Origin of the sequence: Psychrosphaera algicola (genome assembly GCF_028401425.1) — a bacterium.
Classification (GTDB): domain Bacteria; phylum Pseudomonadota; class Gammaproteobacteria; order Enterobacterales; family Alteromonadaceae; genus Psychrosphaera; species Psychrosphaera algicola.
The window spans coordinates 2,479,877-2,537,547 of record NZ_JAQOMS010000002.1; the positions used below are offsets into that span (position 1 = coordinate 2,479,877).

The window sequence follows — 57,671 nt, forward strand, 5'->3', positions numbered from 1 at the left end:
AGTAACGCAAGTACGGCATTTGCCGCAAACAAATAACTGAAGCCAAAATTTTGTACGAGGTAACCGCCTGTTATTCCACCTAAAAAAGCACCAAAAAATTGACTGCTTGAATAGACTCCCATCGCACTGCCTTTTTGTCCAGCTGGCGACAATCGTGCGACATGCGCTGGTAAACTTGCTTCCAAAAAATTGAAACCAATAAAAAATAAAAACAACGTTAAAATAAGCGGCCAAAACGACTGTGTTAAAACCATAGCGCTTAAGGCAATAATTAACATGCCTATAGCTGCTAAAAACATCACTTTTTCTAAAGACTTTTTGGCAGCGATAATGATCATCGGAACCATAAAAACAAATGATAAAAACAACACTGGAAGATAAATTTGCCAATGATTATCAATGGCTAAGCCTGCGTCGGTTAACAACACAGGTAAAGCGATAAACAATGATGTCATCATCATGTGTAATATCATGACGCCAAAATCAAGTCTAATAAGTTGTGGATGGCATAACATCGAAATTAATCGGCTAGAGGTCGCTGTCACTTCACCGCTGTGCCCACGGGTATAAGAAACAGGGACGATAGTTAACACAATTATAATGCCGACAACCGCCATAATAGCCGTCAGGTTAAAAACACCGGCTAAACCAAATGATTTTGCCACCATAGGGCCTAAAACTAATGCCGCAGCAAAGCTCATGCCGATACACATGCCAATAACAGCCATAACCTTTGGCCTTTGTTCTTCACGAGTAACATCTGATGCAAGCGCCAATACCGCACTGGCAATTGCTCCCATCCCTTGAATTGCTCTACCAAAGGTAACCATTTCAATGCTTTCGGCTAAGCCAGCAATTATACTACCAATGGCAAAGATAATTAGACCCAATACAATTATTCTTCGACGTCCATAACGATCTGAAAGCCAACCCATTGGTATTTGAAAAAGTGCTCATGGGTTAAACCATAGGCGCCAATGGCTAAACCAATCCACATAGGCGTTACACCTGACAGTTCTTGTCCATATATGGCTAATATAGGCATTAGCATGAACAAGCCCAACATTCTCATGGAGAATATGAGAGCTAAAGAGACGGCAGCTCTTTTTCTAAATTATTTAAACGGGTAGACTGCATGTTGTTAACTTAAAAGAATGTTCCAAACTTTGACAGACCGCACAGTATACTGGTAAACCAATATTAAAAAAGGTGTTTGAGGTCTAGTTTTTCGGATAAATCAAACATAACGACTTCAACTACAAAAAGAATAGTTGAAGTGTGCATGATCAGAAGAACCGAAGGTTGTGTTGATTTACAAGCAACAACCAAATCTTAGCTTAGAGTTGGCTTCGGATCTGCTTGGCTTGATCAAACCAAATTTCTTTTTCGCCGTTAGACAAAGCTGCATCTAGCTCTCGTTTGGCCTCCGCGGTACGTTCAAGTTTTATCAGTACCTGTGCTAGATGATAACGAATAGTCGCGTTATTAGAATCCATAGCATGGGCACTTCTTAACATTTCGAGTGCGGCATCATAACGTGCTTGGTGATAAAAGCCCCACCCTAACGTGTCTTTAATAGATGCATTTGAATCATTTAAGTCAAACGCTTTACGGGCAAACTCCATGGCGGTTTCTAACGATGAATCCATATTTATCATTGCCATATTATTTAGCAGAAAGGCATCATCTTTATAGTGACCTAAATCCATTAACTTCTGGTATAACGGTTTTGCCGATTGAAATTTATTCAAGTTCATATAGTGATCGGCTAACAACCTAATACGCCAAACTTGTTTAGGGTAGGTGGGAATAGATGCTTTAACCAAGGTCTCAAATTCAGCCGCTTTATAATTTTCTTTGGCAATTTGATACAAATTTAACAATGCTAAATTAAACTCTGGGTTTATTTCTATTGCCTGCCAATAATAGTCAAACGCTTTAGGAGTATCGCGTCTAGTGCTGGCAATATCACCTAATAATAAAAGAACATTAGGTTCGTTTTTCACATCTTTATACAGTTTTTCCGCTGCTAGCTGAGCTTGTTGTATTTCTTTTTATCTAACTCAAGTCGAATCGACTCTATATTAACTCTAAGGTTATTAGGAATTAAACTTTTAAGCTTAGCGATAGACTTCCCAGCACCTTCAAAATCGCCGACCTGACGTTGTAACACAGCAACGTCATAAATCATCTTAGGTTTGCCTTCCGCCAATCCATATAATATGCCTAACTGTTTAGCTGCTTCGTCTTTTTTGCCAAGCTTGTCTAATACAGCCACCTGTTTAAACAAATATGGCGGGTTAAACATATATGACGCAGATAACTCTTTAATCACTTTATAGGCCGATTGATATTCTTTTTGCTCAAAGTAAATGTCGTACAACAACTCTTGACTCAACCGTCCTGTTTTTTGGCCTGAACAGTGACCAACAAAGGTATTGCTTGGTCGAAGTTTTTGTATTCAGCATATATTTGAGCCAACATATATTTAACGTCTGCATGCGTCGAACGCTCTGCATGAAGTTCTTCTAAAATATTTTTTGCAACATCAAAACGACCCAACATCTTGTGGGTTGTTGCTAAGTTAAAGCGAGCTTCAAAAAAATCAGGGCGAGTTTCGAGTAACTTCACAATAATTTTTTGCGCTTCGGCTGCTTTATTTTGCTTAATTAATACCGCAGATTTAAAATTTTGTAGATCAAAATTATCTGGAAATTGCTCAGATAACTTTTCAACAACGTCATATGCTTGAGGAATATCACCGTTTTGCAGGAACATAAGGCCACGAGCTATGTCTAATCGAATATCAGACTTGTCATTTTTAACTCTTTCAATCAGCAACCTAGCCTGTCCAGAACGACCAGATTGGTTGTATATAGAGACTAAACGCAACGTAATATCGAGTTCATTTGGGTATTCATGTTCAAGTTTCTCTAACAGCATCTCAGCTTCAAATTTTTGACCATTACTCAAATATAAATCAACCAAACGTATGGCTAGTTTCAAATCACTGATCACAGCGGATTCGTGGCGCTCAAGTAGATAAGTTGCTTCGCGAGATTTGTCTTGTTTAAGATAAACGTTAGTCAACATCGAAATAGCGCGTAAATCACTAAGGTGCAAGATTTAAGTATTTGCTAAGTTCTTTTGACGCTTGCTCTATATTACCTTGTAAATATGAAGACAAGGCAGTGACAAAAATGAGAGATGGTTTATTAATAAACTCGTCTTCCGGGATCATTGAGGTGGTATTAGACAACGATTCTAACATTGAAGCCGATTGTTCATCTTGTTTTCTAATTGACATCATCCAACTTGAAAGCAACATAATATGTGGGTCTTCAGGGGTTACGGCCAAAATATCATTGATCATTTTTTCGGCGTCATCAATTCTACCCACTTTTATAAATGCAGAGATAATTGAACGTTGAACCACGGGGTCATTATTTACATAATTTAAAGCTTTATTGTACGACTCTATCGCTCCTTGATAGTCGTTTTTTGACATTCTAATTTGACCTTGAAGGTGGTAGGTACGATGGTCGTTTGGATTGATAATCAGTGAACGTGAAATTAGTTTTTGCGCTTCTTCAATATTCCCCAACGAAGATTCTAAAGACGCTAAGCTATTTAATGCACGAGTGTCTTTAGCATTCAAAGCAATGGCGTTTTGATAGGACTTACGACTCAATACGGTTAAATCTAGATTTTGGTACGCTATCGCTTTATTGATATAAAGCTCATATGCCGAACTGTCATTTAGCTTGTAACCATCGGCAAACACTAAAACCTCTTTGTAACGTTTGGCAAAGTTTAGTGCCGTGGCGTAATCAGATAATATTAAATTAATGTCGGCTTTATAGGCTAATGATTCTTCAAATTGCTTAATTGCTTCGTTGAAATAGCCACGCCTTAAAAAAATCTTTCCCATTAATATCTTTGCAGGCAAGTTGTCTGGTTGCGCATCTAAGGCATTTTTAGATAGATAAAGCTGGATTCGTATTTCTCTTCATAAAATGCTTGAACAGCTTGCTCATAATAACTATTTGCCGCTTTAGCGGCGAATGAAAATAAAAGTAAAAATGAAATCGATGCAGAAATTAGGGCACGGTGAAACATCGTAGAAGCCTCTGTTGCTTAACTTAGAGAAAGAGAATTAATTTTACTGTAAAGAAAACAAAAAAGATGGCAAAGGCCATCTTTTTTATTTTAAACAAAATTTAAATTTAGAAGTTTAATTTAAATTTCGATGATAATTTTTTCTGTCTAACGATAAAGGCTAAACCAAGTGCGAATATTGCAATTGAAGAAGGCTCAGGTACGTCAACTGGTGGTGTACCACCGCCGCCGTTACTTGTTTTTGCCGTTACACCCATCAATTTGAATGCGTCGTAATCACAATTTTCCATCTCGTTGTAAAGTCCGACCAACCAAAAGGTAGAAGAACCAGCATCACTATCCAAAGCATAATAATTACTTGAACCTTGTTTTGAAATAGTAGACATATCAACTTCGCTGTAGATATCATCCCAAGTTGACGTACCATTTGACATATTGGCTACATCTTGAGAAGAAATTGCAACTGCACCAACATCAAGAATGTTGTTTTGACCATCGCTATACCAACCGACACTAATACCTTCTAAACTTACTGCTTCTGAAAACGACAGCAATACCATGTCTTGGTCAGAATACATTAAACTGCTGCTGTAGTTATCAATTGAATGATCAGGCACAGAGTTTGAACTTTCATCACCGTTCACAACACCCCAACCGTTACTATCACCCCAATAATAAAGATCACCTTGCTCCACTATTTGGTCGTAATACTCTTTACTGTTTGATGCGCTAGTATCACCTTCTGAATCGGACCAACCAGTAATAACAACTTCGACGCCATCACTAGTAAGTGCAATCGATTCTGCATCTTTCCAAGTGCTACTATTAGAGCCGGCTACCCATGTACCATCTGAAATTATGTTTGATGATTGCAAATCCCAATCGATACTAGTCGATGTTGCTGTCGCATTTGCCGACGCTGTGATCGCCGCGATAATTGCCAATGTTCTTAACATATGTACTTCCTTCAACTCTACTAAAACCGAGTTTAAATTAATTTCGTCTACACTGGTAAAGCAATATACAAGCCAACATTTAAATTATTGTTTTACAACAACTTTAATGGTCAACCAATTTGAACTGTAAAAAATATAGACACTTAAATTTTTAGCCATTTTAACCTAATGGCTAAAATTGTCATTAACTAGTTACTTATTTTACAGTCACTATACAAAAGCTCGACGGTCTTTCCTATTTAAGTTTAAGAAAACGAGCATTGTTATTAAATTATTCACCAAATGATGGCATACTGACCGGTCAAATTATGAGGTTATGACGGTAATATGGATAAAATAGAAGTTAGGGGTGCGAGAACCCACAATCTAAAAGATGTTTCTTTAACGATTCCACGCGACAAACTCATTGTCATCACTGGACTATCCGGTTCAGGAAAATCATCTCTAGCTTTTGATACATTGTATGCCGAGGGCCAACGACGTTACGTTGAGTCTTTATCAGCCTATGCTCGTCAGTTTTTGTCATTAATGGAAAAGCCTGACGTTGATCATATAGAAGGCCTTAGTCCAGCAATATCAATTGAACAAAAATCAACGTCTCATAACCCACGCTCAACCGTAGGTACAATTACCGAAATTTACGACTACCTAAGACTGCTCTTTGCACGCATAGGGACACCAACATGTCCTACTCACGGCGAAAAACTAGAAGCACAAACCGTTTCGCAAATGGTCGACCGCATTCTAGCGTTGCCTGAAGGCAGCAAAATCATGCTGTTAGCTCCTATTGTTAGAGACCGTAAGGGTGAGCACGTTAAGACACTAGAAAACTTAGCGGCTCAAGGCTTTATTCGTGCGCGTATCGACGGTGAAGTATGTGACTTATCCGATCCTCCAGATTTAGAACTTCACAAAAAGCATACCATTGAGGTCGTTGTAGACCGTTTAAAAGTCCGCGACGATATTCAACAACGCCTTGCCGAGTCGATAGAAACGTGTTTAGAACTCAGTAGTGGCAATGTCCAAGTCGCTTACATGGATGAAGATAAAGAAGAGCTCACATTTAGCGCAAACTTTGCTTGCCCTAAATGTGGCTACTCCATGCAAGAATTAGAACCTCGGATGTTCTCGTTTAATAACCCTGCAGGGGCATGTTCAAGCTGTGATGGACTTGGTGTTAAGCAGTTTTTCGACCAAGAAAAAGTCGTTATTAATAGTGAACTAAGTCTAATAGGCGGTGCAATACGCGGTTGGGATAAACGTAACTTCTACTATTTCCAAATGCTTAAGTCTCTTGCTGACCACTACAAAATCGACTTGTCATTACCATTTTCAGAATTGTCAGACGACCATCGCCACGTGATCTTAAATGGCAGTGGCCAACAGCCAATCGAATTTAAATATATGAACGACAGAGGCGATGTAGTTGTTAGAAATCATCCTTTTGAAGGCATATTAACTAATATGGAAAGGCGTTATCGCGAAACAGAATCTAATTCTGTGCGTGAAGAACTTACTAAATATATTAGTACTCAGCATTGCCCTTCATGTGATGGTAGCCGACTTCGTGAAGAAGCGAGAAATGTCTTTGTTACTGGCGTTAACTTGCCAACAATTTCAGATATGTCGATTGGTGAAGCGAGCGAGTTTTTCCAAAACATGGAACTGACTGGCCAAAAAGCCCAAATCGCTGAAAAAATCCTAAAAGAGATCTGCCAACGACTCGGGTTTCTAGTCAATGTTGGACTCAATTATTTATCTATTTCGAGAAGCGCAGAGACCCTGTCAGGCGGTGAAGCTCAGCGAATAAGACTCGCCAGTCAAATAGGTGCTGGCTTAGTGGGCGTCATGTATGTACTTGATGAACCTTCAATAGGTTTGCATCAACGAGACAACGACCGTCTATTGCAAACTTTAGTGCACTTAAGAGACTTAGGAAACACAGTAATTGTTGTAGAACACGATGAAGACGCCATTCGAGCAGCGGACCATGTTATCGACATCGGCCCAGGTGCTGGAGTTCACGGTGGCGAAATCATCGCCCAGGTACGCCTGATGAAGTTGAAAACACACCGGGTTCATTAACGGGTGAATACCTTTCTGGCGCTCGGGAAATCGCAGTCCCTAAAACCAGAACGCCAATCGACCGCAAAAAGATGTTGACGCTATCCGGTGCGACCGGCAACAACTTAAAAGATGTGACGATAGAAATCCCTCTCGGCTTAATGACTTGTGTAACGGGTGTGTCAGGTTCAGGTAAATCAACGTTAATAAATAGTACGTTATACCCAATTGCGCATCGTGAACTCAATAACGCAACTACCTCTGAACCAAGTCCGTATCGCGATATTACAGGTATGGATCAGCTAGACAAAGTCATCGACATTGACCAAAGTCCAATTGGTCGAACACCAAGATCTAATCCAGCAACATACACTGGTATTTTTACCAATATACGTGACATGTTTGCCGGTACGCAGGAAGCACGCTCCCGCGGTTACAAAGCGGGTCGCTTTAGTTTCAATGTTAAAGGTGGTCGTTGTGAAGCCTGTCAGGGTGACGGCATGATCAAAGTGGAAATGCATTTTTTACCGGATGTGTATGTACCTTGTGATGTTTGTAAAAGCCAACGTTATAACCGTGAAACCCTAAGTAACTTACAAAAACAAAAATATTCATCAAGTTCTCGATATGACGGTTGAAGACGCCAGAGAATTTTTCGATGCGATCCCAGCGATTTCGAGAAAACTGCAAACGCTTATGGACGTTGGTTTAAGCTACATCCGTTTAGGTCAGTCAGCGACAACATTATCTGGTGGTGAAGCCCAACGAGTGAAACTCGCAAAAGAGTTGTCCAAAAGAGATACAGGTCAAACGCTGTATATTCTTGATGAACCTACAACTGGCTTGCACTTTTACGATATTGAGCAACTACTAACCGTCTTGCATCGTCTGCGGGATCACGGTAATACACTGGTGATTATCGAGCACAATTTGGATGTTGTGAAAACAGCGGACTGGATTGTCGATTTGGGTCCTGAAGGGGTTCAGGTGGCGGTGAGATTTTGGTCGCCGGTACGCCTGAAGAAGTATGTGAAAATACAACCTCTCATACAGCTAAATACTTAAAAGAACTTTTGGTTGGCAAAACCATATAAGTTTCTGGTTTTAAGCAAACAAAAAGGGTTAATTAACAATTAACCCTTTTTGTTATTTTTGTCCCATCCTAAAATGTGCTCACACGTCTTCGTCGGGACAATTAAAAGTTATAATATGGTCTGAACTTGTCACTACGGTTCGACGTCCGGCAGTTGTCCAAGTAAAAATGTCTCTAATTGCTCGGCGGGCATCGGCTTCGCGTGGAAATAGCCTTGAGAAACATCACAATTTAAATTGCGAATAAAGTCCAACTGGAATTGTGTCTCAATCCCTTCTGCGACAGTTTCTTTACCTAACTTTTGACTTAGCGAGATAACAGTCTCAGCAATAATGCCATCGCCACCCTCGCCGATACCTTTAATAAACTCTCTATCAACTTTAATTCTATCCAACGGCAACTGTTGTAAATAACTTAGCGACGAAAATCCTGTACCAAAATCGTCGATCGCAATCGCAAATTTATTCTTTTTAAGCTCTTCAAGCGCAATGATCACCAGTTTTGGATCATCCATAACAACACTTTCGGTGATCTCCAATTCAATTTGCTCAGGGTCAACTTCGTATTTTTTGGCGGTCTCAATGACGTTTTGAACAAAATTAGAATTACGGAATTGAGGCATCGATATATTCACCGCAACACGCAATCCAGTAAGCCCGAGTTGCTCAAGTTTTTTAACTTGCTCACAAGACTGTTCTAGCACCCACATACCTAATTCAACGATAAGGCCGGAATATTCAGCGAGTGGAATAAAAATCAGTGGTGAAATAAATCCACCATCGCTATTTGGCCAGCGTAATAACGCCTCCATGCCATCAAATCGGCCAGTTTTAACATTTAATTGCGGTTGATACCAAACCTGTAATTTACCGTGATTAAAGTCATTGACTAAACTGCGGATCATACCGAGTCGCCAACTTGTTTCATCTTCCATTTCGGTTTCATAAAACCGATACCGAGATTGAGTGTCTTTTTTCGCTTTGTTTAGTGCAATGTTTGTATGTTTTAGTACCGATAAACCATTTTTTCCGCCATTCAATTTATCGCAAATCCCCAAAGTCGCATTTATAGGGATTAGATGCTCTTCGGCTTGAAAAGATTGATTAAACAAGGGCAAAACAACATTGGTATCTAATGTTTTTGTAGTTCCAATAAAACCAAATATATCGGCCCCGATCCGTGCAATAGTCACACTTGGGTCCAATGAATTTTTTAATCGCTCTGTCACACATAATAACAAGGCGTTGCCCGCCTCTTGACCAAGTCCATCATTGATATCAGAAAAGTGGTCAATGTCTAGTAACATCACCCTATCCCCTGACAACCTGTTTTTTGTGTACAGGTCGAGCAATTGGATAAAACGCGAGCGGTTTGCTAAGCCCGTTAATCGATCTTGGTAAGCGACCTGACTAACTTGTTTAATGAGAATAGAGTTGTCTAACGACGAACCAACGTTTGCACAATAGGTTTGCAGTAAAGCCGCTGATATTGTTTCAACAATCGAGTTATTTAAAACCAAAATAGCCGTGCAGGACTTCGCTTCGATATAAATAATTTCAATATCATCTTCAAAAACGTGACCGCTGGTTTTAATTGCTTTGCTAATTAAATGAACCACATTTTCACTCATGACACATTCAAAGCGCATATCTGTAAATTGTTGGTAAGCACCAATTCCACGATTGACCCAAAAACCATCCTCCGGCACAAACTTTTTGTCTTTTGAATAGTTTAATAACAGTGCTGCGTCGGTTCCGCCGGCAAACAACTTATTTGAATTACCAACAAGTAAGTCGGTAAATTCTTGAAACTGCTCTGTGGATATTAACTCTTGATTTAGCGTGTTAATTTGTTCTAAAAAGTTTCTGGATTGGCTTATGACTGATAATTGCTGAAAAGACCGTATAGCAGAGAAAACAGACGTTAAAAGCTTATTTCGTGTAAGCTCAGTCTTGGTTTTGTAATCGTTAATATCGTATTCCATGATCACGCTCTCTTCTGGAGCATAACCCGGTTGTCCTGTTCGTAGAATAATTCTGACATCCGTCAGTTTTAAATTTTCTCGGATTTTTCTGACAGCCATTAATCCAGCATCGTCAGATTCCATAACCACATCAAGTAAAATAACAGCGATATCTTTTACAGTTGTGAGAATGTCTAATGCCTCATTTCCTGAATACGCATGTAAAAATTCCAATCGGCAATTGCCAACTAAGGTATTGGCTAAAGCCAATTCAGTTATTTTGTGGATCTCAGGTTCGTCATCAACAATTAATATTTTCCATGAGCCTGTAACTTTAGCTTCATCCGCAAAGTCTGGTTCATTTTCGTTGTCAGCGAAAATAAATGTATCGTCTTCTACCATATTGGTTGCATGTCTATTCACGAATGTCCTATTCCATTTCCCAAACCCGTAAGTAAAAAATTACTTGTTATAACAAGTGTAGATAGTATTTTTAATTAAAACCATCCTAAATTAAATTTTATCTTTTTGACATTGTATTAAATTTTCTTAACTATAAGTGAAACTTTGTTAAAGGAATATCATGGCTAACCAAGCGTTGCATCCTAGTCGCACTAAATACCTCGCGTTGTTAAAACAAACAACCGGGATTGAATTTGCACTTGTGCCTGAAGCTGAACCACAGCTAGAGCATAAAGCAATCCGTACAACCAATGCGGGCGACCAAATTTATATTAAAAATCCAGAGTCCAATTTGTTGCAACGCGGGCACAAACGTGAGCAAATTCTACTCTCTCGTCAACAAAATAATCTAGAGCAAATTTTTAGTTTGGCACTTGAGTATGTCAATCAAGATGCCCAATTTGAACGCTTAGACTTAGATTGGTTAATGAAATTTACTGAATTTGCAAAGTCGAGTTTTTCTTCAACCAAACAAGAGCTGTGGGCGAAAATTTTGGCTGTAGAGTTAAGTCAGGTCGGTACTTTTTCATTCCGTAGTCTTAAAACACTTTCTGAGATCAGCAGTAATGAGGCAATGACATTTTATCGTTCGGTGTCTTTAGCGTGTCGTATTGGGGAGGAAAAAGGCGCTAAAATTTTAACTGGAATTTATAAAAAACCAACGTTGATGTCGATATTTAGCGGTTCTAATCGAATGGTGATAAACCTCAACAAATTTGGACTTTCGTATCCCCAATTAATGACGCTCGGTGAGTTGGGCTTGCTGTATACTCAAGAGATAGAGTCTGCACCATATTCATTTAACGACAAAATTCAGTTAAATTACCATGGCCAATCTATTGGTATGACAATACAGCAAAAAGAAGTGATATTTACCTATTACAAATTTACCCAAACGGGCTATGAATTAAGTAAATTAGTCGCCTCAGACAAAGATAACAACTATCTAAAAACCTTGATTTCAGATTTCAGAGGGCTAGTTGATTTTCAATCTGAGGTTAATGTTAAAAGCTAGATTCGAGTGAGACAAATACAGAATTCCATTCTGCTTTTGCTACGATTCCGTCTTCATATTGATAAGATATCTGTTGGTCTTTATAACCGATATAGACGGTAATGGCTGCCAACATATTTTCTGAAAATTGATAGCCAATCGCTGTTTCGTAATCATGGTTTTTATCTCCTGTTTGATATTCAAAATAGGAGAACAAACCCATTAACGGCAAACTACTTGTCAATTTAGCATAAAATAAAGGTTCAATTGAGGACACGCTCGTTTGAGAGTTAGCCCCGGAATTTACGTCTGCAACCTGATATTCCGTATCTTGAAATCGAAAATTGACACCCAAATCAAAGCTCAATATATCTCTGTCGACAATTTCATAATAAGAAATAAAATCGACAATTTCATATTCGCCGCCATAGTTCAATTCACTTGCAATACTATATAGTTGGCCGCCCAAACGATACGTTTGATCGAGTAACGCGATGTCTTCAAAATCAAATTTTGAGTAACCCATCTTCACATTTGGAATTAAAAATATCGGATGTTCTATGCTACCGTAAATTCGGATTTGGCTTTGTGAATCGCTACTCCAACTCAAAACGGCATCATCAGCTTCGCCAACGTAACCCGTATTATCCGCCTGCCAATGCTGTAGCCCAAATTTAACACCCAAGGTATCAGCAAATGCACCACAACTTGCCATCATCAATAAAATTGCTAGCCATTTGCTGTTCATTGGTTACCCCTGTATCAACAACTTGTTCAAATCAATGATCGCGGCATTTGCCCGGGAAATATAATTGGCCATTACTAATGAATGATTGGCTAATAAACCAAAACCGCTGCCGTTCAAAACCATCGGGCTCCATATGGCTTCTTGACTCGACTCTAATTCCCGAATGATTTGTTTAAGGCTTGTCGTTGCACCTTTTTTCGTAGTGTTTCGGCAAAATCAACTTCTATGGCTTTCAAAAAGTGTAATAAAGCCCAACTTGCGCCTCGCGTTTCATAAAACACATCATCTATTTTCCACCAACTGGTTTTCACTTGCATAGTCGAAGGCGCAGATGTTGACTGTTTTGCAGACTGTTCACCGGCTAAGTCGGTATTTGAACGCTCCTAGCTTACACTTGCACTGAGTCGTTGACTCAAACTACCTAAGCGTTTTTCAACTTCATTAAGCCACTCTCTTAGATTATCTGCCCGGGCATAAAACTGCGCGGTATTCTGACTTTTATCAGCAAGTGAGTTTCGGTAACTAATAAGGGCTTCAACTGCTTTTCCATATTCCGACTCAGCACTTGGCCACGCCCAAGACCTATGGTCTATATTAAACTGCGGTTGTGCAATTTTAAGATATGGGTTTTCTAAGGACTGTGACTGAGAGCGACTAAAATCTTTACGCAATGACAAGGCCAGATCACGAACCATTTCCAATGCACCAAATTCGAACGCTGGCATATTATCCAGCATGACACTTGGCGGCATGATGTCATTAGACAAGTACCCACCTTGGTTTATGTAAAAGCGTGTTAGTCACTTCGATTAATGTATGCGTTGTTGTAAAACCGGTTACAACCTCAACATTAAGTTTTTTGGCCTCTTCAACTGCGCGATGTTGCACGTTAAATACGTCGGGCATAAAACTCCAATACTGTGCTAACACTAACATTAGCAACGAGACGGTCCCGACAGCGGTCGCTATCCATTTATACATAAAATTCGCCTTTTTAGTGTTTATGTTCGTCAAGTATCGACTTTACCGAAAACGTAATTTGAAACTTTCGACCTGAACTGGTGGTAAATTCAACGTCTACTTTCGAACCGGCTTTTGGATAATTAGTTAAGTTTATAAACATTAAGTGCATTCCACCGCTTTCAAATTTAATTGAGTCATTAGCAGGAAGCAGGATTTGATCCACTTTTACCATTCGCATGTTGTCGCCATTCATAATGTGGTTATGAAACTCGACTCTTTCGGATATTGTGGAGCTTGCATTAATCAAATATTCATCTGTATCAGAGCTATTGGTTAATGAAAAGAATCCTGCTGTGCTTGGCATCCCATGAATCGCAGCTCTAATTACAGGTTCAACCATAACTAAGTGATGACCAAAGCTAATATTACTCCAAAGAATTGCCGCACTAAGTGCCACAATTTTCCATATTTTTAACGACATACAAACCTCCAATAATGAGATTTGTCTATCTTACCCGATCCAAATTTAATTTGGACCTCATTTATTATATGCAGGTTCATTTGAGTCAGAAAAAATCCAATACAACACCATTGCGACCAAAATTATTGGCCAGAAAAATGACACTCCAACAAATAGCATAGTTGCACAAACCAAGCCCGCAAAGAAAATCACAGCACTGAATACACTTATAAATAAAACTAACACTAAAGCCGCGGCAAAAAGACCACGCCAACTATCAACGCATTTGAGATTAGCCAGTCAAATCCTTCAATATCACCACTGTAAGTAATATGGCCATTGCTAAATGGGCTCATATGCCAAAATATACTCAATGCTAAAAATACCAAAATTACTTTCATTAATGATTTCATGACTATGGCCTCCTAATAACGTTTTGTTGGCATCAAAATAACCGCCAATAAATAACCAAAGATTGCAGCTGCGGGGAAAAACAAACCAAACCCAATTGTTGCCGCCCGAACTAACTATGGTCGGTTGACCATAATGTGCAGCGATTCCCGCACATACACCCGACAATTTACGATTTAAATAATCTTTCGCCAAAGGTTTACCTAGATATTCTGATTTCATGATATTTCTCCAATAATTGGAGCGACTTTTAGTTGGTCGCTCACCAATAAATAGTTAATTTTAAGATTAGCCGTTTGCAACTTTTGCTTTAAGTTCTTGTAACTCAGTTTCTACTTTTGAGTCCGCTTCAAGTTTTCTAAATTGCTCTTCAAGTGACGGATTAGAAGTAACATCGTAAGCTTCCACTTGGCTTTCTAGGTTTTCAATTTTCTGATGTAACTGCTCGTAACGTTGGCTGACACTTTCTAGCTTACTGCTGTCTATTTGACGACGTGTATGCAATTGAACGACTGCTGCTTGTTCACGTTTCATTAGTGTGTTTTGTTTCTGTTTTGCTTCTGACAATTTAGTCTGTAACGACGAAGCGTCGTTAGTAATGGCGGCAAGGCTTGTTTCAACAACATTTAGCTGCGCTTGAATTTCTGAAATTTCATTTTCACATTCAGATTTAGCAATGAGTGCCTGTAGCGTGCAAGATCTTCACGCTCTTTATTTACCGCAAGTTCGGCTTTGTGTTGCCAGTCTGTGCTTTGAGAAGTTAACTTAGTGATTTTACGTTCCATCACTTTTTCTCTGCAATAAACTGCGCTGCCTGACAACGTATATCAACCAATGCTTCTTCCATTTCATGGATGATCATACGTAACATCTTTTCAGGTTTTTCTGCACTATCTAATGCTGAATTTAAGTTTGAATTTACTATGTCTACAAATCGAGTGATAACGCCCATGACGGCCTCCTATTGATACTCAAATATTCTGCTAAGCAGTTTTTGTTTTGTGTTTTTAACAATTTATTTGTTTAACTACTCTGTCCTTATTCCAATCATCGTGCCAACACATAAGTTATTGTTTTTATTTATTATTTAAAGAACCCTCCTATTATCACAATTTTAACAACTGCATATAGTGGCTAAATTAACCACCTATATAGCGCAATTGACCAACACATTTATTGCAAAGATCTGAGGCATTTTTACGTTAATAAAGTGTGATTAACGTTTTATAAACCTGCGGCAAACAATTGGATAATATGCTCCGCAAATTTATCGCGAACACAGACCTTCCTCTGGAAATAAATGGTTAGGTAGACCAGTTCTAACGATGGATCAAAAATATGCGAAACAGCGGAAATGGATATTACAAGTAGAGGCGCTAAGTTGTTGATCAGCCGCTAATAGGTGGGGATAGTCGACCGAAATCGATAACTTAATAAGACATTAAATAATACTAATCCTAATAATTAACTAGGGTTGATTTCGTACGCTATAGATTTTTGGATTTTTGGATTTTTGGATTTTTGGATTTTTGGATTTTTGGATTTTTGGATTTTTGGATTTTTGGATTTTTGGATTTTTGGATTTTTGGAAGGGGTAAACACTAACTATTAGATAGCGCTATACAACTCTTTTTAGCGCCATCTATTTTTGGGGTGCATTTTTTGAAACCGCACCCCAAACCGATACACATTTACCAACAGATAAACACATCCTAAACTCAATACCGGCGACAATGCCGCGATAAATAGGGTGGCTGCGGTATACATCATTATTCAGCACCGTCATCTTCGTTAAGTGAAAATGTAGCGGCATATTCTTTCGAAATATTTAACGCCATTTTCGCTTGAACTAAAAACGTATCTTGTGTGATATTTTTAGTTTGTGCATGAACCAAAGCTGATACATGTTGAGTTTGATTGTGAATCAAGTTGTCTAATTTCGCTACATTATTGATTTCGTCAATTGTAACCGGTGTAGACATAACCAGACTTGTTGCTAGGATTAATGATTGCATGATAATTCTCCAATTTTAGTTTATTTAATAACTTAGTCGAAGTATTAGTTACAAAGGTTGTGCCATACTCAAAATAAATTTTAAACAACTGATATTAAAGGGATTATCAAAAATTAGCATTCAAGAAATAAAACAACCAATATGGTTTCAGATTAACATATTGGTTATTTTAACCACTATTTAGTCAATTTCTCTTTGGCGGAAATATGAAGAGGCTTCGTGCAGTAGTTCTTTACCTTGGTTTGTCTGACTTAACGCCGTTTTCACTTAAATAACGACGAAATATTTTTGCGCTCTGGCAGGCCCTGAAATAGTCCCATCATATGGCGCAGAACATGCCAAGCTCGGCCTCCACCGGCTTCGTGACCAGTAATATAGTCAGACACATGAGATAACACTTCTGTACGGCTTGGCTTTGCAGACTCATTATCTAAATACACAACTTGATCAACATCCGCCATTAAATATGGATTATGGTAAATTTCACGCCCCATCATGACACCGTCCACATGCTTAAGGTGCTCGGTGCATTCTTCCAACGTTTTTATTCCGCCGTTTATAATGATTTCTAACTCTGGATACATTTTTTAATTTTATAGACACGTTCGTAGTCAAGAGGAGGAATGTCGCGGTTTTCTTTTGGACTTAAGCCCGTCAACCAGGCTTTTCGTGCGTGAATGATAAACGTATCACAACCCGCGTCTTTGACAGTCTCAATAAAAGTTTGTAAAAATTCAAAACTGTCCTGCTCGTCTATTCCAATGCGAGACTTAATTGTCACAGGAATTTCAACAACGGCTTTCATCGCTCGGACACATTCAGCGACCAATTCAGGATTTGCCATTAAACATGCGCCAAACATGCCGTTTTGAACACGGTCTGACGGACAACCAACATTTAAATTTATCTCGTCGTACCCACGCTCTTCAGCAAGCTTTGCACATTTAGCAAGGGCTTCGGGATCGCTACCACCAAGTTGCAATGCCACAGGCTGCTCAGCATCGTTAAATTGTAGGTAGTCGCCTTTACCAAAAATAATGGCCCCTGTTGTTACCATTTCAGTATATAAAACGGCGTGCTTTGACATCGTTCGATAAAAATAACGGCAATGCCTGTCAGTCCAATCGAGCATAGGCGCTACGCAAAATCGACGATCTATCTTATTCGTTGAATTACTAGAAATATTGCTGCGGGACTCCGCTTGATCTTTAATACTGTCCGTCACGTTAAAAACTCTCTTTATACCCAGATTTTCTCAATTTTGCTAAACGCTTACATACAAGTCGTTAAACAATTTTTGCGTTCACAAATTTACTAAAATACACAGATGCTTTATTCCAACTTCAATTAGCACCGCTATACCGGAATTGAATAATTACAGAGATTATACACTGAAATCCAACGAACCTTTAACTTAGTCACCATCAAATTAACTAACTGATAAGCAAGTAGAGCAAGCGCCAAAAGCAAAGCCTGAATACGCTATGTAAGGAATTTCTTTACAATCATTGTCAGTATTTTTTACAAATGGCAAAGTACAAAAGCCTGTACATTTTTTAACCTAATGAAAACATTAAGTAACTTTGTAAAGGCATGTTAAATGCTTACTCCTATCTGTAAATAAAAATAATAATATTCAAATGAATGGAGACACAAATGAAAAACAAGCACTTTAAATCAATATTGGTGGGCGCAACGCTTGCCATGTCATCATTTGCAAATGCAGGTTTAATGTATGATGCAAATGTCACAAATAACGCCATTTTTGGTAGTGGCAACCTCAACGGTTCTTTTACAGTGATGCAGGAAGATGGCATTGAGCTAGGGCTAAGAGGCAAGTTACGACACAATGCTAGCGGTTCCGCCGAAAATACCTTTAATAGTAACGGCGACGGCACGTATTCATTTGATGCCGGTGTTGCACCAACTCAATCAGCGCCAACAGCGGTTTGGAGCTTTGAATGGTCCATTAATTCTGATTTTGATGGCTCGACAGGTAACCACTTAGACGACTATTTATTTGAGTTAGTCGTAGATTATGATGCCGGAGGTGGCGTTGCATATCGAACTTACGACTTATTTGATCGCTATTACGACCACTCAATTGGAACTAATGCTACAGCTCAAGGAGCAGGCGATGAAGCGGCTAATCAAGCTGGGTTTGACGTTCTGGCAGCCAATAATAACTTGGCACAAAACTCTTGGAAAGCACATTGGTTCTTCGGACCAAGTTTCGATCCAACAGTCGACGGTACGTATGATATTAGCTTAAGAGCAAGTTCAAATGGTCAGATTGTCACCATGAACACAATCCAAATTATCGTTGGCAATGGTGCAATTGAAGCGCCTGAACCATCAACTCTAGCATTTTTTGCAATGGGCCTCGTTGCACTAGCCTCACGTCAATTTGGTAAAAAAATATAGTTTAAACGACAATTTGTCGAACAATAATATGTTTTAAAAGTAGAAAACACCTAGCTAAACCCTAGGTGTTTTTTTGTTTTTCACTTAAAAAACATCCATCTATTGATGATTGCATCCGTATTTAAAATACGAAAATGTTATCGACCTCACCGTTAAAGCTTAATCACACGATCGCAAATAAACTTATACGTTTTAGTTAAATCATTTTCTATTCAACAATAATTCACCTGTAACACAAAAAAACCAAGATGTTGATTTAGATATAAATTATATAAATCATGAAATTTTTGGCTAAAAAGGATAAGATACCACTCAAAACCAGTGCAAAAATTTGCCATTCAATGGGTGAAAAATATAAACGATTAAGTTACTCTTAACTCTGCATTATTTTTAAATTGTACAACCACCAAAGATTAGAACTAATGAAAAAACACGACTCACCCTAAAAGATGTTGCTAACCAATTAGGCGTTTCAACAGCCACTATTTCAAACGCATTTAGTCGCCCAGATCAACTATCAAAAAAAGCGTATTGAAATACTAGAGCAGTGTAAAAGAATTGGCTTTGAAGGTCCTAACAAAGCGGCTCAAATATTGCGAAAAGGCCACTCCAATATTATCGGTATTGTGCTGTCAGACAATATTGATTATATCATTAGTGATCCGGTTGCGAGCACCTTTATGAAAGGCGCAACTGAAGTCTTACGCGAGCATAAAAAACATACTCTTTTGTACTCTGGTGATTCTGAAAACATAGGCGATATTGCCGACTTCGTTGACGGTTTTATTTGCTATGGTGCTCCCATCAATCAAGCGTTAGTTAGCGAATTAGCTAATCAGTTAAAGCCTGTAGTAACCGTTGATTTCGATATTGAAAATATTCCATCAATTAATGTCGATAATGAAACCGCTTGTTTTGAAATAGCCAAATCCACATTAAAAGAGTCAGATCAAGTTGCTATTTTGGGTCTGCGTTTAATTGACTCTAAAAGTACCTGCCGGATCTACGATTCGCCATTATTAGATTTTGAACACTCAATATCGCACCGCAGATTAGACGGTTATATTGCAGCGGCTAAAACCGTTGGGATCTCAATCGAAGGAGACCAAATTTGGACAATAGCCAAAAATACTTCCAAGTATGCGAGCCAAGCTGCAAACGAAGCTCTTACGAGTATTCCGCGTCCTGATGTTATTTTATGTATGAGTGATTTAATTGCATTAGAAGTATTAAAACTGGCAAAAGATAAAGGCATAAAAGTGCCAGAAGAATTAAGGATTACGGGCTTCGATGGTATCGATGAAGCGTTGCGTACTCGTCCTTCTTTGACAACGATTTGTCAGGCAAATGCTGAAAAAGGAAAAGCGGCGGCAGAAACTTTGTTGTTAGGGTTAACCACATCAAGGTTAGTTTCATACGAAATGAAGATCGGAGAGTCCACTTAGCTGCAATAGTTTCTGTAATTGCTGTAGTTTCTGTAATTGCTATAAAACATGCACAGACCCAAGTTAGCTTGGCAAACTGGCCGTTTTAAAATTAAGCAAGCACCTCTGAAAAAAGTCTTCGATTTGATGCTCGTCAAATTGATCCCCAGTATTTGGTTGCTTAGTAGCTAGCGCAGGGAACGTGCCATAGCCCGCCAATAAGCAGTGCCATGACATATTACCAAAGTGCGAATTAAGCTTTTGCCTAGCAATTTCCTGACCTAAGTCGCCATTTCGGAACCAAACATCTAACAACTGTAATAAAGGTTCAGATAAGTTATTGTTGTCACGATTTGCTCGCCAATAATCGGTGTCATTTCGAGTATTTAATTTGTAGTGAGCAACAATATAGTCTCGTACTCGGTCAAATCGCTCCGTCGTTAAGGTGTTGTATTCATCCTTATGGGTATCTCTAAAATTCCCTTGTTCAAAACAGGCCATAAAAGATTCGATTGAAATCTGCACTAAATGCAATGCGGTAGCTTCAAGAGGCTCGATAAAACCTTGGGATAAGCCTATAGCAATGCAATTTTTTTCCAGTGCGAACTTACTTGTCCTACTTTCATTTTGAGGTGACCAGCAACCTGATCACTGTCTAACAATCCTAAAGCCTCACGCAGTTCATGCTCAGCGCTGTCGGCCGTTTGAAACTGAGAACTATACACATAACCATTGCCAGTACGATGCGTTAGAGGGATTTGCCAACGCCAACCGTTGGACATTGCGATAGACTGAGTTTCCATTTTTGGGGAAATCTCCATCGTCGGTAAAACAATCGCTGAGTCATTAAATAAATTGTCCTTGAACGAATTAAATTTTACACCCAGCGATTGCTGCAACAATTCAGACCTGAAACCTGTGCAGTCGACAAATAACGCTCCCTCGATAGATTCACCGTCGTTACATATCAACTGTTTAATATCACCATTTGGCGAAGTCTCAACGTGTTTAACCGTTGTTAACTTATGATGAACACCAAGTCCGATGGCATGTTGCATTAAAAACTGCCCTAATAAACCAGCGTCAAATGATACCCATATTCCATTTTAAATGGAAAGTGCTCAGGCACCAGCGGCAGCTTGTCATGCGCTGCTAGATAAGCATTAAATAGAAATTTATCTGGCTGTGTGACAACGTCTAAACCGAGTCGACGCGTTAAACAATTAACAGCAAACGGCCGTTCAGTAAACGTATCTAATTGTGATAGAAAAGGATGGCTATAGCAGTCTACACCTGATGCGGGACTCCATCCTGAAAATCGAATATTGAGCTTATAAGTGGCGTTACATTGTGCCATCCAATCTGGATCTGATATGCCCATTTTGTTAAAAAACGTTGTAAGGTTGGTGTCGAGCCTTCGCCAACGCCCACCGTTTTGATGTCTGGAGATTCAACAACAACAATTTCCATTGGTGGAGTTTGCGCGTTTTCTGACAGCCACTGTTTGGCCATGAGATTAGCTGTCATCCAGCCCGCAGTGCCGCCGCCTAAAATAACAATGCGAAATGGTTTAGCCATCCGCTTAACCAACATACTTCGTTAGGAAATCATCATGGGTCATCATTTGTGGCAAAGGAGCCATTTTTGCTTGTTTTACTTTGGCTAGTATAGAAAGCAACTCTTCGGTAGACATTGAATCCGCTGACGGGTGATAACTCGTCGGGTTAATGCCTTGCCCTAACATTACCTGTAACCAAGAGGCATCTAAAAATATATCATGTTGCTCATTAAACATTGACCCAGTATCTTGGAAGAGTTGGATCTTCTGACTTAATCTTTCAGGTAATTTTAAATTACGCATATCTTGCCAAAAATCAGAATCGGTGCGCTCATTCGCGTAATAGTGCAAAATCACAAAATCTCGAATGGTTTCAATTTCGGTATCCGATTCTTTATTAAATGCATTTGTAACAGACCGAGTTATGCCTTGGGTTGAGAACATTTTGGCTAAGCGAACAACAGCAGATTGGATTAGATAGATACTTGTGGATTCGAGGGGTTCTAAAAAACCACTAGATAGACCAATGGCTACGACATTTTTATGCCACTGTTTTTCTACCTTACCGGTTCTAAACGTTAATTTTCGTGGCGCAGTCTGCATTCTTCCCTGGACATTTTCGGTCAAAGTCTTCATGGCATCATCGTCAGACAAATGAGAAGAACTATAAACGATACCATTGCCAGTGCGGTGTGTAAGCGGTATTTGCCACTGCCAACCCACTTTATGGGCTATGCTTCTGGTATAAGGTGGTATCTGTTCCATCTGATCCGTTGCAACCGCTATGGCTGAATCTGCGGGTAACCAATGTGACCAATCTTGATACTTAATACCAAGTGTTTTTTGCAACAACAAACCGCGAGCGCCCGTGCAATCAACAAAAAATCACCGTCGATTTGTGTGCCATCGGTCAGTTGTATCCCTTCGACAAAATCTGTATCGGCGTTTTGTTTAACATGCTTAATAATGCCTTCAATGCGCTTAACACCATTTTTTTCAGAGTAACGTCTTAAAAATTGACCGTATAAACCTGAATCAAAATGATATGCATAAGGAATTTGATAAATCGGATCTTGGGTGTTCATTTTATTAAATTTGTTTTGCTGGCAACAAAGATAATTGAGGTCGTAATCCCAAAGTGAGTCTGCTAAACCTAATTGGGTTTTGGCTCGTAACCAATAATGTTGAAAATTACTGAAGCCAATACTTGTGCCGGGTGATCCAAACGTATGGAAATAGCTTTCACCGTCAACTCGCCAGTTTTCAAATTTAATCGCAAGTTTAATTGAGCCATTTGTTTCTTTTAAAAAGCACGTTCGTCGATACCTAAAAACTTATTAAACGTTTGAATTGGTGGAATTGTCGCTTCACCGACCCCCACAATACCTATGGCTTCGGATTCTACTAAGGTAATCTCAACCGATTTAGGAAGAACTTTGGACAGTAATGCTGCTGTCATCCAGCCGGCAGTTCCACCCCTGCTATTACTATCCTCTTAATCGTTTGGGTCATCATAATTTACCTTAACTTTTAATTGACTCTTTTATACCATTCCATAATACCAATTAAATTCCAAACACTATTATACGATGTTATTTATTCAGTATTTTAGGCCAATACAACTTGTGCAAATGTAAAAAAGACCCCTTAAGAAATAGCTCAAAAGGGGTTGAGATTACACAAACAAGCAGTGCATAGTAGAGGTTATTCTTTTGTCAGTGCCGAGCAAGTGTACCAATTCTATTGGGCCTTCAACTCAAAGCACTTAACGGTACAATTACTTTTTACCATTAATTTACTATATGGCATCGACGGAAAAATATTTGACGTCAACGTCGATAGTCCATTCTCACAAAAAATCTCAGCCGTAGATCTATCAATTATAATGGACAAGGCGATTTCACTTTCATCAATTAACTTTAATGGGGCGACCGCAATTTGGCCAAAGCCTTTATCAATCCATCCAGATTGTGTCCTATCTATCTCAATCGCATTACCCTCGGCAACGTAGTTAATAACGAGCTTTTCGTCTGCGTTATTAGCGAAAGTGATCGTGTTATTACCAATTGATTTATCAAATTTCCAAATGACTTCATAGGCAGACGATTGCGGTAATGACTTAACTTGACCAACGTCTAATACATACTGAGTTCTCAACGCCAAAATATCTTCCGAAGGCAAATTTGATAAAAAGAAGTCGTTATCGGTTTCAACTAAAGTCAATTCTCTTGGTAACGTCATTCCGCCGCGCCATGGATGTGTCGGTAAATCATTGGCATATAGCCAATTTGACATCCAAGCGATGAATATTCGTTTGTTACTGGTCGCTTGTAATCCGTCCCACGTAACACCTGCATAGTTATCTGGGCCGTAATCTAGCCACTTAGTTTCTGTTTGTGACGAAACAAAGTGAGTACCATCAAAATCTCCCAGAAAGTATTGTGTCGCGGACCCTTTGTTTGGACCGCTAGAGTGAATGCTCACAAGCAATGCCCATTTAGTAATACCATTTGCAGTTGTAAGTGGAAACAAGTCAGGGCATTCCCAAACACCACCGTGTTCACCGTAACCTTCACCAAATTCGCTGACCAATTGCCAATCGATAAGATTTCTGGAGACAAAAAACTGAATGACTTGCCCAGCGGCTAAAGCCATCACCCATTGAGTGCGCTCGTCGTCCCAAATAACTTTAGGGTCCCGAAAATCTTTGATTCCAGGGTTGGCAATTACGGGGTTATTTTCATACTCTTGCCAAGTTTTACCTGCATCTTGACTAAACGCCAAGCTCTGTACTTGCACTGCGTCTTCAGAATGATGGGTAAATGTGGCAACCAATGGAGGGTGATTGCCATTGCCTAAACCACTTGTATTATTCACATCGACAACAGCGCCACCAGAAAAGATGTATCCTAACCCCTCTGGCGCAGCATATATTCCGATATCATGATGTTGCCAGTGAACTAGGTCAGTTGAGGTTGCGTGTCCCCAGTGCATATTTGCATGTTTGTCACCATCAGGGTTGTACTGGTAAAAAGGTGGTACACTCCTGCAAAATAAACCATACCATTTGGATCATTTAGCCAATTTTTTTCCGGTGTGAAATGGATGAAAGGGCGCCATTCATCTGTCATGAAGTTATCGCTAATTGTCATATCATCGCTCACAAATAATCCGCCATGTTTATTCTTAAAACCAGTTAAATGTCTAGCTGTGGGCCTTGTAATATCCACTTGCTAGTTTAAGTCGATAAAGGCCGCCAGCGATAAACTGACAGCCTCTTACACTCTAAATTAACTGTTACTTATTAATAGAAAGAGTAATTCACGTTAAGCATAAACGATGGTCCAAATTGGCGACGAGTGGTTACAACACCGTTATCATCTACCGTTTCTTCATCAACATCGGTCAAGTTGGTACCCTGCAATGAGATACGTAAACCTTTTAAGTACTCGATATCTGAGTCTTCAAAGTCGTAACTAATTTGTGCATCCACAAGAGTCACTCCGCTACGGTTAGCTGATTCGATTTTGTTTGAACCACCACGCTGATACGTTGAGTAATCAGAGCGGTCTGTTCCAGCAACACGAACTTCAAAACCATCCATTGCATAGTAGGCTGTTAACGAGAAGTTTTTGTCTGACTGGCCAGCAATTGGTGAGCCATCATCAAGTTCCGCATCAATAAACGTGGCTGACGCTGCAACACCAAACCCTTCGAGGCTATCATCAAGCATACCAAATGGTACGTTTGCCGTTAGCTCAAGACCTTTAACTTCACCTTGTAAACCATCTTCAAAAAACGAATAGCTACCGTAGTCTGGTGGGGTAATTAAATCACCAGCTGCATATGGCACTTTCTTAGGACCATATTCGCCATCTTCAACAGCAACACGGTCATGGAATCCCGGGATATAATAGTCTGCACCGTCATTTGTTTCGTCATTTCTGAAGTTAATTAACGAACTTTCACCGCTACTTGCTTGAGTTAAGTTCACTAGATCTTTATAGAAAACAACCGCTGACAAATAACCTTCATCTTCAAAATAATGCTCAAAAGACAAGTCGTAGTTATTCGACTCCAACGGACGAAGTGACGGGTTACCTGCAAATTTTGACCACGGAGTCCCGTAATCAACGACATCGTCAATCGTATTTGGAATTGAAATTAGGTCGATGTTTTGATCAAACTTAACAAAACTAGACGCTTTCATCTGGTCGATTCTGGCACGGCTAATGGCTTTATTTGCTGCAAATCGAACAAACTGACTTTCGTTTAGTTCTAAACTTACGTTCAAACTTGGTAAGACATGACTGTAGTCCGCACCGCTTTCAATCTTACAACTGTCATCAATTTGCTTGTCGTTGTTGTCATCACACACCGCGTAATTAGAACCCACAATGCCGTTATAACCTGAAGAAGATTGGTCTGTTTGAATGTATTGCACACCAACATTACCCGTTACGTCATAACCACTGAGTTGAGTTTCAAAGTCACCTTTGATGTAAAAAGTTGTTACTTTTTCTTCAACTAAATAAGTATCACCGAGTCTATCTGGTTCAAGTAAACCAGCGTCGTTAAGCGTATATTCACCGTCTTGATAAGGTGCAAAACCGTCATAGGCAACAACATGTCCTAAACCTGCCCAGCTTAAATCAGCTAACCCATCATAAACATATTTAGATGGAATTGAGTCCGAGAACGGATATGACGACGCAGTAGCAAAGAAACCTTTGTTGTCTTTGTCTTTTTTACGGTCACTATAGTTAATACCAGCGGTGACAGTATGGAATAAATCACTTTCGATGAAACCAACCACTTCCATTCTCATGGTGGTTAACTCTTCGCTGAAATCCGCGTAGTTTAAGAACCCATCCTGAGCATTAAGGTAGCTAAATTCATCTTCGCCATTAGCTGTTAATTCAGAAGTTTTAAAGTCGTCTTCAAGGTTAGCTAAACCACCGCCCCATACTTGTGGACCAGTTAGTTGTAATGCGTCTGGGTCAGAAAATGCGTCTAGGCCCGACGTACCAACAAAAAGATACCGTCTTGGCTCATTTCAAACGTACGTTCACCAAATTCACCTGAACTTAATGTGCCTGAACGCGCTAGACCAGAATAAGACTCGCCTTGCAAATCACGTTTACTTGACTCACTTTTAGCAACGTCAAATTCAACTGACCAATTTTCATTTAATTTATACCCAACGTTTAAGCCAAATACGCTCAAATCACCGTCTTTTTGTCTTGGGTTATTAATGAGAACTGAGTTTGCATTTACTTGCGTCCCCGTAGTATTAAAACCAGAACCAACAACATTCTCAGCAGCAAACGGTTCAACAAAACCACGAATAATCCCCGAATCTGAATAGCTAATATCTAATGCATCGATAACAATGTTTAGTTTATCATTCGGTTGGAACTGCAATACAGCAGAAACCGTATCTCGTTCTAAAACTGTGCTTTGTACTACGGTATCTAAACCAGACGGTAAAATTTGACCGTCGTCATTTGTGTTATAACCCCAAACACCATACTTTCTTTGATTGTTCGGAGACTCAGTCGTTGCAACCGCGATAGCAAGACCAATTGTGTCATCGGCAAATTTCTCTACAAATGATAAAGAATAACGCTTACCCGTGTTATCAAATTCTGGGTTATCCGATTCTCTGCCGCTAATCTCATAATTACCACTAACTGTTAAGGTTTCTTGAGCTTGCAGCGGGCGTACTGTTTCTAAATTAACCGTACCACCAATGCCTTGAACCATAAGTGATGCGTCAGTCGACTTATAAATTGTCGCACCTGTCATAATCTCTGATGGATACAGGTCATATTCAACACCACGGTTATCACCGATACCGATTAATTCACGACCGTTTAATGATGTCCCCGTAAAATCTTCTTTAAAGCCACGAACAGAAACACCTGAAGTACGACCGTTTACACGTTCGCCCGACATACCTAGTAATCGAGACAACGTTTCTGCGATTGAAGAATCAGGTAACTTGCCGATATCTTCCGCTGAAATAGCTTCAACGATAGAAGAGTTTTCCATTTTCACCGCTTGGGCTCGCATCAAAGAACCACGAATACCCGTGACTGCGATAACTTCGACTTCGTCGTCAACTGCGGTTTCAGCAGCGACTGCATTGTGTGAAAACATTGCCGCTGATACCGCTAGGGACAATATGGTTGGTGTGAATTTATGTGTGTGTTTCATTTAAAAACCCTGCCTTTTTTATTATATAAAACATATTATTACTGTTGATTATTTAACTATTTATTTCTTTATAACAAACCTGATACAAGTCGCTATTTGCGATAACTAACGTCAAATACAGATCCAAAATTTGATGTCCTCAAACGGTAATTGATTCCGCCATCACTTTTGAATGTTTCTTCTCATTGGTTAATAAAACCCAAGATACAAGTACAAAGAATGCGACCACTGAGCCCAATATTTTATAAGACAGCTGGAAGCCAAGTTGGTCATACATCATGCCAACACCAATGGACAATACCGCTGCGCCTATTTGTGCCATAAAGACAAAACCGACCAAGTAAATTGTTGCTGACAAATGCTCTTCAAAAGTCGCTGAGATGTATTTAAATATTGCAATTAACATGATTGGAAGCTCAGCTGCATGTAATAACTTCATAAACGAAATGCTGTAACTGTCGTCAGCAAAACCTGAGCCGATTATACGAAGCGCCATAATTGCACCAGCTAAAATCAAACCGTTTTTTGCACCAATTCGATTTACAATAAACGGAGCCAAAAACATTCCTAAGGCTTCCAACATGACTTGCAACGAATTTAGATAACCGTACATTGCGTTCCCTTCTTCTTTAGAAGGAAAAACCGAAGCAAAATAAGTCGAAAACTGTTGGTCATAAACGCCATATACCGTTGTTACACCAATAACGTAAACGGCCATTGCCAAAAATTGACGATTTTTGAATAACTTCAAAACGTCACTGACATTTAGCGCAGCCGAGGCTTTATCAAAAATAGATTCATCTCTACTTGATGTCGCTGGCACAACAAAGCTAATACACATTAGAAAAATCAGGCCTGATAGGCTCGCTAGCCAAAAATTCAAGTCGGGATTCACGTTAAAAATCTTACCGGTAAAGAAAGCTGCTATTGCCCAGCCAATTGATCCCCACATACGCGCTTTGCCAAATTCAAAACCGGTCATCCGGCCAACACGGTCAACATAACTTTCTATGACCCCTACGCCAGCACTAAACGCTAGCCCAAAATACACGCCACCTAAAGCGCCACCTAGCCACACATTTGACTTCAAAAGTGGTGAATAGAGGTATATGGCAAATGGCCCGACAAAGATCAGCAAACCAGAGATAAAAAATAGTACATGTTTTTTAAACCAAGCTTATCTTGTAGATAACCATATACTGGTAGTATAAACAGAGCGCAAAAAGCACCTAAACTAAAAACAACTCCTCGCTCCTCGCCGTTTAATCCAACAAATTGCTCAAGCCAAATTGAAAAAATAGAGAAACAAAACGACCACGTAAGAAAAAACGTCAGTAAAGCCCCGCTAAGCAACCAATAGTTTCGTTTTGCAATACTCGTCTGCATTCTGTGATCTCTTTTAATAGCAACCATGTAATTTAACCTCTAGTGTCTAGCCATAGACATTTGTGGTTGAAACATGACTTACCAACTCAAAAATTTGTTAGTAACAAATTGACTAATTTAAGTGGTGCAACTCATTCATTAAATTCAATACTAGTTAACGTTCACTTTTTAATCAAGCATTTTTCTTAATCAATTAAGTAAAATATCATCACAAAAACACCAAACAACTGATATATAAAATAAAAAAACCCACTAAAACATATAAAATATTTAGTTACAGGCCTTGTAGGTAACACTAACCTTAGTTATTGGGTCCACAGTGCTAGGAACAAAAATCTTAATTTAATCATGATCTTAATATGTGAGAGCAGAACAGCGCTCAAATTAAACTAGACAAATGTTTACTATTTAACCTAATATTAAACTTAATCGTTTAAGTTATGAATAACTGCTTTAACAATAACTAAAAAACTAGTGTTAAGCATAAGATTACAACGAGTCTTGCAGAGTTTGTTTTTGGTATTTCCAGCAATAACGATATTTTTATTACCGGAAACCTTCAGCATACTTAACTTGTCATCAACGGGTAGGAGAGGAACGTGGAAACAAAAGTGGCGAATAATCAACTGATACGAATTTTGACGTATTTAATGTTCATGATGTTTGCAATGACAACTGACGCAGTTGGTGTGATCATTCCAGAGATCATAAAAGAATTCGACTTAAGTCATACGGCAGCCAGTGCATTTCACTATGGTCCAATGATGGCAATTGCCGCTAGTGGCATGTTACTTGGGTTTCTAGCAGACAAGTTAGGCAGAAAAGTGTCTATAATTATCGGCTTATTAATGTTTTCCGCCGCATGCGGATTATTTGCTATTGGCAGTAGTTTTGCGTTTTTCCTCTTCCTGTTATTAATCTCCGGCGTTGCGATTGGTATATTTAAAACAGCTGCGCTTGCGCTTGTCGGAGACATTACAGTTTCTAATTCAGATCACACCAAAACGATGAACCTAGTCGAAGGCTTCTTTGGCGTTGGCGCTATCATAGGGCCATTTATCGTAAGCTATTTATTGGCAAACGATGTGTCGTGGAAATACCTATATATTGTTGCTGGCGTGCTTTGTATCGTTCTTTGTATTTTGGCGGCGTTTTCACATTATCCCACTTACGAAGCTAAACCAAACTCTAAACACAACTTAAAACAAACCTTCGAAATCGTTAAGCAACCAACAACGCTTGGGTTCTCAGCCTTAATAGCATGTTATGTCGCATCCGAGGCCGCCATTTACGTTTGGATGCCTTCCCTTCTCAGTGAATACACGGGTTCTCTTGAATACGTTGTGCCTTGGACAATTACCATATTCTTTACCCTACGAGCACTAGGCCGTTTTGGTGCGGTTTGGGTGTTAAAACATATTAGTTGGGAACTAGCGATGATGCTGTTCTCAGCCGCCATTTGCTTATGTTATGTATTAAGCATGGCATTGAGTTTAGATGTAGCAATTATTCTACTCCCTGCTTCTGGGCTGTTTATGGCCATGATTTACCCAACGCTAAATTCAAAAGGCATCAGCTGTTTTCCTAAAGAACAACACGGCGCCATTGCCGGTGTTATTTTATTCTTTACTGCTGTTGCGGCGTCAGTAGGCCCATTACTTATGGCAATTGTTAGCGACATGATGGGCGGCTAAGGCCAAATACGGATTTTACGTTGCTACTGTATTTGCCGCGCTATTGTTTGCAGGTTTGTTCTACAACTGGAAATTTAAACCAGCTCAAGAACAGCTTCTCATTCAACAAATTGCAAATAACTAAGGCAGCCTGATGAACTTATCTAGACAAACACAACAGTGCCTTTCTCGAATTAAGCAATCGAGTAACTTTAAGGCATTAACCAACGCAAAAACTGACGTATTTGAGCAACGCTTAGACCAACACTTTCCTAGGTTGTTTGATCTATTTTTATCCATTTATGATAATCAGTACGACCTGTATTTTCATTTAGAAGCACTTGTTTGTGAACTAGCCACTAGTTTTAAAAAACGTCCAGTTGCGTTGCACCGATCTGACAAAAAAGGTTAAACCAGCCCGATTGGTATCGAGATGAAAAAATGGTTGGTATGGCCGTTTACGTCGATTTAGTAGCTGATGACTTAAAAGATCTGATAAGTAAAGTCCCTTACTATAAAGAGTTAGGGATCACTTACTTACATCTAATGCCTTTATATAAATCACCTGAAGGCGATAGTGACGGTGGCTATGCAGTATCAGATTATCGTCAAGTTGACCCTAAATTAGGCACATCTAAAGACTTAAAAGCTTTATCAAATGCATTAGCAAAAGCCGACATTAATTTGGTGCTCGATTTTGTCTTTAATCATACATCTGACGAACATGAATGGGCGATAAACGCTAAGCAAGGTGATGAGAATTACCAAGACTACTATTTTGTGTTTCCAGACCGCAATGAGCCAGACGAATACGACAAAACACTTCGTGAAATATTTCCATCGGTTCGGCGTGGTTGCTTTAGTTTCGTTGAAGAGTTGCAGCAATGGGTGTGGACGACATTTAATAATTTCCAATGGGATCTGAATTACCAAAATCCATCTGTATTTAGGGCGATGACTCAGAAATGTTATACCTAGCGAATTTGGGCTGTGACGTTTTGCGTCTAGACGCATTGGCCTTTGTTTGGAAAGAACAAGGCACTCAGTGCGAAAATTTACCTAAAGCTCATTTGCTCATCCAAGCCTTTAATGTTTGTACACAAATCGTTTGCTCAGGTGTTGTGTTTAAATCAGAAGCAATTGTGCATCCTGATGAAGTGGCAAAATATATCGACAAAGACGAGTGCCAAACGTCCTACAACCCTTTACTTATGGCGCTATTGTGGAATTCATTGGCAACCCGCGAAACTGACCTACTAGAACTAAGTTTACAGCGTAGATTTGCTATTGACGACTCATGTAGTTGGGTTAATTACGCCCGTTGTCACGACGACATAGGTTGGACGTTTGATGATGGTGACGCGGGTGAACTTGGTATCAATGGCTATGATCATCGCGCATTCTTAAACCAGTTTTATACTGGCAGCTTTGACGGTTCTTTTGCCACTGGTCGAGGTTTCCAATACAACCCAGAAAATGGTGATTGTCGCGTATGTGGTTCTCTCGCGTCTTTATGTGGTCTCGAAGATGCATTGGCGACGCAGGAGCAATTACACATCGACCACGCTATCGCTCGTATTTGTTTATTGCACGGGATCATCTTGACCATTGGTGGAATTCCTTTGTTATACCAAGGTGACGAACTTGCTGCTCTCAATGATTATTCATATGAAAATGACGATAAAAAACAGCATGATAGCCGATGGGTTAACCGACCTAAAATAACCAACAAGATGCTAACTGATGCGCAAAAGCCCGGCGCACCTCAGAACATTGTAAATAACACAATTAAAAACCTTATTTCCCTAAGAAAAAATAGCCCTGTTATTGGCTTAGGACATACCGACATTCTATCACTTGGTCATAGCCACCTATTTGCCTATAGACGAACATTAAACGCCCATGATGACGCTGTGTTTGTTTGTAATTTTAGTGAGTTTACGCAATCGGTTAGTCTCGAAAAAATAGACATTAATCCAAATGAAAAGCTTGTTGAAAACTTAACGGGCCAAACATACCAGCATAAACCCACCATGACACTGGCACCTTATCAGTTCATGTGGCTTACAAAATCAGCCCTAAATTAATAGGAGAATAATGATGGATAAAGTGATCTGTTTTGGCGAAGCTCTCATCGATATGCTTTCCACTGAACCTGAAAAATTCACCCAATATCCTGGCGGCGCGCCAGCAAATGCCGCCGTCGCGGTGTCTAAGTTAGGCGGTAATGCAATATTTTGTGGCATGTTAGGCAATGACACGTTTGGTAATTATTTGTTTAACAAGTTTGTCGAGTATGGCGTTGAAATTAATTATGTGGCGTGGACGCTCAAGGCAAAAACCGCGTTAGCGTTTGTTACATTAGACGCTAGCGGAGAACGTAGCTTTGAGTTTTATCGCCCACCTTCAGCCGACTTACTATTCACTCCAGATGACTTTGACATCGAAATGTTTGCGGTGAGTTCTATTTTTCATTATTGCTCAAACAGTTTAACTGAAACGCAAATAGAACAAAGTACCTATACCGGGATCCAACATGCGGTTGAGCACAACTGCATTGTCTCTATGGACGTTAATTTGCGGATCAATTTGTGGCCAGAAAATGGCGACTATAAGTCAAAGATAATCAAAAGTATGAAGTCGGCAAACATAATCAAAGTCAGCCTAGAAGAATTGCATGAACTTGTACCCGCTGACGAGGCCGATGACTTTTTAGCGGCTTTATTGACTCAACAATGCCAACTAATTCTATTAACTGATGGCGCGAAACCGATTGTGTGCATGACTAAAAACCGAACTTTTGGTGTACCAACGCCAATAGTAGATGTGGTTGACACAACAGCCGCTGGTGACGCCTTTATTGGTGGTTTTCTGTATCAATTGAGTAAGCAAAAGTAAAACTGAATACGCTAGAGAACTTCGTCGATTCGCCACAGTTAAATAAAAGCGTTTCGTTTGCTGCTCAATGTGGTGCTCACACAGTTACGCAACAAGGCGCTTTTCCCGCTTTACCAGACCAAGCGATGGTGAGTTATTTTGAACAAGAAGGCAATGGATAATGCGCGACAACTCGCACTCATTAGAATTTAAACTTAAAGCCATAGCTATGGTTGTGTATAACGACTACAGTATTTCTGCAGCCGCAGATAAACACTTAGTATCAAATTTTAAGATGTACAGCTGGGTTAAAAAATACGCGCCCATGTTAAAAGAAATGAACAAAAAATCGCATTTAAGACTCAAAGCTGAAGATTCATTAAAGGACGTTCAATTGATAAAAGCATCGGGCGATGATAGTGACAGTAAAGCAACAGCCAATCATCCCAAACCATTACGCCAACGACTTTAACTTATTCGCGCTTAAAATTACTTTTTTAAATAACATCACGCGGCGTATTGCCGCCGCGTATCGTTATTACGACTGTAAAATTTTATCCACTTTATGATCAGTTGCCGGTAATGTTAACGTCATAGGTTGGTCGACGTAACTTACCTTCAATAACGCGACATCACGCATAAAATCGATAGATTCTATATCAACCGAAACCACATTTAAGCCGGTTCTTTGCTTGAGATCAGCAAATAAAATCGCTTTGTTTTCTGGCTTAATATTGTCAATCTTTTCATAAACAACATGTTGTATTCCAAATCGATTACGCAATAAACTCGAATCCACCACAAAGGCAAAAGCACATATTGCACCGTTAAGAATAAGCAAGTCTACTTCTGACATTTTGCCCACTGACGTTAATAAAGCAATCGCGGTCACCAAAAATAAGTAAGTCATCTCTTTTATGGTGATCGTTTCCGTTCTATACCTAAGCATAGTGAAAACAGCAAACAGTCCAAACGCAAACTCCATCGACATATCAACGCCATGCAATAGATACGTTATGATAAAGATGCCTAAACCAAACAATAAAAACGAACCCGCAACCGTTGCATTTTTGTTTATTCGAAAATAGCAGCCATAACAAAGCACACTAATAGACACCATATTAATAAAAAACGTAGGATAAATTGTAAATCGATTTCAGTCATAACAACCTCTTAATAAATTTGAAGTATTCGGTAAGTTAACGCGCAATCATTCGCCCATATTGAGGCACGCTAAACGAGACAATGTTGGTTTAAAGCGGTTGGCTTTTAACGTTGATCCCTTTAATAACGAGCAACCAATGCAATATTTACTAAAACTGGTTGGCGCAATATTATTGCTACTCATGAGTTGATAAAATGGCGAATGTTTTGATATTTTTTGTTGCTTTAATTCGGCAATAAAAAGCCTGCAAGTTCCACTCGTTTTGTTCCATCGGTTGATAAATACCAAAGGTTAAAATCAAGAGTAAGACGCTCTGCTTGTTGCTCATTTGCCAGTGCGATTCGTTGGTAACCACCGCGTTGAATAATTTCCAAATCGTTGTATTTATCCCGTGTTTGGGACTTAATAAACGGCATCACTGCGTCAAAACCTTGATCTTTTGGAAACAGTTTTTCCTCGTTTTTATCGTTCGTTTTTTGTTGTTTTTAAACTTAACCTCGATAAAGTGCGTGTCCGTATCAACGTAGTGGCGATGCCTCACTTTATAACGATTTAAGCGGCCATTATGGTGGTCTTTGTACAATCGCATATCCGGTGTATCTAAATATTCATTTTGATAGGTTGAAACACGATTTCCGGCAATTTCTAATACGCTGTAGGACTGATGAATTTGGCCTAATATTTTTGGTAACATACTAATCGGTAACATAAACTTACTGTCGACTCGATCCATCAAATTAGCCTTATCCAGATCGGCCAGACCGTGGCTTTTAAACAACGTTAACGCCCTGGACAGCCCAGAATTTCTTTGAGGGTCAGAGTATTTGGGTGCTGCCGGGGTGTTGTCTAATTGTTCAGTTTGTACTGCTATCATTGTTGACTCGCTTTGGTCGCTAAACATTAAATAAAGTTAGTGGAAAATGTTCCACTAACTTGGCGAGTACTTCTAATTGAATACTCTTTTTGTTACTAACCGCAGAAGCCTCGACCTGTACCTGAAGATGGAATATCACCTTCAAGCTGTTGACGAATATTAGCGACACGGTAGTTGATAAAGCTTGTAAGGCCATAAAATCGGCTAACAGTACTATTTAAGTTTTGTTCAAACTGCGAAGCGCTATAAAACGCGGTTGGATCGTTTTCAACATGAGGTCGGATCAAGTCAGCGATTTCTTCAACACGGTTAGCAAATGTTGTTGGTTCAAGCGGACCTTCGATAAGTTGCCACAGATAGCCGTGGTATACATCTAAGTTAGCTTGTTGCGAAAATACATTGTTAATAAGTGGTTTTTCCGACATGGGTCCGTCTGTCGGTTCGTCAATGTATAACTCACGAATATCAGTACGACACCCCATATTGAATGACCCAAACGACTCATTAAAATCCCATGGCAACAAGCTAAATACATCATCTTGTTCATAGATATAGTAGTTGTGAGCCAATGCACCGTGGTAACTATCTAAGTTAGATAAAGCAACACTCACCGACATGTAACGTAATAAACCGTCAACATCTATGACGTCGGTAGAACCGCTATCTAGCTCAGCCACAAAGTTTAAAAATGCACCGTTATCTGTGGTGTCTTCGTTTGTCTGTAAATTGATATCACTGTAGCTTTCAATATTGCTACTTAACCAAACCAGATCTGAACCCACACCGTCTGGCTTATAAAGATCACCGTTTGCATTGCTAAAATTGTTTTCTAAAAATTCACCGTCAATAGCTTCAACCATTAGGTACAAACCGAATAATTCATCGTTAATATAAACATTTACAAAAGCATGCTGTGGTGTCGCAACGCCCATTTCCTTTAGCAGGTCATAGGCAAAAACTTCACGCATATAAGACGGGTCATTAAATGAGTTTTGCAGGGTAAATTTTTTCAAGCCAAAAAACTTTTGGCCATCGACATACTCATTTATATCAATTTTAAAGCTGTACCGGTCACTTGTTGACTGCGCAACACTGCGTAAACTGGAACCACCTTTGGTACGAATAGCCACACTGTCGAGCGTCGCGCCATTGAACGTGATTGCCGTTTCGTGGTATTCCTCGGCTTCTGGATCCGATAAAATACTTTGCCAATTATCCGTCGTAATATTGATGTATAAATCCCTTACAACGCTTGAATCAAAGGCGACTACAGCGATATTGTCAGCGCCTTGGCTTGGCTCTAATGTATCTTGCTCCCAACCATAACCACTTCCGGTTTCGTTCAAATTCAAACCAAAACTGTAACCTTCAGGAACGTCACTCGCATCCCAGCTTAAATAATCTACAGTTTCATCATCTTTTAATAAGCTCAATTCATCATTGTTACCAAGACCAAAGGGGACAAAGTAGTCATCAGGATCAGTGTCTGTGGCATAAATAACGAAATATTCCCCGCCAACAGTTCCACATCGGGTAAATCAATTGGGTCGATATCATCACTTTCATCGATAACTTGGTAGTCAGACAGGGAGATGCTGTCTTCACTATTGTTATAAAGCTCAAACCAATCCATGCCATCGTTAGCTGCATTGGCCACAACTTCCGTGATTATTAACCCCGTATGATAAGCCAAGCTATTACCCGCTTCGGCGGTTGGTATTAATATGTGAGTCGCGTCACTTCCATCTGGGTAACGACCATAGCTTGTACCAATTAACGCTTGGCCTTTTTTCCATTCAAGCTGATCAATTAAATCATCTCCTTGATAAAGACTGACAACGTCTGACGAGGACAATTTAAATGCGACCGTTGTGGCATCTTCAACCGTGTCAGTTGTAGCAAAAATACGGTAAAACTCACCTTGGCTCAAAGTGACATCTGGTAACGAAGACAAAATTCGATCTTCGTCCGCGATAGTATATTCGGCAAGGTTAATTGTGCCGCTTCCCGTTACATAAAGCTCAATCCAGTCAAAACCACCGTCACTATCTTTAGCAACAATTTCATTGATTCTTAATTCTGCGTCGTTGTTTAAAATTAGATCTGTAGGCGCTAATGCAGACTCACCTATTTCAATATTAGCTGCACTTAGGGTTGGCGATAGCGTTTGTGCTGTGCCGGTCCCGTCAGCAAACAAACCAAAGCTATAACCTTCACTCGCTTCGCCTTCTTGCCAGTCGAGTAGATCGACCTGCACATTGTTTTCATAAAGTGCGACTGCATCGTCAGAACCCAGCTTAAATGTCACAAAATAGCCATCCGTTGTAGCCGCGTCGGCTTCGTCAATCGCATGAATAACAATAAACTCTCCAGCATTAAGAGTCACGGAAGGCAAAGCCTGAGGTTCACGACCGTCTTTATCGTCGGTAATTGAAAAGTTTGATAAATCGACAGAGCCTTCTTTTACATACAACTCAATCCAATCGTTACCGCCGTCACTGGCGTCCGCGACAATTTCATTAATGACGAGTTGGCTGTTGGTTGATGTATCTGTTGACTCTTCTGTACCTGCGCCGCATCCATAAAGAATTCCAGCTCCGATTTGCAATGCCAATAAGGCGTATAACTTTGTTTTCATTTGGCGATCTCAATTGTAGATGTGACCATGAAGATATCGATTGAATGTGTAAAGAATGTGCACCAAATGAGAAAGCGTAGGAATTACGTTAATTAAATTGCTGAAACAAGATAAAGGAAAATTGGATGAGACGACTTAGTGGGTATTGATGATGATGTTCTGCAAGTCATTATTATTAAGCTTGCGACGTTCTATTTTTTAGAAGGTAATGTTTTATTTATTGCAATTTTACTCTTGGGTGGATTTGGTATTGTAAATGCGCATTTAATCTTAAGGAGACAACTATGCATTCTTTGATAAACAAAATGAAAACGATATTAACTGGCGACGGTCTAAGCCTAGTTGCGAAGATCCAAGACGATACCGCAATGAATAGCAACCAAACTCAAGTGTGTAATTACCAAGATAACTATTACGGTGACCAGATTTGTGTATTAGCCGAATAACAATACAGAAAGAAAAGTGACAGGTGGCACAGACAATCTTCTTTGCCACTGCCTTTATCATGAGTCTAAATTTTTTACTTCTCTTTTAGCCCAAACTTTTAGCCCTAGCTTTTAGCTCAAACTTTTAGATCTGGGATTTGTATTAAATAATGGCAAACTGCCTGATGAGATTGTGGTAAACATTATTTAAGCTGTCGAGTTCGCTACGCTGTGTTGTACCGCTATTAATCAATGCCTGAATGGTCTTGTCCATTTGATACAGAGTATCGCGTAGACTAGGGTCAGCAATCATACTTTGCATCCACGTTACCGCTGCTATACGAGTGCCTTTTGTCACGGCGTTAACTTTATGAAGGTGTCTAGAGGGATAGACAACTGCGTATCCTGCCGGAAGCTTTACAGCTTGTTCTCCGCTGTCTGAACGCAATACAAGTTCACCGCCATCATATGACTCTGGGTCAGACAAAAATAAGGTCATGGAAACATCACTTCGCATGACATTTTGAGAATTGGGTAAACGCATAACTGCTGCGTCAACATGGTAACCATATTCTTCACTTTCACTGTATCGATTAAACACTGGTGGGAAAATATGGTGAGGCAACGCCGCCGATACTATGTCCGGCGTGTTACCTATTTGAGCCAAAATACGATTGGCGAGTGCCTGTACTTTGGGATCATCACAGTCTGCCTGATTGTTATTTTTCACATCAGCCGCCATGCCCATTGCGGTTTTTGATCCATCTTCCCATGAAGACGAAGGCAAAGAAGCAATGAGTTCAGCAACCTCTTGTTGGTTAAACAATTGTGAAATAACAATCATGGCAGTTTTCCTTTGGTCAATTTAGAACTGATAGTTAACAGTTAAACGTGTGCTTCTGCCGTCACCTAGGTACATAAATGAACCCGAGCGATAAGCAGCTGTCCAATATTCAGTGTCTAACGCATTACCAATATTTAGACGTAATGTCATTTTGTCATTTACGTTGTAATTAGCAAATAAGTTAATGACTTGATAGTCAGGCACTACGATGCTGTATTTATTTGTCGTTGAGTCATAACCCGCCGCAGTATCCGGTTGGCCACCATACATTTCACTTTGGTATGAGTAGTCACCACCAAATGCAAAATCTTTAGTTAACTGGTAACGCAATTGTAAATAAACACTATTGTCTGCAAAGTTGCTCAGAACGCGTCCGATATTGTCTTCATTGTAAGAATCCAACACCTCAGAGCTCATTGACGCAGCAGAAAATTGTAAGCTTAACTGATCATTGATGTCGCCGATTAAACCAACTTCAATGCCTCGAATTTGGTTTTCACCGGTATTTAACGTCCCTAATGTAGAGTAGCTATCGCCGACACTTTCCATAACATCACTTTTTGTCATTTGGAAAAGCGCTAGCGAGAACATCACGTTATCGTCAAATACCATCCATTTGGTGCCTAACTCTAAGTTTTCTACAATTTCTGGGTCCGCTTGCGCTGCTTGCTCCGGTGTACCACATATTCCACCGTAACCACAGTTCGCACCTAAGTCAGATTCACCGCCGTTGATGTTTGTTGCGGTACTGTAATTAAAGTAGATATTACCGTCTTCAGTGATTGCATGCACAATACCAACGTGACCGTTATACATATTGTCAGAGTAGTCATATAAAATATCACCGCTTCTGCCGCTCGTATCATTGCTGTAGTCAAAGCTATCTTGACGTAATCCAAAGAAGACTTGCGTGTCATCTGTTACTTGAACAGTATCCATGAAATACAAAGATGTTGTTTGAATTTCAAATGTCGCATCAGCGTCGCCAGTCACATATGAACGGCCCATTAAGCCTTGAATATCATCTATTTCTTTTCCGTTTTCGTCTATATAACAGTAGCTATCCGAAGCGCCACGGCGACCACTAACAACGCAGTTCGTATCGTTATTGTTGGTAATGTTATATACGCCGTTAACCACTTTTTCATTGGTAACGTCGAGTCCAAATACCAGCTTGTTGTCTTTACCTAGCAGCTTTTTATCCCAAAATAAGTTAAATGCAGTGGCCCAATAATCAACTTCCTGCCACCCTGGTGAGTACTTAACGTCATCGTGCTCACACCTATGGTGCTATTGGGTCCGTCGCATCACGTGTAGTTGCACTTGTACCTGTCGTAATATATCCGTTTTCAGTGGAACCAATACGAGTTGAGTTTAAAAATAAAAGCTCGTCGCTAATCTGATAATTAGTACGGAAAGTAAACGTCGATACCTCAGAGTCAAGAAAGTCATTCGACTGCGCATATACGGCGATGTCTTCAATTGGGTGTTCTGCTTCACGATCGTAATAACTCCCTAGATCAGGAACGTCGTTCGCTTTTAGATAATATCCATCGGCAATAAACGATAACTTTTCGCTCGCTTCATACACGCCAGAAGCCTGAACACCTTGACGTGCTTTGGTTATACCGTCACGGTAAGGTTTCGTTTCATCGGCATCCAAAATATTTAGACGAACTGCACTTTCGTCTGTTAACGCTAGGTTATAGTCTAGAGTCACTCTGTGGTGATCATCAGTGCCTAAACCCACATCAACACGGCCAAAGCTATATGAAGTTGATGCTTTTTTGGTAACGCTATTTACCGCACCGCCTGATGAGCCACGTCCGGCAAATGTCGAACTTGGTCCTTTAGTGATTTCAACACGCTCTGTCGCAAAACTTTCACGAGTGGTCATCGCCTAGGTCACGCAATCCATCAACAAATACGTCACTGCGAGCTTCGTGCCCACGAATAATATAACGGTCGCCAAATGCATTACCATTTTCGCCAGTCCCCAACGTCACGCCGGATTGAGCTGATAAGATGTCTTTAAGATCAGATTTACCTGATTCTTGAATTTGATCTAGCGTAAGAACCGTAATGACTTGTGGAGTATCTACAAGCTTTGCCGTGCGACGAGGATCACCTGATTTATCGTAGCGATAAATTGAATTTCGAATACCGTGAACTCGAATGTGCTCAATTTCTTCAGCGGCTTTTTCGGCGATACAAGCCTGAGAGTCTTTTTCGACGCATACAGATTCGTTTGTGTCTGCGATAAGCCTGGCTAGCGCCAAACGACAGCGCAAGTGCGATAGTTTGCGCACCTAACGCAACCACTTGATTGCTTTTAATATTTTTGTCATCGTTTGATTCCCAACGTTTTATTTTATGAATTTATTGAAGTGGCAGGATAATACTGTCAATCGACCACCATGTAAATGATAATCATTCTTATTTAGATGTTTATTTTGGGAATAAGATATTTTTTAGATAATAAGACACTACAAAAATGCACATGATTACGATTTTCGTAGGATAATTTTGAGATGGTGCATATTAGTGGGTAAATTAAGAAGTACAACAAGCGAACGCAATGCAAACGTTTAAGCTTAGTGGCAACTGGTCATGCACACCTGTTGAGTTTTGTTAATTATAGACATGCACTGTCGGCTAAATACCGTAATGGTGTTTAGCGCTATTATAACTTTAATTTTCGGAGTGTTTTTGTTGATACATACGCTCGTCTGCTTTAGACAAACAATTAGAAGGGAATCGCTTTCTATACTTGTCGCAATACCAAAACTGATCCCTGATTCTGGCCAACGAAAGGTCACGGACTCATCAATACTATTCAAGATGGTTTTGATTTTAGAGCCCATTAACGATAAACGGTGTTCAGAAACCGCCTCACAAACCCAGATAAACTCATCGCCGCCGGTTCGAAATACTTGCCCCAAATCTCCCAACTTATTATTCATTAGGTCCGCAACGTACTTTAAAAATACATCACCCTCCGCGTGACCATGTTTGTCATTTATCGATTTAATACTGTCGCAATCGATAAATACCGTCATATAAAATTCACTTAATTCTTTTAGCTTTTCATTTAAATAGTGGCGATTTCCCACTAGTGTTAATGAATCAAAGCGGGCATCGTTAAGTACTTTTTGATGTTCAATTTGTTTGATTCTCAGCCATTCCGATAATGAAAGTTGAATACAGATGCAATCAAGAGCTAACGCTACCAATACAACAATTTCAGGGTATTTTAAGTCAAGATCAGACGAATGTGACACCATAAAATAGCCCAAGGCTAAGCTATACAAAACGTTACCGACTAAGAAATACTTAGCTTTAAAATCCCTAACGGTCAGCATTTTAATACCAACAAAAATACTAAGAACGATCCACGCACAGGCCAAAATATGCGTCATGTAAAATGCACTTTTGAATGGTAATAATATTCCAAGTACGCCAAACAACAATGCAACTTTAGCGTAGAGGACTAAACCTCTAGCAATCCAATTTTTGGATTTTTTAAGTCGAACAAATAGAAAGCAAAATAGCTAGCAAAAGCAATTGCAAACGGGAAAATATAAATCCCGCCATAGGTTGTATTCATTAATGTTGACGACAAAAAGCTTTGTATCAACCCTGACGCAAATGCCCAGCCGATACCATGTAAACCTATATAACCTGCACAATAAAATGCCACGAAGTGTTTTGTTCTTAAATACACCACAAAAGCCATTAGGGCTAATGTTAGCATCACTGACACTGACAAAACGGTAAATGTATTTATCTTAAGTTGTGTTTGAGAAAAGCCGAACTCGGATTGAATTACAATATTTGCGGGTGTTGGGTAGAGTTTAGCTTTTATGTAAATCCATAAATAACCCGATGTTGACTCGGTAAAATTAAGCCTGAATGCCTGCCTGTGAGCCAAATAAGCTTGACTGTTTTTATTCAATTGAGAAAAATCAGCGACAAGAGTCATAGTTCCGTATTCGTCCTGCCAAAATGCTACGCCACTATCGACAAAATTTGCCATTGGCATGACATACCAATCACCGGCTCCGCCTGTCGCTATTGGAATTTTGGCGACAGCAGCTCCGTTTTTCCAAGCAGCGAATTGTATGTTGTATTTGATTGTTGCGCTGCTTTAATGAGTTCAGCTGCATTATGAGGATTTTTTAATTCGACGGCGTGCCACAAAACTTTATCATTGATTTTTAGATAAATGTCATCGTCGCTTAACTGCACTAAGTTGGTAGAAAAAGCCGCAAAAGAACTGCAGAACAATAAACAACTTAAAACGCGGAAGAGGCCTATATAGTATCGTTCCATTAATGCCTAACTTAATTAATGTGTTGTACTAATTATTGACCATAGCGCCTTATTGTCAAACGCATTTTTGCTCCGTAACAAAGAACCACACGACTAAAAATAGTCGTGCAACAAAAATGCGAAAAAGCCGCGCTTAAAATTTGCTCAATTTATTTTACGAGTGCTCTTCAATTCCTGTTCTAATAATTTGATATCACCAATCAAATTACCAACAGAAGCATTGTTAAGACCATTATATATTCCACGAATATGTTTATTGTGATCAATTAACACTAGATTTTCTGTATGCAGAAAGTCTTTATTACTTACATATTCACCTAAGTCTTCGTTGGCAAAATAGTCATTTCGAGCCAAGTTATAGATTTCATCCATATTACCCGTGACTAAATGCCATTGATTAGCATTAATGCCATTTTCTTTAGCGTAAGTTTGCAGTATTTCCACTGTGTCGTTGGTGGGTTGTATCGAGTGGGAAATAATTTTGAAGTAATCTTTATCTGCATAAGCTTCTTGTACTTTAGACAATTGAGAACGCATTTTGGGACAAATTCCGGGGCACGTGGTAAAGAAAAAACTTGCGACATAAATCTTATCTCTAAATGTGTCTGCCGTAACATATTTGCCACGCTGATCAATAAACTTAAAATCCGATATTTGATGCATATCGTTAAGCTCTAGACTGTCCGATTTTAACCACTTAGGGGTGAACTCAGCAGAATCGTAATAAGGCAATCGTTCCATTTCATCGGCTATTGCATTAGCGAATAAAAGGTTGCTGCAAAGTACGCTAATCAGCGTTATTAGACGGTAATAATTTTTCATCGTTAAGTTCCACACACATATTTGCTCGTTTTAGGCCATACACACGACCGTTCACATATTCATAATTACTATACAATTTGCCGTTTTTACGCCACGCTTGCTGTAGTCCAGACTCTCGACCAAATTCATAGTGTAATTTTTTAAACTTTTCACCCGTAACATACCATTGCTCAACATCACCGTGGACTTTGCCATTTTGATAACCCGTGACCGAACGAAGTGTGCCATTACTCCACCAGCTTTTTGTTTCGCCCTCTAGCACCCCCAACTTATAGGTTGAGTGAAAGCTTAATTGACCATTTGAAAACCACTGTTTTAAATAGCCATCTCTTAGGCCCTGCTTAAAACTTGACAGCTTTGCCAGTTGCCCAGACGGGTAATAAGTCGCAACCTCACCTGTATATGGCTGGCCCTGATATAATCGCAAACCACTGGTTTTAGATATAGCAATCTGCTTTTTGTCTACACGCGTTTGTTCTGACGCGGTCAAATCAAAGCTGGTGCTTATTAACAGCACCATGATGGCAACCCAATTACTGGATGGCATTTGGCGAACCTTGATAGTTCCTAGGGAACAAAATGTAGTAAGCATTTAGGTAGAGTTCATTTTGGATATGGTAGTGATATTCATCTGCAGTCGAATGTTGAGTCATCGCAGTATGACCACCGGATTCGTCTAGATCTGTTGGGTAAGTTCCCGTTGAATTACACTTTCGACCATATAAGAAAAACCATCAGAGATAACACCAATTAGATTACTGTCGTCATCTGAGAATGAAATGGGCTCTAAATGATAATGGTAACTTTGTGGACCAGTATGAGCACCGTTAAAATCTAAGCTACCAGCTGCATTGTCTAGTGGAATTCCGGGACCTTCTTCGTCGTTATAAATGACCGAACCACTAACGGCGATGCCAATTGCCCCTAAACCTGTTGCTGAAGAGCTACTCGACTTACTTGGACTGTTAGCAACCGTTAAGGTATATGTGCCAACAAAATCATCAATATCACCGGGAGCCATTTTTGCGTTGTCGTCACGGTTGGGTCAACATATAACTCATGGCTGCTCGACCAGTATGGAGAGGTATGATTGGGTAGACCGTTGGTTTCGATTATCACATTGGAACCACTGATCACTACATCAACATTGTCTGTATCAAATTCACTGTAGGCGCTATGTAAAATCTCAGACGTTGTTGTATCGTCATTATCAGTAGTATCACTTGTCTCCACCATGGTGTCGTCGCAACCGGCTAGGCCAATTGTTAATATTACGCATGCTGCTTGCAGTACCATTAATGATTTCATGTTTTTGCAGTCCTATAATTTGGGTCAATACGAGCTTACATAAAAGCTACTTTAACTGTTGAGATAATGTTAGTGGGGAAGTGTGCAAATAATACCCGCCAATTGTGCAAACAATGAGGAACTTGCAAATAAACGACTGACTATTGATTTGTTTATTACCAGCCAATGAAGAGTATTTAAATTGGGCAGTTCTAAAATTTAGATTGGATGTGATAACAAGATGGGTTTATCAATAATTCACCGCGGGCAGTATTCGCACACGGTGAATGTATTAGGATCATCGTAAAAGGCAGGTGCTTATATATTATGTTCCGACGCCTGCATTCCTTTTAACAATCGACCAAAAATATCAGCCCCAGTTATAATGCGTTTTGACTCGCCCCATAACAATAAAACATCATTTTCAATCGCACCATCAAACGACTTTTCAAGCGACTCATTGGTTTTCATCTTAATCACAGCTTCGCTTAATGACGCCGAACCGTCCGTAAGCACAATTGGCCGATGACAATATTGATACGGGTCGAACTTTTCCGGTTCAAACAACGCGGCGCGCAGACAACCATCTGCGTCAATAACCAACAAAGGTTCATCGTCGTCATTGGTAAAGACTACCCAACGATGACCAGACTTATGTAACTGTTTTAAAAATGGGTCGTCTGCACTTGGCGTTATTTCTGGAATAATCGGTAAATCCAGCTTAGCCGGCAACTTAATAATTGAAGCCGGGTCAACTAATTCCCCTTCCTCACTAACAGTGATCTTATCGAATTTAAAAAGTTAAGCGCACCGATACCTTCAACATGATTAATTTCGGTGTCTTCTGATTCAATGTGTTTACGGATAATGCTCGTAAGTTCATTCTCAGCTAAATAAGTGATGCCTTCTTTTCCTAACCACATGTCTAAAATCAGCCCCGTTGGTTTTGCCACCGGATACAAAATAAACTGATAGAAGCGAATAACAGGCGACAACAACGCCCCCATTTTTAACGCATTACGGGAAAAATAAGCCTGCGGGGTAATCTCACCAATGATGGTAATTGCAACGGCGGAGAATAAAAACGAACTAGCGCCAGCAAGTACCGAATCTGACAATAGGGTCAGTAGTACATTGATACCAACGTTCCCCACAAAATTGTGGTTAGCAGAAAGTTAGAGTCGCCACGTAATTGTAAAATCTTTGCAGCGTCTTTATTTCCCTTGGCCGATTCAACTTCAAGTTGCAAACGACTTGGTGCGAAAAACGCTAAATTAAGACCTGAAAAAATTGCAGATTGTGAAATACACACTGCAATACCTATCCAAGTAATGATTTCAAATGACATTATGTTTCCTATCTTAATAAATAATTAGCAGGCAAATGCCATTACTACGTACTTGCCTTAAAAACCGGAGTATATAGCGAAAAATCAATTTTAGTACAAAGATATTTTTTCGCCTTTTTCAATCGTATCTTCCGTGTGTTCAACCTTATTTTAATTCTTTTTAAATTATAAACTTAGCAACTTAAAAAATGACTATCGTAAAATTGAACCTCACAAGCACGGTGACAAACTTACAATTCACGGCTTTAACTACCCAGCGTTAAATCTATTTAGCGTCTAGCTAATTGACAAGACGCGCTTATGTTTTGTTAAAAGTAGAGCAAGGCTATTGATTTGGTTTTGCTGTTGTTTTGGGTCGGATTTGTATGGGGATATTTAGTTCGCCTCTTGTTATCCGCAGTCGTACCTTGAGCAAATAAACAATATCGACCTAACAGAGTTAGTTGTAAAAATGGCTAACGGTATAATGGCGTTAGCCATATTTTGCGCGCACTTGAAAGCGGGCAGATAAAAATTACAGGTGGGCCTTTAATACCTCTGGAAGTCGCTCTGGCGTGAAAATTTCAATCCAGTAACCATCGGGATCTTTGATAAAAGCAATGCTTTTCATCTTGCCATCGTTTGGTTTCTTTTTAAATTCAACACCCAGTGACTCAAATCGTTCGCATGCCGCATCAATATCCGGAACCGAAAACCCGATGTGACCAAACCCTTTTGGGTCATCATTACCACTGTGGTATTTGACGTTCATGTCATCTTCGTCGCCCCAATTATGGGTCAGTTCCAACATTGCTGGTCGGCCAAATGTTTGCACCATACGTTCATCTGAGTCTGTGGACCAATCCGAATGTTCCTCCGGTGAAACCGTCGCCATAAAATAAAGTGAAAACTTCATTTCAGGGAAATCCAAACGTTTAACTAACGTCATCCCTAATATTTCAGAATAAAATGCTAAGGATTTAGCCGGGTCTTTAATTCTAAACATGGTTTGGTTGAAAACAAATTTGTGGGTAGCCGGATCATGATTTTCTACTAACCCATCTGCTTGGTCAAAATGGCGACTCATTGTGTGTTCCTTTCTTTTGAGCCCTCAAGTGTGGAGCTCTTACTGACTAGTCTAAAAGTGATTAATTGGGCATCTAACGTTATTTTTCAAATCGAATATTGTTTTATATGCAAAATAGCATTGAACAAAAGCTAATTTCTCAACGCGAATTTAGCGAACGATAAACTTTTCCTGAGTGAATTCAACAAATTGACTCAGTCGCTTTGGCTGTTGAATTAACTGTGGATGCACAATATATATCTGATTCTGTTGCGTTATGTAGTCATCTAAAACCTTTACTAAGTCGCCATTATCTATCTCTTGTTGAACAAGATATTCAGGGACTTTAATATATGCATCGATTTGCTGTATTTAGTTGTGTTTATTCAATGTAACTTTTACATTAGATACGTCGAATAAATTATCAAGTTCAATTAATAGGGGATATGCGTGATTTCTATCAAACAAATATTTTCAGTTGTGGTGTTAGCCGCAACGGTTGCCGCCTGTACCGATCCAGAATCATCTGGGTCTGTGCAAATTGAGTCTGCTAAACAAAGTAAATCACTCAGTATCGAAAAATATCAACTTAAAAACGGACTTGATGTTGTTTTGCATCAGGATAAATCTGATCCTGTCGTCGCTGTAGCAATTGTCTACCACGTAGGTTCTAACCGAGAATTACTATAGGCAAAACTGGTTTTGCGCACTTTTTGAACATATGCTGTTTCAAAATTCTGAGAACGTAGGCGCTGGCAACTTTATTAACAACATTGGTAGTATGGGCGGCACGTTAAACGGCGGCACGTGGCAAGACGGCACGATATATTATGAAGTTGTCCCTAACGACGGCCTTGAACAAATCCTGTGGATGGAGTCAGACCGCATGGGTTATTTCATCAATACAGTGACACAAGAAGGACTTGAGAACGAAAAACAGGTCGTAAAAAATGAAAAACGCCAAAGTATCGATAACCGTCCGTACGGACATACAGATTCTGTTGTTATGGAAGCTATTTACCCAAAAGGTCATCCGTATAGCTGGAGCGTTATTGGTAGTTTAGAAGATCTACAAAATGCGACATTACAAGACGTTAGAGACTTCTATCAGAAATGGTACGGGGTTAATAATGCCACCTTAGTGCTCGCCGGTGACTTCGAAAGCGAACAAACCAAAGCTTGGATTGAAAAATACTTTGGTGAATTACTACCACAACCAGAAGTCTCAGCATTGCCACCAATGCAAGCAAAACTAGATAAAAACGTATCGTTGTTCCACGAAGATAACTTTGCTCAATTACCAGAACTTACCTTAACCTTCCCTATTATTGAGCAATACCATCCTGACGCGTATGCCTTAGAATTGTTAGCCGATGTCTTGAATGATGGAAAAGACAGTGTCTTTTATCAAACCCTTGTTGAGCAAGATAAACTGGCTCCTTCGGTACACTTATCTGCCTACATTGGTGAAATTGCCGGTACTTTTAGTATTTCTGCTCGGGCGTTTGACGGCACTAAATTAGACAATGTAAAAGCCAGTATCGACAAAGCCGTCGCTCGATTTTCTAAGGAAGGGTTTAATGATGAACAACTTGCTCGGATTATTACTCGCAAAGAAAAAGCCTTTTATAACAACTTAACGAGCGTTTTTAATAAGGCATCATCGCTGGCTATTTATAATGAATTTGCAGGTGATCCAAATTTAATTACGACAGAAATTGAACGTTACAAAAACGTGACTCGCAAAGACATTATGAATGTTTTTAACAAGTACATTAAAGGCCAACACTATGTCGCCACCAGCTTTGTTCCGAAAGGCCAGACTGAGCTTGTATTATCAGATGCAACCAAAGCTAATGTCGTAGAAGAAAAAGTGGTCCAGGGCGCTGAAACAACTGCAGTCGACAAACCAGAGACCGCATTAACACCTCTGGTACAGGCAACTTCAGCGTTTGACCGGTCAGTTAGACCTGAATTTGGTAAAAAGCCAACGATAACGCTGCCAGACGTTTGGAATGCAACATTAGACAATGGTATTCAAGTGCTTGGTATCGAACACAACGAACTGCCTCTAGTTTCGTTTTCGATTCGCATAATGGGTGGCCATGCATTTGATACTAAAGGTAAAGTCGGCACTGCAAACCTAGTTACCAGTATGATGATGGAAGGCACTGCTAATAAGACACCACAGCAGCTTGAAAAAGCTCTTGGAGAATTGGGTGCTGATATTCAATTTACCACGAGCGACGAATACCTAACACTGACGGGTAATACACTTGCTGCGAACTTTACAGAAGTTATGTCGCTTGCTCAGGAAATACTATTGCAGCCACGTTGGGATGAAGCTGAATGGGATCGCATTAAAAAAGAAACCATAGCTCAAATTCAACAATCAAAGGGAGTCCCGGCGCAATTTCAAATAACGTTTATAACAAATTAATGTACAGCGCAGACAATATGTTATCGACGCCAATTTTAGGTACAACTGACGATCTAAATAATATTGACCTGCAAGATCTGAAAGCCTTTTACGCCTCTAATATTGTCGCGAACTTAACCAGCGTTCATGTCGCTGGTGATGTCACGCAACAACAAGTCAAAGCAAGTTTAGGCGCTCTTTCAAAAGGATTAACAGTAAAAGACGTCACAATGCCACCAGCAAAAGCGGCAACGCCAATTGATAAAGCTCAATTATATTTTGTTGACGTGCTAAGGGCTAAACAGTCGTTTATCCGAATTGGCTCAAGAGCTATGGTTGCAAACGCAGATGATTATTACCCCTTAGTAGCGGTAAACCACAATTTAGGTGGCAGCTTTTCAGGTCAGTTATTCCAAATCTTACGATTGCAAAAAGGCTATACCTATGGCGCTTATTCAAGCGTAAATCGCAGAAACCTAGGCGGTGTATTTACGGCAAGTTCAAGTGTACGGTCAAATGTGACATTAGAGTCACTACAAACATTTAGAGAGATTATGGCTGATTACGTCGCGGCCTTTGATGCCAATGCTCTAAAAGATACTAAATCAGTATTATCACGTTCAAGTGCCCGCGCTTTCGAAACCACAAACAGTTTGATGGGTGTTTTACAAAATATCAGCAGCTACCAACTGCCAAAAGACTACGTTGCCAAACAACAAGCGACATTAGCTAATTTGACCCTAGAGCAAGCGCAACAAACACTTGCTAACTACATCAACCCAGACAAAATGTTATACCTTGTCGTTGGTGATGCAGAAACTCAACTTGAGCGCGTTAAGGAATTAGGTCTAGGTGACCCAATTGTTTTAGATACTTCGGGCAACCCGGTAAACTAAATTCACTTCAACTTTATGAGTGAATTGGTATTCACCTTCTTTAATTGATAAAGAGGTAAATGACTGCTAATTAAAAGCCAACCTTAACGACTAAGGTTGGCTTTTTTGTTCTGATCATTATGAGCCAATCGAAGGTGGATTAAGACCTGTGGGGTCAGAGTCGCTGATTTTATGATTTCCTCTGCACTTGGTTGGAGGTTCCTAATATCGCTCAGGCTCGACTCATATTACAAGCTAGGGAATGACGGTTTTGTTCTGGTTATTGTGAGTCAATTTAGGGCGAATTATGAACTTCCTCTGCACTTGGTTGGAGGTTCCTAATATCGCTCAGGCTCGACTCATATTACAAGCTAAGGAATGACGTTTTTGTTCTGGCTATTGTGAGCCAATTTAGGGCGAATTATGAACTTCCTCTGCACTCGGTTGGAGATCCCTAATATCGCTGTGGCTCTTTTGGGAAGACGGTTTTTCCTGGGTATTTGGAATGACGGTTTTTGTTCTGGTTATTGTGAGTCAATTTAAGGCGAATTATGAACTTCCTCTGCACTCGGTTGGAGATCCCTAATATCGCTGTGGCTCGACTCATATTACAAGCTAGGGGATGACGGTTTTTCCTGAGTATTTGGAATGACGTTTTTTCTAGTTATTTGTGAAGACGTTATTATTTAAAGGACCTGTGGGGTCAGAGTCGCTGATTTTATTACTTCCTCTGCACTTGGTTGGAGGTTTCAAATATCGCTCCGCTCTTTTGGAATGACGGTTTTTGTTCTGTTTAATTATTGCTTAAAATTGACGTTTTTCTGTTCTGAATTTTATCGAATCAAAATCATTACAAGCGTTTTTGTAATTTATGAAACAATTCAATGTCGTGTGCCATAAAACGTTTTGTTTCAATGCGATTGAGTGACTCTCTCAAGCCTTCTACGTCATTCATTTCATTTGCAATTTCCGCCAGTCTTAAGTAGCTAAGACTTTGATATGAAATTTCTTTTATTAACGATGCTTGTTCTATCACTTCTCTCAATCTAATCTTAGCTTCATCAAATCGTCCTTGAAAATGTAAAGCTCGTGCCACGTTATAACTTGTCATCAATTGATAATGAATACCCACATCTTTATGTGCAAAATCATAAGCTAACGAAACATAGTTCAAGGTCGCATCACGGTCGTTTAAACGGTGGGAAAGATGACCAAGTATCGTATAAATCTGCTTCTTAATGTAATAGTTATTGTGACTCAAAAATTTTCGTTCTAACTCTAAAAGTAATGATCGCCCTTTTGTGTAGTCACCGGTATAAATTTGAAACGTAGCATAGTCGATAATGCTTTGTGGCGCGCTACTCGTTAAATTGGAAAACGCGTCATCTACACGTTTTATATAAGGAGTGAGATCTTCATCACCGTTGAGCTTACCCATTTTTACTTTATACATCAGAGAATTGATTTCAACTCGGTGCGGCAACGATGGCAACGATAACAAAGCGTTAGTTTCTTTTAGTACTGCAGGGTAATCTTGGGCTTGGAATAATAAATCTAATAAATTCAATTTACGATGAAACCACAAATGTGAAGCAACAGGAGTTTTTTTAATTCTCTGAGTTAAGTCATCAATGCATAGGGCCAAATTTTTATCACACACAGTACGTTTTGAGTCGTTCGCTTTGACCGGTAACGTGGCAACAAACAACACTAGAAATATTAACTGATGTAATCCGAGATATTTATACATGACCAACTTCAACAAACTCATTTCTATAATTGACTAATTATTTGCAGAATAGCAACAAAAACCGCGCATAAAAAGAAGCTTTTTAATCGGGATAGATTATCCATCTAAGCGCACGCCACCCCTGCTCAACTCATAATAGCCGAAATTTTTGAGAACCTGTGGGCGAATTGTTTTTTTAAATACTTACTAAAAAATAACTGACCGCAAACACATAAAACCTTGTGTATTTATTTATACTTAAACCCACAAAAATGTAACTTTGATCGCAAGAAAACAATTCCCATTGAAAAACCTCACGAGACAAATTATGGATGTTCAGAAACCAAGTCTGGATTCCATTTCCTGAATGTTTTATCCAGAATTTCATTCGCTCGTTTTTGAAGTCGGGGTCATTGCCCATACCTATCAAACTAGGAAAAGTCAGTAGGTTCTTTTCAATTCCAATACTATAGCCGTCAAACAAAACGTTGCGGTTTAGCATATTACGTATATTTTCAGATGACTCTCCGTCACGTAAATTAAAATAAATCGCACATGGCCAACCAGCACCACTTATTGCCTTGCCACACAAAATATTTGATTTGTTTAATATAGGTAAAACCGCCTGGGCATAACGGTCATCACCCTTCGATTTTTTTAACGCGGCATATAAATAGGGTTCATATGTGTTCAGTTCGACCTTATGTACAAACTCCTTTGCACTTAATCCAGTTAGGTCGTTTTGTATTTCATAATGCGTCTCGTCCCCCACTAACAGTTTGTTTAGAGCCAACAGTGTTAATTTTGTCGTTTTGGTGATTGGTAATTTGTCAAAAGAAAGACGCTGATTTTGATCCATTTTGCCATTCATATACAGCTCTTGTAGCAACAACAAAGAAAAATACAATTGTTCTTCATAATCGGCATTTTCTCGCAATTCCTTTGCAACATAAGTCAACGACGCATCTATATCGCCAATTAATACATAGAACGCTGCAATCGAATTTCTAACATCATAATTCACCGGACCATTGTATTGTTTCATGATACTAATCATAGCTGGTAAATTTTTGTCGTATCCATAAGTGTTAAAAATATTGTTCCCATAATTTAAAGGCGAATCTGGAAATTGTTGATTGGTCATCTCAACCAAATCTTTAGCCTCTTTTATGCGCCCTGATATAAAATAACCGTAAATAAGGTTCGAAATATTAACTTCACTTTGAGGGTTTGTTCTTAATATTTGCTCCCTAAGCTCAAGCCCTACATTAATATCATCCAACGCCAAAAGGCTGATGTTTTGAATTAATGGATCATTAGGTGCCTGATTGAAGGCCAGCATATAAGCCGAGTTTGCAATATCATACTTGCTATTATTTTCAGCTTGTTTAGCGATGACTAACGTCTTTAAAGGAAAACTAGGAGCAGTTAACAACTCCCAAAAGAGGCGTTCTTGTTCCAACTCAATTTGCTCTATTGCAAATCCACCATAAAATTGAGCCAATGAATAAACAAAATACAATTGAGCCTTGGCAAGATGAAAGTTTTCATCAAGTCCTATTGCTTCATTGAGCAATCTTGCCGCTTGTTGAAGTGAATCCGTGGTACGATGGTAAGAGTTTTCACGTCCTTGAAGAAATAATTCATACGCTTTGGAGCTTGAAGTCATTCCCGTTTCAACAGCGAGCTCGTCGGGTAATAAATTGAGTTTAAGGGCTTGGGTAATCGCATAGGTGAGTTCGTCTTGCAGAGCAAAAATGTTTGTTAATTCTCGGTCGTAAGTTTGCGACCAAATGTGAGCTCCTGAATCGACTTCAATTAATTGAGCGGTTATTCTCACGTTATCTTTATCTTTTCGAACACTTCCTTCTAACACATAATTAACATTCAAAAGACGACCAATTTCACGGATATCTGCTTTTGAATCTCTAAAATTAAAAGACGAAGTCCGAGCAATAACCACAAGCTGCTTTAAACGCGCAAGTGTATTTAAGATCTCTTCAGAAATACCATCACCAAAATACCCCTGAGATTTATCTGAACTCATGTCCTGAAACGGAAGCACTGCAATTGAACGTTCTAGACTATCGTCAGCACTTGAGTCATTCCACTTATCGTATGAAATGAACCCCAGAGCAAGCAAAAGTGCCACTGCCAACATATAATTTATTTTGCTGCCTGTTTCATGTCGAATAGACTCCGCTTCGTCAACTTCATGAGAATATTTCAGCCCCTCTGGCGTTAGCTCAAATGCCCAGCAAAAATGCAGGCTACCGGAAATCCGATCGCCAGCAACACAGTAATGATGGTGCTAAATACAGTGGGTAGATGTAATGCAGGGGAAATAACAGAAACAATTTGCAGAATTAGCCAGCTCGTTATTAGATAAACCGTAGCAACTTTAAATACGTTCCGTCGTTTGAGTTCGCTAATAAAGCTCATGCAACCTACTCCATTCGATTAGAGTAAATAACAATAACTAAGTTACCCAAACGGTGCAATTATTAATCAGATAAATGCAAACCGACAGCTATATGAATTTACAGCCTAAAGCTCGTGATGAATAGAACGGAAAAATCGCTGGCAGGTTACTGAAAAGGTAGTACAACCCTTACCGTCAATCCACCTTCATCACGGTTAAAAAGTCCGATGTGACCATGATGCGCATCAGCAATTTCTCGGCACAAAGCAAGTCCAAGTCCGCTGCCACTAGGTTTGGTAGAATAAAAAGGAATTAGTGCGTTTGCCATCACGGCTTCTGAGATGCCTTTTCCTTTATCCATAACAGAGATACAAGATTCGTTTTGCCGTTGTTCAAGTTTGATACACACATCAGCCGCTAGAGAACCAGACTCATGTGCATTTTTTAACAGATTAATTAGCAATTGTTCTAATTGCACAGGATCTGCATAGACAATTTGTCCGGGCTCAGATAAATCGACAAACTGCCATTGAGACTTCAACATCGCTATAATCTGTCCCCAGTCATTTGCTTGCACTTTGGGTTCAGGAAGTTTAGCGAATTTACCGTACCCCTGCACAAAGTCACTCAAGTGCTGAATACGCTCATCAATGGTAGAAAAACCCGAGCCAAACGAGCCTCTTTGATGTTTTCACTTAAAATTTGTCCACTGTGTAACATAGAGGAGATGGGGCCAAGTGAATTATTTAGCTCATGGCTTATTACTCGAATAACCTTTTTCCATACCGCCACTTCTTGACGACTTAACTCACGTGTCATTTGCTTTAAAATAAAAAGTGTATGACCTTGATTATTTAACGAAAAATATCCTGTAGACATGTGCCATGTTTGCGGCTCATCATCATCAAACGTAATAGAAAAAAGTCCCTCTCTTTTTCTTCAATCGCAACTTCAACACCTTTGGGAGCTGACTTCAATAAAGTCGATATTCGATTGCCATCCAGCCCTTTTGAAGAATTAAAAAACGTCTAGCCGCGATATTGCTAAAAATCACTTGCTGCTGATCATTAACAAGAAATAACACTTCTGGAGAACTTTGGGTTATTTTATCTAACAGCAATTCTCGCTGATATAACCAATGCTTTTCTTCGCGAAGATTCAGCGCGGTGCTGTTATACAAGGAGCATAATTTGCCGAGTTCATCGTCATTTTGATAGGACAACGTTGTCGAGTATTCGCCATCTTTAAGATTTAATAAGCCTAGCTCCAGTGCAGATAGGCCCTCTCGGATATCCCTTAACAAATAACGTGCTAATAAAACACTTCCGATAACCACCGCTATTGCGCTTATTATTTTCGTATTTAAAGAAAGGTCGTCTAAAAAAACAGTGGCATAGTGCAAATGCTACTCACAATAACAACGACGGCTATAATTCTAGGAAGCACATTGGCAAACATCAGTAGGGTATCTCAAACTTATCTAAGCGCCGATATAGAGCTTGTCTACTTAAGTTAAAGTGACGAGCGACGCGCGCAATCACCCCTTTGTGCTCTCGCATTGCAATTTCTAATTGTTGTTTTGTAGGTCCCGCATTGGCTTGTTTTGCTACAGTTGGTTCAAGTCTGTTATTCACTTG

46 protein-coding genes and 14 pseudogenes (2 of these 60 running past the window's edge) are annotated in these 57,671 nt (G+C 39.6%); 12 read left to right on the forward strand and 48 right to left on the reverse strand.

Annotated elements, in window-relative coordinates; genetic code table 11:
• From PN838_RS13470 to xdp1, 7 genes and pseudogenes are all read right to left on the reverse strand, one after another.
• A pseudogene (locus PN838_RS13470) lies at window positions 1–1,081 on the reverse strand (MFS transporter) (it extends 232 nt beyond the left edge of the window).
• A 256-nt stretch (window positions 1,082–1,337) separates the two neighbouring features.
• Window positions 1,338–2,006 carry a tetratricopeptide repeat protein gene (locus tag PN838_RS13480; RefSeq protein ID WP_272181002.1) on the reverse strand — a complete coding sequence of 223 codons (669 nt, stop codon included), beginning with the start codon at window positions 2,004–2,006 and terminating at the stop codon, window positions 1,338–1,340.
• 23 nt (window positions 2,007–2,029) lie between these two features.
• Window positions 2,030–2,398, reverse strand: a complete 369-nt coding sequence (locus PN838_RS13485) for a tetratricopeptide repeat protein (RefSeq protein WP_272181003.1) — start codon at window positions 2,396–2,398, stop codon at window positions 2,030–2,032.
• Window positions 2,395–3,123: a tetratricopeptide repeat protein gene (locus PN838_RS13490; protein ID WP_272181004.1), complete on the reverse strand. Its 729-nt coding sequence runs from the start codon at window positions 3,121–3,123 to the stop codon at window positions 2,395–2,397. Before PN838_RS13490 ends, PN838_RS13485 begins: the two co-directional genes overlap by 4 nt.
• Window positions 3,113–3,931: a tetratricopeptide repeat protein gene (locus tag PN838_RS13495; protein WP_272181005.1), complete on the reverse strand. Its 819-nt coding sequence runs from the start codon at window positions 3,929–3,931 to the stop codon at window positions 3,113–3,115. The genes PN838_RS13490 and PN838_RS13495 overlap by 11 nt, the downstream gene beginning before the upstream one ends.
• Window positions 3,932–3,966: 35 nt before the next feature.
• Complete coding sequence (locus PN838_RS13500) at window positions 3,967–4,119, reverse strand: hypothetical protein (protein WP_272181006.1); 153 nt, start codon at window positions 4,117–4,119, stop codon at window positions 3,967–3,969.
• 107 nt (window positions 4,120–4,226) lie between these two features.
• Window positions 4,227–5,075 (reverse strand): exosortase-dependent surface protein XDP1, encoded by an 849-nt coding sequence (gene xdp1, locus PN838_RS13505; protein ID WP_272181007.1) that lies wholly within the window; start codon window positions 5,073–5,075, stop codon window positions 4,227–4,229.
• Window positions 5,076–5,402: 327 nt separating this feature from the next.
• Here xdp1 and uvrA point away from each other — a divergent pair.
• A pseudogene (gene uvrA, locus PN838_RS13510) lies at window positions 5,403–8,233 on the forward strand (excinuclease ABC subunit UvrA).
• Window positions 8,234–8,365: 132 nt separating this feature from the next.
• Here uvrA and PN838_RS13515 read toward each other — a convergent pair.
• Window positions 8,366–10,618, reverse strand: coding sequence for a bifunctional diguanylate cyclase/phosphodiesterase (locus tag PN838_RS13515; RefSeq protein ID WP_272181008.1), 2,253 nt, complete (start codon window positions 10,616–10,618; stop codon window positions 8,366–8,368).
• Between the two features lie 160 nt (window positions 10,619–10,778).
• On the opposite strand from PN838_RS13515, the gene PN838_RS13520 reads away from it, so the two are divergent.
• Entirely contained in the window at window positions 10,779–11,672 is an 894-nt protein-coding gene (locus PN838_RS13520) for a TIGR03899 family protein (RefSeq protein WP_215963221.1), read from the forward strand.
• Here the strand turns inward: PN838_RS13520 and PN838_RS13525 are convergent.
• The 10 genes and pseudogenes from PN838_RS13525 to dusA form a co-directional block, all read right to left on the reverse strand.
• Window positions 11,662–12,399 carry a TIGR04219 family outer membrane beta-barrel protein gene (locus PN838_RS13525; RefSeq protein ID WP_215963220.1) on the reverse strand — a complete coding sequence of 246 codons (738 nt, stop codon included), beginning with the start codon at window positions 12,397–12,399 and terminating at the stop codon, window positions 11,662–11,664. The two genes, PN838_RS13520 and PN838_RS13525, sit on opposite strands and share 11 nt — an antisense overlap.
• Window positions 12,400–12,402: 3 nt before the next feature.
• Window positions 12,403–13,151: pseudogene (locus tag PN838_RS13530) on the reverse strand (DUF2333 family protein).
• A 7-nt stretch (window positions 13,152–13,158) separates the two neighbouring features.
• Window positions 13,159–13,380 (reverse strand): DUF2333 family protein, encoded by a 222-nt coding sequence (locus PN838_RS27340; protein WP_370661035.1) that lies wholly within the window; start codon window positions 13,378–13,380, stop codon window positions 13,159–13,161.
• A gap of 13 nt (window positions 13,381–13,393) precedes the next feature.
• A complete protein-coding gene (locus PN838_RS13535) occupies window positions 13,394–13,843 on the reverse strand; it encodes a copper chaperone PCu(A)C (RefSeq protein ID WP_272181009.1) in 450 nt (149 codons plus the stop codon).
• 321 nt (window positions 13,844–14,164) lie between these two features.
• Window positions 14,165–14,455, reverse strand: a complete 291-nt coding sequence (locus PN838_RS13540; protein WP_272181010.1) for a PspC domain-containing protein — start codon at window positions 14,453–14,455, stop codon at window positions 14,165–14,167.
• A gap of 66 nt (window positions 14,456–14,521) precedes the next feature.
• Window positions 14,522–14,911 (reverse strand): PspA/IM30 family protein, encoded by a 390-nt coding sequence (locus PN838_RS13545; protein WP_334313515.1) that lies wholly within the window; start codon window positions 14,909–14,911, stop codon window positions 14,522–14,524.
• Complete coding sequence (locus tag PN838_RS13550) at window positions 14,860–15,018, reverse strand: hypothetical protein (RefSeq protein ID WP_272181011.1); 159 nt, start codon at window positions 15,016–15,018, stop codon at window positions 14,860–14,862. The genes PN838_RS13545 and PN838_RS13550 overlap by 52 nt, the downstream gene beginning before the upstream one ends.
• Window positions 15,018–15,185: a PspA/IM30 family protein gene (locus PN838_RS13555; protein ID WP_272181012.1), complete on the reverse strand. Its 168-nt coding sequence runs from the start codon at window positions 15,183–15,185 to the stop codon at window positions 15,018–15,020. Before PN838_RS13555 ends, PN838_RS13550 begins: the two co-directional genes overlap by 1 nt.
• Window positions 15,186–16,002: 817 nt before the next feature.
• Complete coding sequence (locus PN838_RS13560) at window positions 16,003–16,248, reverse strand: hypothetical protein (protein WP_215963215.1); 246 nt, start codon at window positions 16,246–16,248, stop codon at window positions 16,003–16,005.
• 232 nt (window positions 16,249–16,480) lie between these two features.
• Window positions 16,481–17,380: pseudogene (dusA, locus tag PN838_RS13565) on the reverse strand (tRNA dihydrouridine(20/20a) synthase DusA).
• Between the two features lie 524 nt (window positions 17,381–17,904).
• Here dusA and PN838_RS13570 point away from each other — a divergent pair.
• Together PN838_RS13570 and PN838_RS13580 are read left to right on the forward strand one after the other, a co-directional pair.
• Window positions 17,905–18,672 (forward strand): PEP-CTERM sorting domain-containing protein, encoded by a 768-nt coding sequence (locus PN838_RS13570; RefSeq protein WP_272181013.1) that lies wholly within the window; start codon window positions 17,905–17,907, stop codon window positions 18,670–18,672.
• Window positions 18,673–19,084: 412 nt separating this feature from the next.
• Window positions 19,085–20,117 (forward strand): annotated as a pseudogene (locus PN838_RS13580) (LacI family DNA-binding transcriptional regulator).
• Between the two features lie 63 nt (window positions 20,118–20,180).
• Here PN838_RS13580 and PN838_RS13585 read toward each other — a convergent pair.
• From PN838_RS13585 to PN838_RS13610, 6 genes and pseudogenes are all read right to left on the reverse strand, one after another.
• Window positions 20,181–21,674, reverse strand: a pseudogene (locus PN838_RS13585) (tryptophan halogenase family protein).
• A 4-nt stretch (window positions 21,675–21,678) separates the two neighbouring features.
• A pseudogene (locus tag PN838_RS27345) lies at window positions 21,679–23,113 on the reverse strand (tryptophan halogenase family protein).
• Window positions 23,114–23,394: 281 nt separating this feature from the next.
• On the reverse strand, window positions 23,395–23,895 hold the full coding sequence (locus PN838_RS13595; protein WP_370661107.1) for a GH32 C-terminal domain-containing protein: 501 nt from the start codon (window positions 23,893–23,895) through the stop codon (window positions 23,395–23,397).
• 18 nt (window positions 23,896–23,913) lie between these two features.
• Window positions 23,914–24,806: pseudogene (locus PN838_RS13600) on the reverse strand (glycoside hydrolase family 32 protein); the annotation flags it as partial.
• 152 nt (window positions 24,807–24,958) lie between these two features.
• Window positions 24,959–27,873: pseudogene (locus tag PN838_RS13605) on the reverse strand (TonB-dependent receptor).
• Window positions 27,874–28,012: 139 nt separating this feature from the next.
• Window positions 28,013–29,286: pseudogene (locus PN838_RS13610) on the reverse strand (MFS transporter).
• Window positions 29,287–29,909: 623 nt separating this feature from the next.
• Between PN838_RS13610 and PN838_RS13620 the strand changes: the two are divergent.
• The 4 genes and pseudogenes from PN838_RS13620 (at window position 29,910) to PN838_RS13635 (ending at window position 34,281) form a co-directional block, all read left to right on the forward strand.
• Window positions 29,910–31,077: pseudogene (locus PN838_RS13620) on the forward strand (MFS transporter).
• Window positions 31,078–31,086: 9 nt separating this feature from the next.
• A pseudogene (locus PN838_RS13625) lies at window positions 31,087–33,019 on the forward strand (alpha-amylase family protein).
• 13 nt (window positions 33,020–33,032) lie between these two features.
• Window positions 33,033–33,830 (forward strand): carbohydrate kinase family protein, encoded by a 798-nt coding sequence (locus PN838_RS13630; RefSeq protein ID WP_272181016.1) that lies wholly within the window; start codon window positions 33,033–33,035, stop codon window positions 33,828–33,830.
• Window positions 33,831–33,990: 160 nt separating this feature from the next.
• Window positions 33,991–34,281 (forward strand): transposase, encoded by a 291-nt coding sequence (locus PN838_RS13635; RefSeq protein ID WP_272181017.1) that lies wholly within the window; start codon window positions 33,991–33,993, stop codon window positions 34,279–34,281.
• A gap of 66 nt (window positions 34,282–34,347) precedes the next feature.
• Here PN838_RS13635 and PN838_RS13640 read toward each other — a convergent pair whose 3' ends face one another.
• The 5 genes from PN838_RS13640 to PN838_RS13660 all read right to left on the reverse strand — a co-directional run bounded on the left by PN838_RS13640 (window position 34,348) and on the right by PN838_RS13660 (window position 38,486).
• The gene (locus PN838_RS13640; protein WP_272181018.1) at window positions 34,348–34,929 is read right to left on the reverse strand and encodes a DUF4956 domain-containing protein; all 582 of its coding nucleotides are present in this window, start codon (window positions 34,927–34,929) and stop codon (window positions 34,348–34,350) included.
• A gap of 269 nt (window positions 34,930–35,198) precedes the next feature.
• Window positions 35,199–35,393, reverse strand: coding sequence for a CYTH domain-containing protein (locus PN838_RS13645; RefSeq protein ID WP_272181019.1), 195 nt, complete (start codon window positions 35,391–35,393; stop codon window positions 35,199–35,201).
• Entirely contained in the window at window positions 35,390–35,848 is a 459-nt protein-coding gene (locus PN838_RS13650) for a VTC domain-containing protein (RefSeq protein WP_272181020.1), read from the reverse strand. Before PN838_RS13650 ends, PN838_RS13645 begins: the two co-directional genes overlap by 4 nt.
• A 95-nt stretch (window positions 35,849–35,943) precedes the next feature.
• Window positions 35,944–37,281, reverse strand: a complete 1,338-nt coding sequence (locus PN838_RS13655) for a CotH kinase family protein (RefSeq protein WP_272181021.1) — start codon at window positions 37,279–37,281, stop codon at window positions 35,944–35,946.
• Window positions 37,278–38,486, reverse strand: coding sequence for a lamin tail domain-containing protein (locus PN838_RS13660; RefSeq protein WP_272181022.1), 1,209 nt, complete (start codon window positions 38,484–38,486; stop codon window positions 37,278–37,280). Before PN838_RS13660 ends, PN838_RS13655 begins: the two co-directional genes overlap by 4 nt.
• Before the next feature lie 284 nt (window positions 38,487–38,770).
• Here PN838_RS13660 and PN838_RS13665 point away from each other — a divergent pair, with 284 nt between their 5' ends.
• Entirely contained in the window at window positions 38,771–38,932 is a 162-nt protein-coding gene (locus PN838_RS13665; RefSeq protein ID WP_215963203.1) for a hypothetical protein, read from the forward strand.
• 142 nt (window positions 38,933–39,074) lie between these two features.
• Here the strand turns inward: PN838_RS13665 and PN838_RS13670 are convergent, their stop codons facing one another.
• From PN838_RS13670 to gloA, 13 genes and pseudogenes are all read right to left on the reverse strand, one after another.
• Window positions 39,075–39,755, reverse strand: a complete 681-nt coding sequence (locus PN838_RS13670) for a Fe2+-dependent dioxygenase (protein WP_272181023.1) — start codon at window positions 39,753–39,755, stop codon at window positions 39,075–39,077.
• A 21-nt stretch (window positions 39,756–39,776) separates the two neighbouring features.
• Window positions 39,777–40,973: pseudogene (locus PN838_RS13675) on the reverse strand (TonB-dependent receptor); the annotation flags it as partial.
• 64 nt (window positions 40,974–41,037) lie between these two features.
• Window positions 41,038–41,652: a TonB-dependent receptor gene (locus PN838_RS13680; protein WP_272181025.1), complete on the reverse strand. Its 615-nt coding sequence runs from the start codon at window positions 41,650–41,652 to the stop codon at window positions 41,038–41,040.
• Complete coding sequence (locus PN838_RS13685; protein WP_272181026.1) at window positions 41,639–42,034, reverse strand: TonB-dependent receptor plug domain-containing protein; 396 nt, start codon at window positions 42,032–42,034, stop codon at window positions 41,639–41,641. Before PN838_RS13685 ends, PN838_RS13680 begins: the two co-directional genes overlap by 14 nt.
• A 315-nt stretch (window positions 42,035–42,349) precedes the next feature.
• Window positions 42,350–43,261 carry a GGDEF domain-containing protein gene (locus tag PN838_RS13690; protein WP_272182599.1) on the reverse strand — a complete coding sequence of 304 codons (912 nt, stop codon included), beginning with the start codon at window positions 43,259–43,261 and terminating at the stop codon, window positions 42,350–42,352.
• Window positions 43,246–43,797: a hypothetical protein gene (locus PN838_RS13695; protein ID WP_272181027.1), complete on the reverse strand. Its 552-nt coding sequence runs from the start codon at window positions 43,795–43,797 to the stop codon at window positions 43,246–43,248. The genes PN838_RS13690 and PN838_RS13695 overlap by 16 nt, the downstream gene beginning before the upstream one ends.
• Before the next feature lie 29 nt (window positions 43,798–43,826).
• On the reverse strand, window positions 43,827–44,087 hold the full coding sequence (locus tag PN838_RS13700; RefSeq protein WP_272181028.1) for a hypothetical protein: 261 nt from the start codon (window positions 44,085–44,087) through the stop codon (window positions 43,827–43,829).
• A gap of 144 nt (window positions 44,088–44,231) precedes the next feature.
• On the reverse strand, window positions 44,232–44,909 hold the full coding sequence (locus PN838_RS13705; RefSeq protein ID WP_272181029.1) for an SCO family protein: 678 nt from the start codon (window positions 44,907–44,909) through the stop codon (window positions 44,232–44,234).
• Window positions 44,875–45,456 carry a toxin-antitoxin system YwqK family antitoxin gene (locus PN838_RS13710; protein ID WP_272181030.1) on the reverse strand — a complete coding sequence of 194 codons (582 nt, stop codon included), beginning with the start codon at window positions 45,454–45,456 and terminating at the stop codon, window positions 44,875–44,877. The genes PN838_RS13705 and PN838_RS13710 overlap by 35 nt, the downstream gene beginning before the upstream one ends.
• A 129-nt stretch (window positions 45,457–45,585) precedes the next feature.
• Complete coding sequence (locus tag PN838_RS13715; protein ID WP_272181031.1) at window positions 45,586–45,930, reverse strand: YHYH protein; 345 nt, start codon at window positions 45,928–45,930, stop codon at window positions 45,586–45,588.
• A complete protein-coding gene (locus PN838_RS13720) occupies window positions 45,885–46,217 on the reverse strand; it encodes a hypothetical protein (protein WP_272181032.1) in 333 nt (110 codons plus the stop codon). The genes PN838_RS13715 and PN838_RS13720 overlap by 46 nt, the downstream gene beginning before the upstream one ends.
• A gap of 297 nt (window positions 46,218–46,514) precedes the next feature.
• Window positions 46,515–47,544, reverse strand: a pseudogene (locus PN838_RS13725) (DUF21 domain-containing protein).
• A gap of 514 nt (window positions 47,545–48,058) precedes the next feature.
• A complete protein-coding gene (gloA, locus tag PN838_RS13730; protein WP_215963196.1) occupies window positions 48,059–48,610 on the reverse strand; it encodes a lactoylglutathione lyase in 552 nt (183 codons plus the stop codon).
• Window positions 48,611–49,039: 429 nt separating this feature from the next.
• Here gloA and PN838_RS13735 point away from each other — a divergent pair, with 429 nt between their 5' ends.
• The 3 genes from PN838_RS13735 to PN838_RS13745 are packed head-to-tail and all read left to right on the forward strand — an operon-like array spanning window position 49,040 to window position 51,904.
• Entirely contained in the window at window positions 49,040–49,279 is a 240-nt protein-coding gene (locus PN838_RS13735) for a hypothetical protein (protein ID WP_272181033.1), read from the forward strand.
• A 31-nt stretch (window positions 49,280–49,310) separates the two neighbouring features.
• Window positions 49,311–51,029 (forward strand): M16 family metallopeptidase, encoded by a 1,719-nt coding sequence (locus PN838_RS13740; RefSeq protein ID WP_272181034.1) that lies wholly within the window; start codon window positions 49,311–49,313, stop codon window positions 51,027–51,029.
• Window positions 51,029–51,904 (forward strand): M16 family metallopeptidase, encoded by an 876-nt coding sequence (locus tag PN838_RS13745; protein ID WP_272181035.1) that lies wholly within the window; start codon window positions 51,029–51,031, stop codon window positions 51,902–51,904. The genes PN838_RS13740 and PN838_RS13745 overlap by 1 nt, the downstream gene beginning before the upstream one ends.
• A gap of 829 nt (window positions 51,905–52,733) precedes the next feature.
• Here the strand turns inward: PN838_RS13745 and PN838_RS13750 are convergent.
• The 6 genes from PN838_RS13750 to PN838_RS13775 all read right to left on the reverse strand — a co-directional run.
• Window positions 52,734–53,654 (reverse strand): YfgM family protein, encoded by a 921-nt coding sequence (locus PN838_RS13750; RefSeq protein ID WP_272181036.1) that lies wholly within the window; start codon window positions 53,652–53,654, stop codon window positions 52,734–52,736.
• A 154-nt stretch (window positions 53,655–53,808) separates the two neighbouring features.
• Window positions 53,809–55,764: a hypothetical protein gene (locus PN838_RS13755; protein ID WP_272181037.1), complete on the reverse strand. Its 1,956-nt coding sequence runs from the start codon at window positions 55,762–55,764 to the stop codon at window positions 53,809–53,811.
• Window positions 55,765–56,200: 436 nt separating this feature from the next.
• Window positions 56,201–56,665 carry a sensor histidine kinase gene (locus PN838_RS13760; protein WP_272181038.1) on the reverse strand — a complete coding sequence of 155 codons (465 nt, stop codon included), beginning with the start codon at window positions 56,663–56,665 and terminating at the stop codon, window positions 56,201–56,203.
• Window positions 56,662–56,913, reverse strand: a complete 252-nt coding sequence (locus PN838_RS13765) for a hypothetical protein (protein WP_272181039.1) — start codon at window positions 56,911–56,913, stop codon at window positions 56,662–56,664. Before PN838_RS13765 ends, PN838_RS13760 begins: the two co-directional genes overlap by 4 nt.
• Before the next feature lie 94 nt (window positions 56,914–57,007).
• Window positions 57,008–57,436 carry a methyl-accepting chemotaxis protein gene (locus PN838_RS13770; RefSeq protein ID WP_272181040.1) on the reverse strand — a complete coding sequence of 143 codons (429 nt, stop codon included), beginning with the start codon at window positions 57,434–57,436 and terminating at the stop codon, window positions 57,008–57,010.
• Between the two features lie 55 nt (window positions 57,437–57,491).
• Window positions 57,492–57,671: the final stretch of a sigma-54-dependent transcriptional regulator gene (locus tag PN838_RS13775; RefSeq protein ID WP_215963190.1), read on the reverse strand. 1,167 nt of this gene lie beyond the right edge of the window; only the last 180 of its 1,347 coding nucleotides appear in the window; its start codon lies beyond the right edge, outside the window — the gene reads right to left on this strand; its stop codon occupies window positions 57,492–57,494.

Coding starts and splice junctions, on each gene's coding strand:
- PN838_RS13495 (WP_272181005.1), bottom strand. CDS start 3,931: ATGGGAAAGATTTTTTTAAGGCGTGGCTATTTCAACGAAGCAATTAAG.
- PN838_RS13500 (WP_272181006.1), bottom strand. CDS start 4,119: ATGTTTCACCGTGCCCTAATTTCTGCATCGATTTCATTTTTACTTTTA.
- xdp1 (WP_272181007.1), bottom strand. CDS start 5,075: ATGTTAAGAACATTGGCAATTATCGCGGCGATCACAGCGTCGGCAAAT.
- PN838_RS13520 (WP_215963221.1), top strand. CDS start 10,779: ATGGCTAACCAAGCGTTGCATCCTAGTCGCACTAAATACCTCGCGTTG.
- PN838_RS13525 (WP_215963220.1), bottom strand. CDS start 12,399: ATGAACAGCAAATGGCTAGCAATTTTATTGATGATGGCAAGTTGTGGT.
- PN838_RS27340 (WP_370661035.1), bottom strand. CDS start 13,380: ATGTATAAATGGATAGCGACCGCTGTCGGGACCGTCTCGTTGCTAATG.
- PN838_RS13535 (WP_272181009.1), bottom strand. CDS start 13,843: ATGTCGTTAAAAATATGGAAAATTGTGGCACTTAGTGCGGCAATTCTT.
- PN838_RS13540 (WP_272181010.1), bottom strand. CDS start 14,455: ATGAAATCAGAATATCTAGGTAAACCTTTGGCGAAAGATTATTTAAAT.
- PN838_RS13550 (WP_272181011.1), bottom strand. CDS start 15,018: ATGGAACGTAAAATCACTAAGTTAACTTCTCAAAGCACAGACTGGCAA.
- PN838_RS13555 (WP_272181012.1), bottom strand. CDS start 15,185: ATGGGCGTTATCACTCGATTTGTAGACATAGTAAATTCAAACTTAAAT.
- PN838_RS13560 (WP_215963215.1), bottom strand. CDS start 16,248: ATGCAATCATTAATCCTAGCAACAAGTCTGGTTATGTCTACACCGGTT.
- PN838_RS13570 (WP_272181013.1), top strand. CDS start 17,905: ATGAAAAACAAGCACTTTAAATCAATATTGGTGGGCGCAACGCTTGCC.
- PN838_RS13595 (WP_370661107.1), bottom strand. CDS start 23,895: ATGACGTTACCAAGAGAATTGACTTTAGTTGAAACCGATAACGACTTC.
- PN838_RS13630 (WP_272181016.1), top strand. CDS start 33,033: ATGGATAAAGTGATCTGTTTTGGCGAAGCTCTCATCGATATGCTTTCC.
- PN838_RS13635 (WP_272181017.1), top strand. CDS start 33,991: ATGCGCGACAACTCGCACTCATTAGAATTTAAACTTAAAGCCATAGCT.
- PN838_RS13640 (WP_272181018.1), bottom strand. CDS start 34,929: ATGGTGTCTATTAGTGTGCTTTGTTATGGCTGCTATTTTCGAATAAAC.
- PN838_RS13650 (WP_272181020.1), bottom strand. CDS start 35,848: ATGATAGCAGTACAAACTGAACAATTAGACAACACCCCGGCAGCACCC.
- PN838_RS13660 (WP_272181022.1), bottom strand. CDS start 38,486: ATGAAAACAAAGTTATACGCCTTATTGGCATTGCAAATCGGAGCTGGA.
- PN838_RS13665 (WP_215963203.1), top strand. CDS start 38,771: ATGCATTCTTTGATAAACAAAATGAAAACGATATTAACTGGCGACGGT.
- PN838_RS13670 (WP_272181023.1), bottom strand. CDS start 39,755: ATGATTGTTATTTCACAATTGTTTAACCAACAAGAGGTTGCTGAACTC.
- PN838_RS13680 (WP_272181025.1), bottom strand. CDS start 41,652: ATGACCACTCGTGAAAGTTTTGCGACAGAGCGTGTTGAAATCACTAAA.
- PN838_RS13695 (WP_272181027.1), bottom strand. CDS start 43,797: ATGCCAATGGCAAATTTTGTCGATAGTGGCGTAGCATTTTGGCAGGAC.
- PN838_RS13700 (WP_272181028.1), bottom strand. CDS start 44,087: ATGGAACGATACTATATAGGCCTCTTCCGCGTTTTAAGTTGTTTATTG.
- PN838_RS13705 (WP_272181029.1), bottom strand. CDS start 44,909: ATGAAAAATTATTACCGTCTAATAACGCTGATTAGCGTACTTTGCAGC.
- PN838_RS13710 (WP_272181030.1), bottom strand. CDS start 45,456: ATGCCATCCAGTAATTGGGTTGCCATCATGGTGCTGTTAATAAGCACC.
- PN838_RS13715 (WP_272181031.1), bottom strand. CDS start 45,930: ATGGCTCCCGGTGATATTGATGATTTTGTTGGCACATATACCTTAACG.
- PN838_RS13720 (WP_272181032.1), bottom strand. CDS start 46,217: ATGAAATCATTAATGGTACTGCAAGCAGCATGCGTAATATTAACAATT.
- gloA (WP_215963196.1), bottom strand. CDS start 48,610: ATGAGTCGCCATTTTGACCAAGCAGATGGGTTAGTAGAAAATCATGAT.
- PN838_RS13740 (WP_272181034.1), top strand. CDS start 49,311: ATGCTGTTTCAAAATTCTGAGAACGTAGGCGCTGGCAACTTTATTAAC.
- PN838_RS13745 (WP_272181035.1), top strand. CDS start 51,029: ATGTACAGCGCAGACAATATGTTATCGACGCCAATTTTAGGTACAACT.
- PN838_RS13750 (WP_272181036.1), bottom strand. CDS start 53,654: ATGAGTTTGTTGAAGTTGGTCATGTATAAATATCTCGGATTACATCAG.
- PN838_RS13765 (WP_272181039.1), bottom strand. CDS start 56,913: ATGTCTACAGGATATTTTTCGTTAAATAATCAAGGTCATACACTTTTT.